Genomic DNA, 57671 nt, shown 5'->3' on the forward strand with positions numbered 1-57671 from the left:
GCTGAACAGATATCTATAGCGCTTAATGAGATTCGTGATGATATTATTTTCCTTGTTCCTAAAGATACTAAGCGAAACGGCTTGTTGAAGAAGGTTAAATTTGAAGAGGTTGGCGAGCGTCAAGGTCACTTGTGGGAACAGTTGGACCTACCGGCATATTTGAAGAAAAAAGGCTCTCCACTATTATTGAATCTGTGCAGCACAGCACCGATATTTTACCGGAATCAAATTGTCACTCACCATGACGTGACCTATAGACGCTATCCAGAAAGCTTCTCAAGAAAATTTAGAGCGCTTTATCGAATTTTAATTCCTACCATGCTGAAAAACAGCAAAAAATTGATTACCGTTAGTGAGTTTTCTCGCAATGAGATAAATGAAGTTTATCATTGTCCAAAAGAGAAAATTGCGGTGGTGTATAATGCGGTTAGCGGTGATTTTTTCAGAAAGCCAGCTGTGCAACAAGAGAAGTATTTGCTTGCCGTGTCGTCGCCTAATTATCACAAAAATTTCCACGGAATGCTGGAAGCATTTGCTAGTTTACCGAAGGAAAGCGGCGTCTCCTTGAAAATCATTGGCAAGTCGGCAACAACTTTCGCAGCACAAGACTTCAGCAAATTGATTAATGGCTCGGATGACATTCAATTCATGGGGCGTGTCGACGATAAAGAATTAATTGAGCTTTACCAGAATGCTTTGGCTTTCGTTTTCCCGTCATTCTATGAGGGGTTTGGCATTCCACCGCTAGAGGCACAAGCTTGCGGTTGCCCGGTGATTGCCGCTAAAGCTGCATCTATGCCAGAAGTGTTGGCGGATAGCGTGGTTTATTTTGATCCGAATAATGTCAGTGATATTGCGGCGGCAATGGAAAGAATCATCACCGATGAGCGGTTGCGCGAGGATCTGATCGCCAAAGGCGAACAGAACGTCGCTCGTTTCTCGTGGCATCATTCCGCGGAGAAAGTGGATCAGATCGTAGGAGAGATTCAGGCTGTCTCCCAGGGGAGAAATGCATGAGGGTATTGCACGCAGCTGAAACGATCAAGGGCGGCGTTGCGACCGTACTGCGGCAGTTGATGATTAGCCAGCAGGATAATACTGAAATAGAGTCACTGGATTGTCTGGTTCCCGATGAACAGCGCGATGAGGTTAGCGCGGTGCGTGCAGAAAATGTGACGACATTCCACCGCACAGGAAGAAATATTGCTTCGTTCATCCGCTTCTTTATCGGTTTTTCGTCATTATTGCTTAGAAAGAATCCCCACATCGTGCATCTTCATAGCACTTTTGCCGGCGTGCTCGGCAGAATAGCTTTGATTATGCTTTGGCCGATCAGAAGGCCGAAAGTGATTTACTGCCCGCATGCGTTCTCATTTTTGATGCAGGGCAGCGAGAAACAGCAAAAAGCTTTTTCACTGGTCGAGAAGGCTCTGACAGGCATCACAGATGCTATTATCTGTGTCAGTGAACATGAGAGGGATAAGGCGATTGAATACGGTTTTCCCGCGCATAAATTGCATGTGATTTATAACGGCGTGCCCGCTGTTGCCAATGAAAACACAATGGCTAATCCGTACCCCGAAAATGTTCTTAACCTTCTTTTTGTCGGTAGATTTGATTATCAAAAAGGGTTCGACATCCTTATCACGGCGATGGAGAGTTTACGTGGGCACCCCATTCATCTCACTGCAGTTGGCGGTGGAGTGCATAACAAGTATGCGCCGGCCGACACCGCGCCGCAAACGACCTATACCGGGTGGTTAAATGCAGAAGCGCTGGAACCTTATTTTCGTCATGCCGACGTGCTGATCGTGCCTAGTAGATGGGAAGGACTTGCTATGGTGCCGTTGGAAGCCATGAGCTATGGATTACCGGTAATTGCCAGCAACTGCACCTCTTTTCCTGAAATGATTGAAGATCGCCGTACGGGGCTGCTCTTTGATCTGCAACAGCCGGAAATGCTCGTCCGCTACTTAATCGATACGCCTAAAGAGGATTGGAAGCGCATGGGGCAGGAGGCAAAACAGCTGTTTCTGCTCAAATTTACCGCTGAGACGATGATTGGCACTACGGCGGCTCTTTATAAGAAGGTTTTAGGCGCTTAACTTAAATTTTTGGCTGAATAAATTTACTATTTTAACTCGAGGGCGAAGTGTGAAAATGTTGCCAATTATCATGGCGGGCGGAAGCGGTAGTCGTCTTTGGCCTCTGTCCAGAGAACATTTCCCGAAGCAATTTCTAGCACTGCATGATCACCAGTCCATGTTGCAAATGACCATAGAGCGGCTGGGGGGATTAGAGGCCGGGAATCCTATTGTTATTTGTAATGAGAATCATCGCTTTATCGTAGCGGAACAGCTTCGTCAGATTGGACAACTATCCCACAATATCATATTGGAACCTATTGGCCGAAATACGGCGCCAGCCGTTGCCCTTGCTGCGCTCAGAGCCGTGAGTGACGGCAGCGATCCTTTGCTGCTGGTATTGGCTGCGGACCATGTCATCACGGATGCTGAAGAATTTCAACGGCAGGTTATCAGGGCGATGCCTTTCGCTGAGCAGGGCAAGTTGGTGACGTTTGGCATTGTTCCTCATGTACCCGAGACTGGTTATGGTTATATTCGCACCGGTAAACTGATGGATGATGGGGTACTGGCGCAGGTAGCTGAGTTTGTCGAGAAGCCCGATTTGCCAACGGCTGAGCAGTATGTTGCCTCGGGCGAATACTTGTGGAATAGCGGCATGTTCCTGTTTAAAGCCAGCACCTATCTTCGGGAGCTAACCCGTTTTTGTCCGGAAATCGTCACCTGTTGCGAAGCGTCTTTGCAAAATTTGGCGGAGGATATGGACTTTGTTCGGGTCGATCGTGAGATTTTCGCCACCTGCCTGGACATGTCGATTGACTATGCGGTGATGGAGCATACGCAAGATGCCGTTGTGGCACCCTTGGATGCTGGGTGGAGCGATGTTGGCTCATGGTCGGCATTATGGGACATCAGCGAGAAAGACGGCCTAGGTAATAGTATAAGTGGCGACGTCATTTGCAGGGATACCGCTAATAGCTATATTCGTTCCGAGCATAAGCTGGTGGCGACCGTAGGTGTTGAAAACCTCATCGTCGTTGAAACCAAGGACGCTATTCTGATCGCAAACAAAGATCGGGTTCAGGACGTGAAATCGGTCGTGGCAGATCTGAAGCTTCAGCAGCGCAGTGAGTATTTGCAGCACCGAGAAATCTATCGTCCGTGGGGGAAATATGACTCCATTGATGAAGGAGAACGCTATAAGGTGAAGAGAGTGACGGTAAAGCCAGGAGAAGGATTGTCGTTACAGATGCATCATCATCGTGCTGAACATTGGATTGTTGTTGCCGGAACGGCAAAAGTTACGCTTGATGGCCAAACGAGCATCGTTGCTGAAAATGAGTCTATTTACATTCCCCTCGGCGCTGCACATTCTTTAGAAAACCCTGGGAAGATTGCATTAGATATTATTGAAGTGAGATCCGGTGCCTATTTAGAGGAAGATGACATTGTTCGTCTCGAAGATCGTTATGGCCGTGTTTAGGGTATGTCATTTTTTTGATAAAACGAAATGAAACCAATGATTGCGTAACGGTATTGGAGTAATAATGACCAGCTCACTGACTTGTTTTAAAGCATATGATATTCGTGGAGAGTTAGGCAAGGAGTTAAACCCGGAAATTGCTTACCGAATAGGTCGCGCTTACGGAACCTTTCTTAAACCCGGGAAAGTCGTTGTGGGAGGCGATGTACGCCTAACGAGTGAAGAATTGAAAATGTCTCTGGCTAATGGATTGCGGGATGCCGGTACCGACGTTGTAGATATAGGCTTGAGTGGTACGGAAGAAATCTATTTCGCAACCTTCCATCTAGAGCTTGATGGCGGTATCGAGGTAACGGCGAGTCATAATCCGATTAACTATAATGGGATGAAGCTCGTAAAAGAAAATGCAAAACCTATTAGCGGTGACTCGGGGTTGAGAGAGATCCGGCGGCTGGCCGAGGAAAATCATTTCCCGGACGTTAAGCTGCGGGGGAGTTATGAGAAGATATCGGTTATTGACGCCTATGTTGACCATCTATTGAGTTACGTCAACTTCGCGAATTTAAAGCCCTTAACGCTGGTGGTGAACTCCGGAAATGGTGCTGCGGGTCATGTGATTGATGCGATTGAGCGTCGTTTCGCCGACCATAGCGTGCCGATTAAATTTGTTAAGATTCACCATGAGCCGAACGGTCATTTTCCTCATGGGATCCCCAATCCGTTACTGCCCGAGTGTCGTGCCGATACCGCCAAAGCCGTGATCGAACACGATGCGGACTTAGGTATTGCTTTCGATGGCGACTTTGACCGCTGCTTTTTGTTCGACAGCACCGGCAATTTTATTGAAGGCTATTATATCGTCGGTTTGCTGGCCGCCGCCTTCCTGACAAAAGAGCCGGGTGCCAAGATCATTCACGATCCACGGCTGTGCTGGAATACCATCGACGTTGTAACAGAACATCGGGGAACGCCAGTGATGTCCAAAACCGGCCATGCCTTCATCAAAGAGAGAATGCGTCAGGAAGATGCCGTGTATGGCGGCGAAATGAGTGCGCATCACTATTTCCGCGATTTCTCTTATTGCGACAGTGGGATGATCCCATGGTTGCTGGTGACCGAGTTGCTCTGTAAGACAGGACAATCTTTGTCTTCTCTGGTGGCCGAACGTATCACTGCGTACCCGGCTTCAGGGGAAATTAATGTGCGTTTAAACGATGCAAATACGGTGATTGAAAATATTTGTCAGATTTATCAACCAGGCTGTCTCGCCATCGATCGGACGGATGGTATCAGCATTGAGTTCGCCGACTGGCGATTTAATGTCAGGACCTCAAATACGGAGCCGGTGGTTAGGTTGAACGTTGAATCACGTGGGGACATCTCGTTGATGAAGGAAAAAACCAGCGAGTTACTGAAGTTATTGCAAGATTAGCCGGCTAAAATTTGGCCAGGCAAGCATGATTTAACGATAGGTAAGTCGGCGTCTTTGTGGCTTCTCGGCTCTTGCGGAATTATAGATAACGAAAGAGAAAATAGGGAATCGGTAATTGCATTGGATACTTAACGTTGCATTTTAGGGTGGTGGTTGCATGCGGGTGTATGCCTGAGCAACATGATAGGCAGCTAAAGCACAGCATGCACGGAACAACGTTAAATATATATCCTTAAAGCTAATTAAAAGAGCTATCTATGAACAGTGAAAATATAAAGTCAAAACCAGTGCTTGTTAAGTTCACACTGGCATTTTCAGATTTGTTTTTCTTTAATTTCTCCTTATTTTTGTCTGTGGCTGTTATTTCAGTTATCTCAAATGATATTTATGAGTACATTCCTAAGTCAGTGATGGGGACTTTTTTCTTTTCTCATTTTGTTTTGTCATTAGCCTGCGTATTCTGGTTTTTGGTCAGATTGCGTCATTATTCATACAGGAAGCCCTTCTGGTTTGAACTTAAGGAGATGCTAAGAACAATAATAATATTTGCTATTATCAGTCTGGCATTTGTCGGTTTCTCAAAATGGGAGCTGTCGCGCTATGTGTGGTTATTGACCTGGCTGTTTGCTTTGATTCTTATTCCTGCGTTCAGAATTATTACCAAACATGTTTTTAATGTGCTGGGTTTATGGAAAAAGCAAACCATCATTATAGGCAGTGGAAGAAATGCTGAGGAAGCCTATGTTGCGCTGCAAAGTGAAGAAATTCTTGGTTTTGATGTTGTGGCATTCTATTGCTTGTCACCTGAAGATGAAAGAGAAAGCCTGTTCGGAAAGAAACTGATAAAGTCTGAAGAAGAACTTTGGGACTTGGTCGATCCCGAGAATACACAGATTATTGTCGCCGTTGAGTTCGAGCAACACGCCCTGCGGGATTACTGGCTAAAAAGTTTTGCTAAGCACGCGTGCCGTTCGGTATCGGTCATTCCGACTTTGCGAGGGGTCCCGCTGTATGGAACAGACATGTCATTCATTTTCAGTCATGAAGTGATGATTCTGCGGGTCAATAACAATCTCGCAAAACTGACATCCAGATTTGTGAAGCGAGTTTTTGACATTTTTGGCTCCCTGGCCATTATGACAATATTATCGCCTGTGTTATTGGGGATTTTACTGATGGTGTCCAAAGATGGCGGAAAACCTATCTACGGGCACGAGCGAGTTGGTCTGAAAGGACGAAAATTTAAATGCTTGAAGTTCAGATCAATGGTGACGAACTCTAAGGAAGTGTTGGCTAATTTGCTGGCGACAGACAGTGAAGCGCTTGCCGAGTGGAATAAGGATTTTAAGCTTAAGAATGATCCGCGGATCACAAAAATTGGTGGTTTCATTCGTAAAACCAGTCTTGATGAATTACCGCAATTGTGGAATGTTTTACGAGGCGATATGAGTCTGGTCGGCCCTCGACCAATCATCGAAGAAGAGCTGGAAAGATATGCCGGCGATGTCGACTATTATCTGATGGCAAAACCTGGCATGACGGGGTTGTGGCAGGTTAGTGGGCGTAACGATGTCGATTATGATACCCGAGTGTATTTTGACTCATGGTATGTGAAGAATTGGTCGTTGTGGAACGATATTGTCATCCTTTTCAAAACGGTGAATGTTGTTCTAAGAAGAGATGGGGCATATTAATAAAGGTACTCACGCCGAGTTAACTTGGCGTGATGACTCGTCTTGTCATTTTTTGCTGTGGCAGGCAGGAATAATTGCGGATGGTATGAGTCGCAATCTATCTGTCATTTATTCTAAGGTGTTATATGGATCTATGTGTCATTATTGTTACTTATGGTGAACGAGCCCATTTTGTCAAGCAGGTCGTCGATTCTTGTGCGGGTGAAATGGTCAAAAAAATCGTTATTGTAGATAACGGTTCTGGTGAGGAGAATAAGCGTAGTTTATCTGCTATTGCTGAAGCATATCCACAAACCGTTATAATACTGACTATGGATAGCAATACGGGTTCCGCCGGGGGGTTCTATGCCGCAATGGAATGTGCTGCGAGCATTAACGGCGTGAACTTTATTCTGGCTTTAGATGACGATAACAAGATTGCATCCGAAGATATCAATAAATTGGCTTGCTACTGGCAAGATCATGTTAATAAACACGTTGAAGATAATACGGCGTTACTCGCTTTACGTGAAGATAGGCTGCATTATATGAAGTTTATTGAGACGAGAAATGATGACGTATTACTCGGTGCAAAAAATAGTTTCATGGGTTTTCATGTTGCTAATTATGTAAAAAAAATCATCGGCGTATCAAATAAGAAAAAAAACATTGCGGAGAAAATTGTTTCGCCGATAGCACCTTATGGTGGCATGTTTTTTCATAAGAGCCTGCTGAAAAAACATGGTCTCCCTAAAAAAGAGATGTATTTGTACTGCGATGATACAGAGTTCTCCTATAGAATTACTAAGGCCGGGGGGGAAATTATCATCATCCCTGACGCGAAAATTGTCGATCTGGATCAGTCATGGGATTCCGGCGCGCGAAAGAAACGTTTTAACTCTCCGGTGCTTGAGACGAAAGATGATTTTCGAGTGCGCTATAGCTTCCGGAATCGCGTTTATTTTGAAAGGAATTACTTAGTTACTAATAAATTAATCTACTTGATGAATATCATAATATACTTATCAGACTTGGCCGTGAAGGCCGTATGCCATGGCAAGTTAAAACGAGTCGGTCTGGTTGTACGCGCTATTCGCGACGGTTTCAGAATGTGATTAAAGTAACAGTTTAGTCTCGGTGGATTTACAGATTTCAGGCAGTTGAGATGTTATTTTATGGGGTATGCTTCTTTATTCTATGACACACATAACCGGTGAATCTGTTAGTTATCGTTGTGGGCTTATGGATCATATTCCAAGTTTATTCCTTTGAGGGTTTATATGATGGCGACCAACCCCAGCAAGAACCGCCTCTTTTTTGCTCGCAGGCGAATGACCATGGCTGCATTGATGTTGATGAGTTCCAGTCAGGTAATGGCGTTGGATGCCATAGGCATTCACAGCCATTTTAATCACTACCCAGATTCGAGTGATACCTATCTAGCCATGATTAAGCAGTTTGGGTTTAATTCATTCCGCTCGGATCTGGCATGGAACTCCATTGAATCCCAGAAAGGGGTGTTCTCGATTAATGATGCGGGTAACCAGAAAGAGGATCTGGCTTTTCAGACAGGTTTCTCTCAATATGGGCTCAGTGCCTTAATGGTGCTCGGTTATGGTAACAAGCTCTACAGCAATAATGCGATTGATTTCCCAAGAACGCCAGAGCAGATCGCAGCATTCGCAAACTACGCGGCTTGGGTCGCTGCGCGCTACAAAGGAAAGGTCAAGTATTTCGATATCTGGAATGAGTGGTTGTATGGAACAGGGCTGACGTCTAAACCCCGTAATGTGCCTCCCGCCCAGGTCTATTTCGACGTGGTGAAAGCGACATCGGCCGCTGTGCGTAAAGTTGATCCGAACGCGGTGATACTGGCAGGTTCCTTTAACACGAATAAGCCCAGGGACGTCGCTTGGTTTGAAGAGCTGATGAAGCTAGGGATTCTGAACTATATTGATGGCGTTTCAATTCATCCATATTCACTTAAGTTGCCCGAAGATAATTTAGCGACTATCGATAAATTCGAAGAGCTTGCCAAGCGTTATGCCGGTAAAGAAGTCCCTGTTTATATTACCGAGATGGGGCAATCCAGTTCGACAGCACCGGGGTATGTCTCCGATGACGCCACCGCGCAGTTTGTTGTCAAATATACATTCCTGGCAAAAGCGCGACCTTATATCAAAGGATTGTGGTGGTATGACCTGGTGGACGATGGCCCCGACGTCAAAAATCGCGAGCACCGCTTTGGTTTTGTCACGCAGAGCAATCAACCGAAGTCCATGGCGTTGCAATTCCAAAAAATCGCCGAAGTTGCTCGCGACTACAAGGTTGAACGCTACCAGACGAACACGGATGGCAATGTCAGCATATCATTGAGCCATGGCGGGAAATATGCTCTGCTCGCCTGGCAGCAAACACCCGTTCAGGCTCAGGCTCCTCAGCAGGATCTGCTCAAGTCAGTAAAGAGTTTTGTGAAGATGGAAGGCGATAAAAGCGAAGGGGCGATACGCATGATTGATCCGCATTTCCAAGGGCAGTCATTGTATGAAGAAAAGTCTGCCTTGACGAAAAATTACGGCAATGTGCCTGTATTGGTGCAATCCGATAAGCCTATTGCGGCGCCGCAATAAGTTATTCTTTGTCTCGTCGTAATAGATGAAAAGCCCTGTAAAAAGGGCTTTTTTTGTGCCTGAGCGATCGTCGTCAGCTTGCAGGACTGTGAAGATAGACAGCATATGAAGCAAGAAAAGGCCCGGAGTGAAATCCGGGCCTTTTTTGTTACTGGTGCGCGCCATTAGGCATAGTGCAGATCGCTAACCAGACTTGCATGACTTTGACCCGTCAGATAAATCACGGTGTCGCCAGCATCCAGAGAGTGGTTATTGTTGTTATCGATAATAACGTAGTTGCTGTTGGTGCCGTTATCAAAGGCAACGGAAGCAACACCTACTTTCGCAGTCAATGAGCCTGTACTCAAGCCGAGAATACCGCCCAGCAAGCCGACGACCCCGCCGGTCAACGAGCCCAGCAAGCTACCCAATACGCCGTCGAGGATATCCGCCGAACGGGTACCGTAGTCCGCAACCGCTGTCCCTGTGTTCGACAGGGTCAGGCCTGACAGATGGTCGATGATCTTGTCTTTGGCGGTATTGAAGTCGGTAATGGTGTTACCTGCTTGCGAGGTACTGGATTGCAGCATGTAAGTGTTGGCGCCGGCGCCGCCGGTCAACGTGGTGTTTGCGGCAACGTTCAGCGTATCGCCGGCGCTGGATCCTTCAACGGTCATCTGATAACCGTTCAATCCCAACGTGTTGAGCACCGGTGTCAACAGCGATGTCGTCAAGGCGCTCAACGGCAGGATATTCAGCAATTGAACGATGAGGCCGTCACCCGTACCGCCGTTGCTGGTCGTCAGATTCAAACCGCCACTGTTGCCGGAGGCGTTGATGTCATGGATAAAGGTGAAGCCTGAACCTACGGTTAAGTCTAACTGGTGGTCGCCGGTCACGTTGATGTTGGTTAACACACTGTTGCTACCGGCCAATGACAGCACGTTCGCAAAGCTACCGGTACCGCCGGAAGCGATATTGAGTGCCGTCAGCGCGCTGCCGGTCAGGCCGATGGCACCAGCATTGACGTTAGATGAGCTGACGGCGTCAAAGTTGATACCAAACTGCGTTGCGGCGTTAACGAAGCTGAAGTTCAGCGTTGTCGACGCAGTCGCATCACCATTCACTTCCAATGCGGCTGCGGCACCGCCTGCGGCGTTGATGACGCTGGCGTTCGTCAGGCCATTCAGGACAAATCCCTGCGAACCCATATTGGTCGGCGTGGTTGCCTGGGTGACGGTGCCCCCGGCTGTACCTTCTACTGTTGCAGTGCCGTTTAGCAGACCGAAGTCAAAAACGTGGGACGGCGTGGTAACCGGTGTAGTGGTCGGGCTGCCGATCAGTGGCGTGGTGATCAGCGTACCGGTGGACTGGCCGATATAGCCGGTCAGATCGATTTTTTCAAAGTTGCTGAAGTTGTTGGCGTTGCTGCTGATCGTACTGGTGCGAATACCCAAGGCGTTTTGGTTGGTCACTACCGACTTAGTAAAGAAGTTAGCGGAAATGCTGTCCGTGCCGGCACCGCCATCCGCTTTGATCGCGGCGGATACGGTATTCGGACTGTTGGCTGCGGCATTACCTGCCCATTTCAGCGCATCGTTGCCGGCACCCAGGTTGAAATTGGCCGTTCCGGTTGCGATGTTGGCTGTTGATGTGACGTTAACCACGTCGTTACCGGAGCTGGCGTTCAGGATTACATTACCGTTATTGACAGATACCGCAACGCCTGGGTTGACGCCGTTGGCGGAAAGATTAACGGTAGACGCCGCCGTGCCGTTGATCGTCAGGTTGGACAGATGATCGGCGAACTGCAGGTTAACCGTGCTGGCGGTGCTAGCATTCAGGATAACGTTGAGCAAAACAGCGGTTTCGGCATTGCTCAGCACATGGCTGCTGCCGGTGTTGATGGTGCCAGTGGCGTTACCGCCGGCGGCGGTGCTGGACAACGTGGCGTTAGTTTTATACAGCAGGCTGGTGCCGATAGCGTCTTCAAATGCGTGTTGTGCGCTGACGGTCGCGTTATCCGTAGCGGTAGAACTACGCAGATCATTGATGATCGCTTGCGCAATGGCGGTATTGTTGCCCAATGCGGTGTAGGTCGCCAGCTGAGTTGGTGTCGGTGCTGACCCCCACACATCCGTGAATACCTTGGTCACGAAGGCAGAACCGCTTAGCGCCGCGCCTTTGGCCTGGAACTCATTAGTAGCTAGCAGGGTGGTCAACAATTTACTGAACGTCGTGCCTGAGGCCAGCTGTTTACTGAAGGTGTCCAGCGCCTGCGAGTCGATGCCGCGATTCGGCACGGCAAGGTAAATCGACGCCACTTGTTCCTGGAAGCTCAAACCCGGCAATTGGCCTGGACTGTATACCTGGGTCGCGAGGTTGAATTGCTGTTGCGCGGCCAGATCGCCACTGGCGACGGTGCCCTTAATCAGGTTGATAATATCAACGATGACGGTGCCTCGGGTTGCACCACCATCCAACAGCGCCACATAGGTTGAAGATTCACTGGAAGTTGGCGCACGCAGGAAGGCGCTTTCAAACAGACGTGCGACAAAGTCTGTATTGTTCAATGAGGTCAGATAAGCGCGATCGTTAACAAATACCTGGGCTACGTTGGCAAGGTTTGCCCCGTTGGCCATTTGAGTGCCCCAGTAGTTAATACCTGACTGGGCTGCATCGACACCAATAACATAGTAAATGGCTTCAACCGCAGAGGCGCCAGCCGCTGCGGAGGATTGGGCGACTGGGTAAAGCACGGTGTTAATCGTGTTCTCGAAAGTGGCTTGCTGAGCAAGAGTCGTTGCATCAAACCCTTGGTAATTAAGTAGATTAGTCACCAGTTGGGACACAGCCGTTGTGGTTGACCCCACATTCAACAGATCTGTCAGCTGTGCGCTGGTCGGCGCTGTACCAAAAATGTTGGTGTAAATCTGCGTCAGGATCTCCGCTTGCGTTTTGGTAGCAAAGCGTGCCTGTCCATCGCTACCGGTCAGGAATACGTTGACCAGCTGCGCAGCGGTGGCCTGCCCGGTCTGCAAATACTGGCCGAAGTAATCATAGGTGGATTGAGACGCATTCTTACCCAAGACAGCGTAGTAGAGTGCCGCTGCCGCTTGCTGTGACGCTAGAGAAGCCATAATAAATTACCCCTTGGATAAATCAATTTAAGGAACAAATGTCCGGCCAGCATTGGGCTAACTATTTCCTTTATAAGGAATGTTTAGCGTCAAGCTGAAAGTTATTCTTTGCAAGAAAACAGAAAATAAAATCGAGAGGCAATGACGCGTGCAATAACGCGATCCTTTACTCTCTACCTAAGGAAAGGTGCGGAAGCCTATTTTGTCAAGGCTGTGGTCAACTTTTTGGGTTGAGGGGTGGTAACTATTTGTAATGGTTATAGGATTATTATTACTATATAAAAAATATAGTTTTTTTTCTTTTAATTAATAAAAAGTTTATCTGTTTCCATCTGGATTGTTTCATTTGAAATTATTGCATTTTGTTTGTTAGCTGCCTAATGATTTCCATTGGGCATCAATCACGGTGTTTATTTTAGGCCAAAACCGCAAGAATCGTGGGATTGGCATAGCTTATCCCATTGATTTTATATGCTGTTAATTCTTTTCCCCGGCGCCGGTTTTTTTTCCGTTTCGCCTTGCGGGATTTCAACTTGTCTAACTATAGTTAGTAAAAAAAGTATCTGCATTCTCGGGCATTTTTGGGGTGGTTTGGATATAAGATATTTCTTATGCAAATCAATGCGGGTGGGTAGTTGGTGCAGGTGAGGTTAAGGGATAGAAAGTGAATCAATTCATACCGCGCAATGAAATTGCGGATGTTATACGGACGCGCAGCAAAGTCTTTTGGACCGTTGGTATATTCACCGCATTTATAAATCTATTAATGCTTGTTCCTTCTGTCTATATGTTACAGGTTTACGATCGGGTTCTTCCCTCTCGTAACGAAATAACCTTGCTGATGTTAACGCTGATTATGCTGGGCCTGTTTGGCGTGATGGCGTTATTGGAGTATGTTCGCAGCATGGTGGTTATCCGCATCGGCAGCCAATTAGATATGCGTCTCAATACGCGCGTTTATACTGCTGCCTATGAGGCTAACTTGCAAAATGGTTCATCAGACGCCGGTCAGATGCTGGGCGATTTGACCACCGTAAGGCAATTTCTTACCGGTAGCGCGCTGTTCGCCTTTTTCGACGCTCCGTGGTTCCCCATCTATTTGTTGGTCATCTTCCTCTTTAACCCTTGGTTGGGCCTCTTTGCGCTCATTGGTTCGTTGCTGTTGATCGCGCTGGCCGTCGTCAATGAAATCGTCTCCAAAAAACCATTGGGCGAGGCCAGCAAGCTGTCCATCATGTCGGGCAATCTGGCGAGTACCAATCTGCGCAATGCGGAGGTGATCGAAGCGCTGGGCATGTTGCCTAATTTGAAACGCCGCTGGTTTGGGCTGCACCAACGCTTCCTTAACAGCCAACGCGTAGCCAGCGAACGTGCGACTACCGTCACGTCCATCACCAAATTTGTCCGTCTTTCCTTGCAGTCGCTGGTTCTCGGATTGGGGGGATGGCTGGCCATTGATGGGCACATCACGCCGGGTATGATGATCGCCGGTTCTATCTTGATGGGCAGAACGCTGGCGCCGATTGAACAGGTGATCAATATCTGGAAAAGTTGGAGCTCGGCCAAACTGTCTTATCAACGCCTGGTCAAGCTGCTGGAGATGCATCCGCAGCGGGGGACCGGGATGTCGCTGCCGCGGCCTGAAGGGATCGTGTCCGTAGAAGGCGTTACCGCTACACCTCCTGGCTCGAAGGGAGACTCGGTGCTGCACAATGTCAGTTTTGCGATTCAGCCTGGCGACGTGCTCGGCATCATTGGTCCCAGCGCCTCAGGCAAGTCGACGTTGGCACGCCTGTTAGTCGGGATCTGGCCGGTGAGCGAAGGCATCGTGCGCCTGGATAACGCGGACATTTATCAGTGGAACAAGGATGATCTTGGGCCATATATCGGGTATCTACCGCAGGATATCGAACTGTTCGCCGGCACGATCGCCGAGAACATCTCGCGGTTTAACGATGTCGACTCCGAAAAAGTCATTGAAGCCGCCAAATTGGCGGGGGTGCATGAGCTGATCTTGCGTTTCCCGAACGGCTATGACTCGCTTATCGGCAACGGCGGGGCCGGATTGTCCGGTGGGCAAAAACAACGGATAGGCCTGGCGCGCGCCCTGTATGGCGATCCGTCGCTGATCGTCCTGGATGAACCGAACTCGAATTTGGATGATGCCGGCGAAAGGGCGCTGAACCAGGCGATTCTGTTCCTCAAGCAACGTAATAAAACCGTCATCTTGATTACGCATCGTACAAACCTGCTGTCGATGACCAGTAAGCTGTTGCTGCTGACAAACGGCGTAGTCAATGCTTTCGGGCCGACTCAACAGGTATTGCAGGCATTGACTAACGCACAAAAGACGCAGGCTAGCCAGCAAGCGGCTCGTGCGGTGAATGCGCCGGCGGATGAAGGCCCTTTCCCTAAAACTCAAACCAATTAGTTCTGAACTTGGCCGGTGGCGCAAATGCGTCGCCCGCACTGAAAGGAGTAGGTATGTCTACGCATGTTGGCGAGTCTCAGGACCCGTATGTTGAAGAGATCCCGCAAGATGAGCGGCGATTTACGCGTTTGGGATGGTTGGTGGTTGGCATAGGGCTGTTTGGTTTCTTTATCTGGGCTGCATTCGCACCGCTGGATAAAGGGGTGGCATCGCCCGGTTCAGTGATCGTTTCCGGCAACCGTAAAACGGTTCAGGCTCCGGCTGGTGGGATCATCAAAAGCATACTGGTGAAGGAAGGGGATCGGGTTAAAGCCGGTGAAATGCTGGTGCAACTCAGTCAGGTTCAGGCCCAGGCGCAGGTCGATTCTTTTCGCGTCCAGTATTACACCACATTGGCCACCGAAGGTCGGCTTCTGGCTGAACGCGATGGCGCAAGCCAGATCACCTTTTCCCCGGAACTGCTGAAGGCGAAAGAACAGCCGCGAGTAGCGGAAATCATCGCGTTGCAAACACAGCTGTTTTCATCCCGCCGCCTCGGTTTAAACAGTGAAATCGATGGGTATAAGCAATCGATGGACGGCGTGCGCTTTCAATTGAAAGGGCTGCAGGACTCCCAGGCGAACAAAAGTATTCAATTGTCCACCCTGCGCGAGCAGATGAACGGAATGAAACAGTTGGCCGCAGACGGGTATATTCCGCGCAATCGTTATTTGGAGGTGCAAAGGCAGTTTGCTGAAGTGAATGGTAGCATCGATGAAACGCAAGGGCGCATCGGCCAATTGCAAAAGCAATTGCTTGAATCGCGGCAGCGTATCGATCAGCGGTTTGCCGATTATCAGCGTGAGGTTCGCACGCAGCTGGCGCAGACGCAAATGGACGCCAACGAGTTCAGGAACAAGTTGGAAATGGCCAATTTCGATCTGGGTAACACGGCGATCGTTTCTCCGGTTGACGGCACCGTGGTTGGGCTGAATGTTTTCACTCTGGGGGGCGTGGTGGGGGCCGGCGATCATTTGATGGATATCGTGCCGAGCCAGGCGACTCTGGTGGTGGATTCACGTCTCAAGGTCGATTTGGTCGACAAGGTGTATGACGGCTTACCGGTTGATTTAATGTTTACCGCCTTCAATCAGAATAGGACACCGAAGATCCCGGGAACGGTGACGTTAATATCGGCAGACCGCCTAGTGGATAAAACGAATGGCGAACCCTACTACCAGATGCAAGTGACCGTTACCCCTGAAGGCATGAAAATGTTAAATGGCGATGATATCAAAGCCGGCATGCCCGTTGAGGTTTTCGTGAAAACGGGGTCTCGCTCGCTGTTAAGTTATCTGTTTAAACCTATTTTGGATCGCGCCCATACTTCATTAACAGAGGAATAATTTTGATTCGATTTAAACGACAGGTTGCTGGCCTTACTATCAGTACCCTATTGTTTGCGATATCTGCGCCAGTTTATTCCATAGGGATTTTAGACGCATATTCGCTGGCACTTGACAAGGATCCGACCTTTAGGGCGGCATTTAAAGAGAAAGAGGCGGGAGACGAGAGCAAAAATATCGGTATGGCAGGTTTATTGCCGAAGGTGGCATTAAACTATCAAAATTCACCGAAAAACTGGCAAACGGTAAAGTATCCGCAGAGCAACATATTTACCGGCGAGACTATCGAGGCGACGAACAGCCAGAAATACCGCAGCTACTCAAGTTCGGTCTCTGTGACGCAGCCGCTATTTGACTACGAGGCCTATGCTCGTTACAAGGCGGGGGTGGCGCAAACGCTGATGTCAGACGAGCGTTACCGTGCCAAGTTTATGGATTTGGCGGTGCGGGTCGTGACCGCCTATGTAGAAGTCGCTTACGCAAAAGATCAGATCTCTCTCGCGCAAGCGCAGAAGGCCGCTTATGCCACGCAGTTAAGCCAAAACAGCGAGCTGTTGCGGGCGGGTGAGGGGACGATTACCGATGTCTCCGAAACACAGGCGAGGTATAGCCTGGCAGAGGCACAAGAAATAGAGGCTCAGGATGCCCTGGACTCTGCCAAACGCGATTTGGAAGTCATCATCGGGGCTCCGCTTGAGCAGTACGGTTCGCTTCAGTTGCTTAAGCCGGGCAAATTCCAGGTTGCCCCATTGATCCCTTCGAAGTTTGAAGAGTGGCAAAAGATTGCCCTGGAGAATAACCCGGAGTTAGCTGCATCCCGCCACAGCGTAGATGCGGCAAAATATGAGGTCGAGAGAAATCGGGCCGGTTTTATGCCTCAGGTGCAGCTTTACGCTTCTCATTCTGAAAATGACTCCAGCAGCGATAACACCGTTAACCAAAAATACCGTACTGACAGTATAGGGGTACAGGTCAGCATGTCGCTTTATTCCGGCGGGGGCGTAGCAGCTTCTACTCGCCAGGCTGCAGCGCGTTACGGCCAGGCGATGTATGAAATGGATGCCCAGGTCGGGGACAAGCTGAACGATCTGCGTAAGCAATTCAATCTTTGTCTGAGCAGCCGCGCAAAGTTGGCCGCCTATGAGCTGGCGGTGCAATCCGCGACGAAACAGGTTGAAGCGACTAAAAAAAGCGTCGTTTTGGGGCAGCGGGTCAACGTCGATGTGCTGAATGCGGAGCAGCAACTGTACTCGGCTCGCCGCGATCTGGCATCGGCAAAATACATCTATATTAAATCTTGGATCACATTGTTGAGCGATTCCGGTACCTTGGATAAGAGCGATATTAATCGTGTCGCGCAATACTTTGAGTATGCTCGTTAGTGAGACCTCCCGGCGGCCTAACCCGCCGGGCAGGAGAGTAGGGCTTTTCTGAAAGCGCGCCAGAAGACTGCTTTTTCAAGCGGCTATGCGTTATGTTACTTCCATCCATTCCCACTCTCTGAGCTATCTGAAATGAATTCGGCGCATTCTCATATACGCGTCTTCGGTGTGCGGCAAGGGAGCGTAGGCGATTGAATCAATTTTTGAGGGGTTTATGAAAATTATTGTTACCGGTGGCGCCGGCTTTATTGGTTCCGCAGTTACCCGACATATTATCAATAAAACGATGGATCAGGTACTGGTGCTGGATAGCCTGACTTATGCAGGTAATCTTGAGTCCCTAAAACCGGTAGCGGGCTCTGACCGTTTCAGCTTTGAACCGGTGGATATTTGTAACCGCAGCGAATTGGACCGCGTGTTTGCTGATTTTAAACCGGATGCGGTGATGCATTTGGCCGCAGAGAGCCATGTGGATCGCTCTATCGATGGCCCGACGGCTTTCATCGAGACCAACATCGTAGGCACCTACACATTGCTTGAAGCTGCCCGGCAATACTGGCATACCTTACCGGAAACAGCGAAAAAGGCATTTCGGTTCCATCATATCTCTACTGACGAAGTGTATGGCGATCTGTACGGCACCGAGGATTTGTTCACTGAAACTACGCCTTACGGGCCAAGCAGCCCTTACTCTGCATCGAAAGCCGCCAGCGATCACCTGGTGCGTGCCTGGTTACGAACCTATGGTTTACCGACCCTCGTCACCAATTGTTCCAACAATTATGGACCGTACCATTTTCCCGAAAAACTCATCCCTTTGACGATCCTGAATGCGTTAGAAGGTAAGCCATTGCCGGTATATGGCGACGGCGCACAAATTCGCGATTGGCTGCATGTCGAGGATCATGCTCGCGCCCTATACAAGGTTGTGACGGAGGGCGAAGTAGGCGAAACCTATAATATCGGTGGCCATAATGAGCGCAAGAATATCGAGGTTGTGCAGACGATTTGTCGGTTGTTGGATGAGCTGGCGCCGATCAAGCCGGCAGGACTGAATAACTACTCAGAGTTGATAACCTTCGTGACCGACCGACCCGGCCATGACATGCGCTATGCCATTGATGCGACGAAAATAGACCGCGAGTTGGGTTGGAAACCCCAAGAGACCTTCGATAGCGGGATTCGCAAAACGGTTGAATGGTATCTGGCGAATGAAATCTGGTGGAGCCGTGTCAAAGACGGCTCATACGCCGGTGAACGCCTTGGGCTGACTCAATAATTTAAGGAACGGCTATGAAAGGTATTATTCTTGCAGGCGGTTCAGGCACTCGCCTTTACCCCATCACCCGCGGCGTGTCGAAACAGCTATTACCTATTTATGATAAACCAATGATTTATTATCCGATCTCGGTGCTGATGCTCGCCGGGATTCGCGATATTCTGATCATCTCCACCCCGGAGGATCTGCCTTCGTTCCGGCGCCTGTTGGGCGATGGGCAGCGTTTTGGTATCAAACTCAGCTATGCGGTACAGCCGAGTCCGGATGGATTGGCGCAGGCCTTTTTGATTGGCGAAGAGTTCATTAACGGCGAGCGCTGTGCGTTGGTCCTGGGCGATAATATTTACTTTGGTCAGAGTTTCGGCAAAAAGTTGGAAAGCGTTGCTGCACAGGAGGAAGGCGCGACGGTATTCGGCTACCAAGTGATGGATCCTGAGCGTTTCGGGGTGGTGGAGTTTGATCAGAACTTTAGGGCGTTATCGCTGGAAGAAAAACCACCGGTGCCAAAATCGAACTGGGCCGTTACCGGGCTCTATTTCTACGACCGCCATGTTGTTGAATTGGCTAAGCAGGTAAAACCTTCGGCCCGCGGCGAATTGGAAATCACCACGCTGAATCAAATGTATCTGGAACGCGGGGCATTGAACGTTGAAATCCTGGGGCGCGGTTTTGCTTGGCTGGATACCGGCACGCACGATAGCCTGATTGAAGCCGCCCAGTTCATCCATACTATCGAGCATCGTCAAGGCTTTAAAGTCGCCTGTCTGGAAGAGATCGCCTACAGAAAGGGGTGGCTCAGTACAGAACAGGTGGCGCAAGAGGCAAAATTATTGAGTAAGACCCAATACGGTCAATACTTAGCGCAACTGTTGGTGGAGAAGTAAAATGCAAGTGAGCGATACCCGAATTCATGGCGTCAAAATCGTCCAGCCTAAAGTGTTTGGCGATGCACGCGGTTTCTTTTTGGAAACGTTCGAAAAGAAACGTTACCAAGAGGCGCTGGATATAGAGTTCGAGTTTGTCCAGGACAACCATTCGCGCTCTTCAAGAGGAGTGCTGCGTGGCTTGCATTTTCAAACGGTAAACCCTCAGGGAAAGCTGGTGCGCGTCGTTCGCGGTGAAGTGTTTGATGTCGTCGTTGATATTCGTAAAGACTCGCCTAGCTACGGTGCCTGGGAGGGCGTCGTGCTTTCCGAAGAGAACAAGACTCAATTCTGGATCCCGCCAGGTTTGGCACATGGCTTCGTCGTGCTCTCGGATATCGCTGATTTTGAATATAAATGTACGGATTATTACAATGCCGCGCATGAAGGATGCCTGCTGTGGAACGATCCTGATGTCGGTATTGAGTGGCCTCTCGACAATCCACTGTTATCTGAAAAAGATAAACAGGGCAATTTTTTCAAAGCGTTGAAGTAAATTAATCGAGAAGATTGACGTTGAGAAGTGGGTCTTACAGGGTTGATCATATTTTTAATAACCACCGTAAGTTATTCTACGGAACTGGCATACATAATAGAGAGAAAGTATGACAATTTTAGTTACCGGTGGCGCCGGTTACATTGGTTCTCACACCGTTTTATCTCTGCTGGAACGTGGCGAAGACGTGGTGGTGTTGGACAATCTGTCGAACTCATCTGCAGAGTCTTTGCACCGCGTGGAGAAACTGGCGGGAAAGGCCGCGCTGTTCTATCAGGGAGACGTGCAGGATGCCGAATGCCTGCATCGCATCTTTGGCGCGCATGAGATCACTGCTGTCATCCACTTCGCTGGCCTTAAGGCCGTCGGGGAGTCGACGCGCAAACCGCTGGAGTATTATCAGAACAATGTCACCGGCACGTTGGTACTGTTGGATGCTATGCGTCAGGCCGGCGTACATGATTTCATTTTCAGCTCCTCTGCTACCGTATATGGGGCCAATTCGCCGGTGCCCTATGTCGAGACGACACCGATCGGCGGGACAACCAGCCCTTATGGCACATCCAAGTTGATGGTGGAACTGATCCTGCAGGATTTTGCCAAAGCAGAACCGCAATTCTCGATCATTGCTTTGCGTTACTTCAATCCGGTAGGGGCTCACGAATCCGGCCTGATTGGCGAAGATCCTAATGGTATTCCCAATAATTTGTTGCCGTACATCTCGCAGGTGGCGATCGGCAAACTGGAAAAACTGGGCATTTTCGGTGGGGATTATCCGACTAAAGATGGGACGGGAGAGCGTGATTACATCCATGTAATGGATCTGGCTGAAGGTCATCTGAAGGCAATGGATCATCTGCCGAAGCTCAACGGATTTAAGGCCTATAACCTGGGCGCTGGCATAGGGCACTCAGTGTTAGCAATGGTTCATGCATTTGAGAAAGCATCAGGCGTAACAATTCCCTATCAAATCTTGCCGCGCCGCGACGGTGATCTACCCGCGTTCTGGGCGGATGCAGAGCTGGCTTATCGAGAGCTGGGATGGAAAGTGACCCGGGGTCTCGATGACATGATGCGCGATACCTGGAACTGGCAAAGTAAAAATCCGCATGGCTATCGCTAATCTTTACTGAGATATCTTGATAGTGACAACTAGTTATGGGGGGGGAATTAGGGACGGGACGAGAAGCAATGAGGGCATAAAGATTTTTTTGCCCTCATGTCAAATTTGGCCTAACCTAAATATGCCCTCATGTTAAGGTGGGGCACTAAAATTGGATTTCTCTCTATATAACCAGCAAGTTATAAAGTGAGGCTGGCGTTATTTTTTAAGCCAATTTCTATTTACTATTTATTCCCATGAGCTCTTTGCTTTATGAGCCTAATTTTAGGCTCGGGCATTCGGTAGGTTGATTATGCAATCCGACGCGGGAGTGAATGACTACTCGATAACCCGTTGTTATCTAAAAAGACACCCTGGGTAAGTTTTACAGAGCGATAAAATAAGCGATATCAGAACGCCGGGCAGGTCAGCGGCTTGCCTTCCGGTTCGAATAAGATGAAACGTTGGCAGCCACTAAGTTTTAGGGCGTGAGTGTCGGGGCTTGTGAAGTAAAGATCTAAGTGAGATGCCACAGTGATGTCCGATGTGTTGAGCAAAGACCGTTGTCATGCTCGACGAACCCCCTGTTGGCATACCTGGTTAACCCATTCAGTATTTCTGCAAGATGTAAGCCACTTTCTGAGTTCGACGTGCTGAAACGTTCACGAGATTTTCAACGGTCGAACAATCAGCAAATTCCTAGATTATATGAATATTTCTTAAACAATCACTTTAAGGTAATGGCGAGAAGGCAGATAATCTGAGGGTCTTTTCGGATAGATGGTGATATCATATGGGCCGAGTTTTTTTGCAGAATGTGCTTTGGTTATCGCGCTTTATGTCGGGTCAAAAAGTGTGGTTTAGCATCTGTTAAGCTAGCCTTGTTTAAGCTGCAAAGATAAATCGCGAGACGGTACGGTCAGCTATTGGTTGCTGTAAGCCAAGGGCGGTAGCATTTCATAATGAAAGTGGTCTTTGTAACTACTTGATATTACTTAATATTTATTCTCTTCATCAATGTGGTTTGTGACCCTTTCAGGGCTCTAACAAGCAGTCCGCTGTCTCTGACGGCAGCATACGCGTTGTCAACGTGTTACAGGTTTAGCATCGCAATAACCTGATCGACAAGCGGGGCACTTCGGTGGTCCATTCAAGCTGTGGTTAATGTTAAGATATTTTAATGATAGATTTATGTCTAGTGAGCTATTGGATTAGTAAAAATGAATGTTATTTCGAGTAAAATTGCAGGTGTCAAAACAATCCTCCCAAAAGTATTCGGCGATGCACGGGGATTCTTTTTAGAAACATTCGAGAAAAAACGTTACCAAGAGATGCTCGATATTGACCTGGATTTTGTTCAGGATAATCATTCACGCTCTTCGAAAGGGGTGTTACGAGGCCTACATTTCCAGACGCGGAACCCACAGGGAAAACTGGTCCGTGTCGTGCGCGGCGAGGTTTTTGACGTCGCTGTCGACATTCGTCCCGACTCGCCGACATTTGGTCAGTGGGAAGGTGTCATCCTGTCTGAAGAAAACAAAACTCAGTTTTGGGTACCGCCTGGCTTGGCGCACGGTTTTGTCGTTCTGTCAGATATCGCCGATTTTGAATACAAATGTACGGACTATTACGATCCTTCTTCAGAAGGTTGTCTGCTTTGGAATGATCCGACTGTGGGTATCGAATGGCCTCTTGAGGCGCCCCTGCTGTCAGATAAAGATAAAGTGGGAAAATTCCTAATGGATCTTCAGCAGAGCAAATAATACTTTATTGCGTCGTGATTCGCGGCAATATCAATGTCACAGTGAGCAAATTTATCAGGTCATGATGATGAAAATTTTGATAGTGGGTAGTGCGGGGCAGGTGGGTAAAGAACTGGTTCTGCGAGCGCCAAAAACGTGGGAGGTTTTAGCACTTGATCGTCAAGCGCTTGACATCACTTGCATGGAGCAGGTAGAAAAAGTCGTTAATTCATTTTCCCCCCACGTGATTATCAATGCCGCTGCCTATACTGCCGTTGATCGTGCAGAGATGGATAGCGATCAGGCCTACATGATAAATCGTGACGGTGTTGCGAATCTGGCCCGTGCTTCTCAAGCATGTAATTCAAAGTTGTTACATATATCAACGGATTACGTTTTCCAGGGGGAGCAGCAAGCTGCCTATTGCGAACGGGATGAAACGGGGCCTACAGGTGTTTATGGTGCCAGTAAGCTTGCCGGCGAAATTGCGGCCGCAGCGGCCTGCCCGCAACATATCATTTTGCGAACTGCCTGGGTATTTGGTACACATGGTGGCAATTTCGTGAAGACGATGATTCGTCTTGCACAGGATAGAACGGAACTCAACGTAGTTGGCGATCAATTTGGTGGGCCAACCTATGCGGGCGATATTGCGGAAGCTTTATTGCTCATCGCCGGGAAAGTTTGCGATAAAAGCTTCGCTGATTGGGGGGTCTACCACTTTACTGGAACCCCTTATATCAATTGGGCGGGATTTGCTGACCAAATCATGCAACGGGCGCATGCGCGCGGCCTCACTCCTCATCTGACTAAAATCAACCCGATCCCAAGCAGTGATTATCCAACACCTGCCAAAAGGCCAGCCAACTCCATGCTCAACTGCAAAAAAATCCACGAAGTCTTTGGCATCGCACCAAGCGATTGGCAGACAGCATTAAATGACATAGTCAGTTATGCTGCGAAGGGATGAGATAATGCCTGAGTGGCGAAGCGTTACAGATAGAAAAATTAAATAGGTTTTTTGATGCAAAATTCGTTTAGCTCATCACCGCGGGAGATTGCAGCGACTTTCTTCCGGCACCATAAACTAATTTTTAACTTGACGAAACGAGAAGTTACTGGGCGCTATAAGGGGTCTCTGTTTGGCATCTTATGGTCTTTTTTCAACCCTATCTTCATGCTCGTCGTCTATACATTCGTTTTTAGCTTTATATTTAATGCACGCTGGAGTGTAGAAAGTACATCAAAAGCTGAGTTTGCGTTAGTTTTGTTCGCTGGACTTATTGTGTTTAACTTTTTCAGTGAATGTGCGATTAAAGCACCAGGAACAATATTATCTAATGTCAACTATGTTAAGAAGGTAATATTTCCGCTAGAGATATTACCGATCGTCAATGCAACCTCCGCATTATTTCATGCTTGCATCAGCATTATCGTATGGCTGATTTTTTATCTGATAGAGGTTGGTTTACCACACGCCACGGTATTGTTATTCCCAATATTTATTCTCCCCTTATTCATTTTTGTGCTCGGTGTCGGTTGGTTACTGTCTGCGTTAGGTGTTTTTTTGCGGGATGTCGGGCAAATGATCTCTATTTTCGTGACTGCTTTGATGTTTTTATCTCCTATATTCTATCCAATAACTGCAATCCCAGAGAAATATAGACCGCTCTTGAATATTAACCCACTGGCCCCAGCGATTTCTCAGTTTAGAGAAATTTTTTATTGGGGTACAGTTCCTTCACTGAGCGTGTACGTTAGCTATCTTGTTGGTTGTACAGTATTCGCATGGTTTGGGTTCGTTGTTTTCCAAAAAACAAGAAAGGGATTTGCTGATGTCCTCTGATAACGTTGCCATAAGCATTCAGGACATAAAAAAATGTTTTTATGTCTACAATAACCCTCATGACAGACTGAAACAGTTCATTTTGCCAAGAATAAATCATATGTTCGGGCGTGAACAGAGTAGCTACTACAAAGAATTTTGGGCATTGAAAGGTGTCACCTTTGAGGTTAACAAAGGGGAAACCGTTGGTTTGATTGGTAAAAATGGCAGCGGAAAGTCGACATTACTACAAATCATTTGCGGTACCTTGACGCCGACTAGCGGTGCAATAAGTACGAAAGGGCGTATTGCCGCTCTATTGGAACTCGGTTCTGGCTTTAACCCGGAGTTTACCGGGCTAGAGAATATTTTCCTCAATGCGGCGATCTTGGGCCTTAGCAAAGAAGAAACCGAGCGTAAGTTAGATGCAATCGCTGCCTTTGCGGATATCGGTGAGTTTATCCATCAGCCAGTAAAAACCTATTCCAGCGGAATGGTAGTGCGATTAGCCTTCGCTGTTCAGGCTCAGGTGGATCCAGATATCTTGATTGTCGATGAGGCATTGGCTGTGGGGGATGCCAAGTTTCAGGCAAAATGTTTTGATCGTCTACGCCAGTTAAAAGATAACGGAACCAGCATTCTTTTGGTGACGCATTCTGGTGAACAAATCGTCACTCACTGCGATCGCGCTGTGTTATTGAACTCCGGTGAAAAACTGTATCAGGGAACGCCGAAGATTGCAGTCAATAAATACATGGATATTCTTTTTGGCAAGAGTCAGCCAACTGCTCAGAATGGAGTAATAACTTCCTCTGCTGGAAGCTCGGTTGAAACTCACGCGGTTACGAGTGAAACGCTTAATTTAGAATGCGACAAGTTCAGCGATAAAAGCAATTATAATAAGAATGAGTATCGTTGGGGAGACGGCGCAGCGACTTGGCTTGATTACCAGGTTTGTGTTGGAGAACGATTGAATCCAACGACAATTTACTCCGCTGAAAAAGTAAAGATTAGATGCTCGATGCGTTTTGAACGGGATGTTCATAATCCTATTATTGGTTTTGCCATTAAGACGAAAGAAGGTCAAACTGTTTATAATACTAACTCCCATCTTTTGAATAATGAGAACACCTTAAAACATGGGGCTGCGGGGAGCTCTTCCGTCGTTGAATTCGAATTTTCAAATAAGTTAGGTGCAGGGGATTATTTTATTTCTCTCGGCATTGCTTCAATGATGAGTAACGAGGTCATTCCGCATGATCGAAGATATGATGTCATTCACTTTTTGGTGCCCACCGTTGATTCTTTTTCGGGTATCGCAGATTTAGAGTTGAATTTTGACATTAACCCACCTTCCGGTAGATAACTATGCTTTTAGATAAAAATATTTATGCTTTTCGTGAAAACACGGGCATTTGGGCAAAGCCAGATTATGCGGGTATCCCCTATAGTGATGGGGATACGCAGGAAAATTTGTTATTGAGCATTATTCAAAATACTCAAGATCGAAGTGTATCTTCCGCTGAGCTCAAAGCTCAATGCACAGATTGGGTAACGACCTACCATTTTTCTAGCTTGCGTTCAAATTTGTTACGGCCACTAAAATCTATCCTGCAGCCTGGTACTAAGATTTTGGAAGTCGGTGCAGGGTGCGGAGCCATCACGCGGTTTTTAGGCGAAATGGGATGCGAGGTAGTCGCATTAGAGGGAAGCTTGCGACGCGCCGCGATCGCCAGAACCAGGACTGAAGGCCTGGACAATGTTACCGTAGTCAGCGAAAGATTTGATGATTTCGAGAGTGATGTGCTCTTTGATGTGATCACTTTGATTGGCGTGCTCGAATATTCTAACCTATTCAGTCAAGGTGAAGATAGTGCAGTGAGCATGCTTGAAAAAATTAAAAAGCGCCTTAAACCAGGCGGAAAGTTGATCATTGCAATTGAGAATCAGCTTGGCTTGAAATATTTCTCCGGCGCGCGAGAAGATCACCTGGGTCAGGCGATGTATGGTATCGAAGGGCGCTATACGAAAGAACAGGCAGAAACTTTTGGGCACCACATCCTGAAGCAGAAGCTCGTAAGCATTGGTTTGCAGGCGATAGAAACGTTGCTGCCGTTCCCTGATTATAAACTGCCTGTTTCCGTTGTGACGTCTAACGGTGCTAGTGATCCCAATTTCGATGCATCCGTTTTTGCTGCGCAATCTGTACGTGCTGATATGCAATTGCCGGAGAAGTTAAACTTTGTGCTCGAGCTGGCTTGGCCAATTGTTTTCAAAAACAATTTAGCTTGCGAACTCAGCAACTCTTTCTTGCTGGTGGCAAGTGATGAGTCGAGTGAACTTATCGATAAGGACTTGCTTGCTATTCATTATGGCAGCGAACGCTACTCGCCGTTTTATAAAGAAACAGTATTCAGCAAAGATGAGAATGAGGAAATTAAGGTTAAACGCCATTTGCTGAGCCCCGGAGTGGCGATTGAAAATGATTTTGTTGATTTTAAATTAGATGGGTTTGAAAAATATATTAAAGGCGTTCCTCTACCCATAGAGTTCATCAAGATTGTGACGACGCCTGGGTGGGATATTGAGCAAGTTGCCGGCTATTTTCGCTATTACATCGAATGTCTGGAAGTGTGTTTAAAAGGCGAAGGAATACATTTTGAAGAGTTTAGCCAGCACACTGTTCTACCGTCGACTTATTTGGATGCGATTCCTTCAAATATATTGATAGATGCCGAGAGGCAGCCACGCTACTTTGAACGAGAGTGGTTGGCGAAAAAAGGGATTACGCTGGGTAATCTGACATTCAGAGCGGCGTTATCATTGCTCGGAAAAATATCCTCTTTCTCGCCGCCGGGCAATGGACGTTCATTAACTCGTGGAGAGTTTATTAAGCAACTCTTCGAGGCTTTGTCATTCTCTGCCGATAGTTCACTCTTTGAGCAATATCTGGTTCTTGAAACAGAGTTGCAGGTTTTCTCATCGGGATCGGATAAACATAAGCTTGATACCTGGTATCCTGAGCATGTGTTGCCTGGCTTACATGCATTGGAGCAAGCTGAAAGCCAGGAGGCTGAGCGCGTTGAAACCGAATCTGCATTGGAAGAACAGCGCCGAGCCTACGGCGACTTGTTGAAAGCCAAAGATTATGCCGAGAAATTGGCATTTGAACGTATGCACGAGATAGAAACGTTAAAACTAGAATTAAATAATATTAAGCCTGGCATCTTTTGGCGGATCTCAAGACTATTCAGAGGCAAGAGGAATTGATATGAGCAGTGAGACGCTTCATTGGTCAATTGACTCGATGGTCAAAAGAGGGACAACGGTCTTCAGTTATGGCTGGATATTTAGCAAAACCAAAAGTATTAAGCGGCTCGCATTACTCCAGGTTGATGAAAGTGGTATATTATCTAGCATTAACATTGACTATGGTAAAAGCCGAGAGGATGTAGGTTCCTATTTTTCTGAATTCGAGCAAGCTGCTCATTCGGGGTATATTGTTTATGGCTCATTCAGTACATCCGTGGCACAGCATCGCTTAAAACTGCTTTGCACCTACGAGGACGGTACGACGGATAGCATTGATGTGCCAGAAAGCCATTATATCCACGCCGGCAATGATAATAACGAAGCGGCTATAAATAAAAAAATTGTTTTAAAGCAAATGTATGTGCTCGTCAAACGTGCTTTGATGTTACTTAAAGGTGGGAATATCTCCCTGCTTTATAATAAAATAAAACGATATAAGCGCCATGACGCCACTACAGGGTTAAATGTCGCGAGCGATATTTCTAAAATTTTAAATCCTAAAGAACGAGAGAAGGTTATCTTTTTCCTGGATCATGATCTGGGCGGGGGCGCTAATCATTATAGAAACAGGCTGATACAAGATAAGATCGGAGATGGGTTCTCTGCACTGGTTCTTGCATTCAATATAAGAACACTGTCTTATAAATTGATTGTCAAAAGTGAGCGCACCGAGGGGCATTATAAAATTCCGGATGAAGGGTTTGTTTTTGAACTTTTGAATTATGTGAAAATTCAGGAGATCGTCTATAATACCGGGGTTTCATTTGTAAACCCTGAAACCATCCCGAGTTTTTTGCTCGATCTGAAGCTTAAAACCAATGCTACATTGACGACATTGGCTCACGATCTTTTCCCTATTTGTCCTTCGCATTTTCTGATCGATGACAAAGGAAAATATTGTGATGTTCCTGATCCTCAAGTTTGCCATTCATGCTTAAAAAATAACACGTACGGATTTACAACATTATTTGAATCCGGAGATATTAATGAGTGGCGCGATCAGTGGGGCGGATTGATTATCGCTTCAGATAAATTTATTACTTTTTCTCAAAATACGTTGGATATTTATCGGCGTGTTTACCATCAAATACAACCAGAAAAAACGGTGGTCGCTCCACACGTTGTGAGCTATATGCCTAGAAAGGCTGAAGTTCAGCAAAAAGAGAGATTACGCATTGGTGTCGTAGGGCAAATTGGGTATCACAAAGGGGCTGAGTTTGTTAAAGAGTTAGCCCTCGAAATCAAGAAAACGGGTTGTCCGGTGGATATTGTCATTATCGGCGCTATTGAAGCCTCGTGTCCATCAGATATCGTCACTCAGACAGGTCCTTATAAGCAGAGTGAGTTGCCAGATTTGCTCGAAGATAAAGGGGTGAATGTTATTTTATTCCCTTCGATCTGGCCCGAGACGTTTTCCTACGTCGTACAGGAAATGGTTGAGCTTGGTTATCCCGTCGCTTGCTTTAATCTGGGAGCGCCTGCTGAACGACTTAAGAATTATCCAAACGGTTTGATTTTGTCCTCAATGTCTGCTGGCAACGTCTTGCAAGAGTTGATAAAATTCCACCGAAAAATTTATACAATCCAATGAGGCAGGTATGTCTGAGATTCATGTTTTTACTAGCGCAGCGTTTAACTATATTCCGAAAGTGAGAATGCTGTTTCAGTCTATTCGTAAATATCACCCTGAATGGACAATTCACCTCGCCTTGGCCGATGAGAAACGGCCTGAAATTGATCTTAGCAATGAACCGTTTGACGAAGTCGTCTCAGTTTCTGAATTAGACATCCCGGATTGGAAAGGTTGGGCATACTGCCACACCATCGTGGAATTGGCGACGGCGATTAAACCTTTTATGCTGGCACGGTTGCTGCAACTGCCTGGCTGTAAAAAGGTTATCTATCTTGATCCCGATACGGTGGTCTTTTCTCGCCTCGATGACATTCTGGAGGCATTGGACTCTGCGAATGTCGTGCTGACACCACACCAGACAAAACCTGAAACGTCTCTATCCGCTGTGATGGATAACGAGATCTGCAGTCTGAAGCATGGCGTGTATAATCTGGGTTTCTGCGCGGTAGCGGCAACCGATGTCGGCCTCTCTTTTGCAAAATGGTGGGGAGAGCGCATTTATCATTTCTGCCGTGCAGACATTCCAAACGGCCTGTTTACCGACCAACGTTGGATCGATCTGGTCCCTGCCTTCTTCAACGACGTGGCGATCATGCGTTCCAGCCGCCACAACGTGGCCACCTGGAATTTAACAACTCGCGATTTTACCGTTGACGAGAAAGGAAATTACTTTGTTGATGGTGAACCGTTAGGCTTCTACCACTTCACAGGCTTCGACAGCGGCGCTCATCGAATCATGGCTTCTAAAAATGCCGGGGATAATTCTGATGTGCACAAACTGATTGATTGGTATGACGATCAGACGAAGAATCTTGCGCAGGATCCTTTAGCCAAAGTGGTGTGGGCTTACGGCCTGCATTCCGATGGCTCTGCCATTTCAAAGGCGCAGCGCCTGGTTTACCGTGAGCGTATTGATTTGCAAAAAGCTTTCCCTACGCCGTTTGATGCGAATACCTATAATCAGTGGTGGCTGCAACAAGGTCCAAAAGAATACCCTGAGTTGTTCGATAATAGCAGTAAAGATGATGCATTGCGTCAGTTCAGCACGGTGCTCACCCCTGGATTCCGCGGTGGTAATGCTGAGTTTGATAAAGATCGTTTTGTTGGCATTATTAAGCGTTCGCTTTCCAATCCCCGTACTGGCGTCACAATGGGTAAGAAAGGTTGGGAAGTATTAAAGAATGAAGGCATCAAAGGTATTAAGCGTCGCTTTCTGAACTAAATTCGTCCTGTTTCTCGCTGTAAGCCCTGTACATAGTTATGTGCGGGGCTTTTTAACGTAGTTCATATCTAAAATCACCGTTGAGGTTTTAGATATGAACTTTTTAGCACGTAGGTTAGCGGTGAACGATGAAAATAATATTTTCAATGTTTAGCCTGGTGTTGAAGCGTACTGCTTTATGATGAAAAATTTGTTGGCAGATTCAACTGTGACATGGATTCATCTTAAAACTCTTCAGGAAGTTTATGTTTCCCCTGACTGTACTTTAAACCTTGGTATGTTAAGTGAAAATAATTGCATCTCTTGTATTGTACCGACATGAATATCAATCTGTTCAGAAGACATTGGCTTCTCTTCTTGCAGAGGAAAGTATTTCTAAACTGGTCATTGTTGACAATGGCAGTTATTGCGATTGGCTTCTAAATTTAAATGAGCCAAAGCTCGAGATTATTCGAACGAAAGATAATGCGGGGTTTGGTGCTGGCCATAATGCTGTTTTTGAAAGGTTTAAAAATCTTGCCGATTATTTTTTAATTTGCAATCCAGATATTGCCTTTGAGAAGGGGGAGGTAGATAAGCTCTACCGATTCAGTCAAGTGGAAGCCTTGGGGTTGGCTATCCCTAAAATCGTCTATCCAGATGGACGGTTACAGCATGGTTGTAAATTGTTACCCTCGCCTTATCAACTTTTTGCTCGTCGATTTGTGTCTCGTTTCTCGCGATCTTTGAATCAGCGGTATGAATTGCATTGTGCAGACTACACTAAGTCTTTCTTTGCACCGTCTCTTTCCGGTTGTTTTATGTTAGTGAGTAATCAGGCTATTCAGGATGTCGGGTATTTTGATACTCGCTTCTTTTTGTATCTTGAAGATGTCGATCTTTCTCGTAGAATTTGCTTGAAACATAAGACACGTTATTTCCCTGAATCCCTGGTGATTCACGAGTCTCAGCGTCGTTCTTATCAAGACAAGCGTTTTCTTGTATACCATATAATTTCCGCAATAAAATATTTTAATAAATGGGGATGGTTTTTCGACCGGGATAAAGAATTCCTTAACCAGAGTTGCCTGAGCCAATTGCCAAAACAAAAATAGCTTAATCAGGGAGTGGGAATAAAATAAGTCAAAATTTAACCATGACTTTCCAAGATCAAGTCGTTAACGATTTTTGAGCTTGTATTTAAATGAATTGTCTTATTAAGGACAAGATAGCGATGCAACCAATACAGCAAAAAGAAAGAACTCAGAACGTGAAGTATCACTTTGATTCAATTGATATCCTTAGAGGCTTTGCCGCGATATCTGTCGTTGTTTACCATGTCATAGAGCATTTTAACTGGAGCTCTTTCCCTACCAATTGGCCGTGGCTGTGGTTCCGCTTTGGTTGGATGGGGGTCGATATGTTTTTCGTTATTTCCGGTTTTGTTATTGCTATGTCAGCCTTCAACCAACTGGATAGAAGTGGAAAAGATAAATTTTTTGTCCCTTTTATGAAGCGTCGTCTCAATAGAATTGTACCGCTTCATTACTTGACGTTGGCTGTTTTTGTCATTTTTGTTTCTCCCTATCTTCTCTTTAATCATTTTTCAATAAACCTGTTCTCTCATTTACTATTTATACATAACCTTAGTTATGATTTGCACGGCGCTATTAATGGAAGTAACTGGTCGCTTGGTGTAGAGATGCAATTTTATATACTTATTGCACTCACCGCACATTGGCTAAAACATGTTAAATGGTGGGTGCTGCTACTCTGCTCGTTGGGTATTTCCTATGCCTGGCGCTTGGCTGCAGTGTATCTCGTCGATTTACAACAACCACTTGGCGTTTTCAAATTATTTGTCAGCGCCACTCAGCTTCCGGGCATGTTAGATGAGTTCGCCGTGGGGATTTTACTTGCCCGTTTGCTCACTTCTGAACTTGGTCAGAAGTTGGTTTCCAGCAGAAAATATTCTACAATTTCCTTAATGATTTTGGCCGTTGCACTTACCACAGGCGTAATGTGTATATACCTGAAGTATTCATCTTTCTGGAATTATCCTGCGATGGTTATCTTCTTCCGGACCCTGCTGGCGGCGGCATTTGGCATGATCGTGTTGACCCTCTGTTCGCTTAAAATTACACCATTCCTGAAAAGAGTATTGTACCCACTTTACTATTGCGGAACGATTTCTTACGGCATCTATCTATGGCATTTACCGATCTTGCTTTCTATCAAGAAATTAGATTGGTTAACTCATGGTCAATCACTCGCACTGGTATTGGCGCTAACGTTGGTAATGGCATCATTATCGTGGCACTTCTTTGAAAAACATTTTATCAAGAAGTAACTTTTTCCGTCATTGCCCCGTTTTCACTGGCGATAGCGCATATAACCATCTTACGAGAAGACAATTATGTGACCTATCGCACCAATCACTACCCACCCGGTTCAATCCTGAGTTAACATGTGTGCCACATCACAAAACCTGCTGGCTGACGTTGCCGGCAGGGTCATCCTCAGACAGGAGTTCCTAAATGTCCAAGCAACAAATCGGCGTTGTCGGCATGGCGGTAATGGGCCGCAACCTCGCGCTGAACATCGAGAGCCGGGGTTACACCGTTTCCATTTTCAACCGTTCTGGCGACAAGACTGACGAAGTGATCGCTGAGAACCCGGGCAAAAACCTGGCGCCGTATTACACCGTTGAAGAGTTTGTTGAATCGCTGGAAAAACCGCGCCGCATCCTGCTGATGGTGAAAGCGGGCGAAGCGACGGATAAAACCATTGCCTCGCTGACTCCGCACCTGGACAAGGGCGATATCCTGATCGACGGCGGCAACACCTACTATCAGGACACCATCCGTCGTAACCGCGAACTGTCCGACCAGGGCTTCAACTTCATCGGCACCGGCGTTTCCGGCGGTGAAGAGGGCGCGCTGAAAGGGCCTTCCATCATGCCTGGCGGCCAGAAAGAAGCTTACGAGCTGGTGGCGCCAATCCTGGAGAAAATCGCTGCGGTTGCGGAAGGCGAGCCTTGCGTGACCTACATCGGCGCAGACGGTGCCGGCCACTATGTGAAAATGGTGCACAACGGTATCGAATACGGCGACATGCAGCTGATTGCCGAAGCCTATTCTCTGCTGAAGCAGGCGCTGAACCTGAGCAACGAGCAGCTGGCCGAAACCTTCGCCGAGTGGAACAAGGGTGAGCTGAACAGCTACCTGATCGACATCACCAAAGACATCTTCACCAAGAAAGACGAAGAGGGTAAATACCTGGTCGATGTGATCCTGGACGAAGCCGCCAATAAAGGCACCGGCAAGTGGACCAGCCAGAGCTCGCTGGATCTGGGCGAACCGCTGTCTCTGATCACCGAATCGGTGTTCGCACGCTACCTGTCCTCGCTGAAAGACCAGCGCGTTGCTGCCTCTAAAGTGCTGACAGGCCCGAAAGTGGCGCCGTTCACCGGCGACAAAGCCGAATTCATCGAGAAAGTGCGTCGCGCGCTGTATCTGGGCAAGATCGTGTCCTACGCGCAGGGCTTCTCTCAGCTGAAAGCCGCGTCTAAAGAAAACAACTGGGATCTGCACTACGGCGAAATCGCTAAGATCTTCCGCGCCGGCTGCATCATCCGCGCCCAGTTCCTGCAGAAGATCACTGACGCGTATGCGGCGGACGCCGATATCGCCAACCTGTTGCTGGCGCCATACTTCAAGCAAATCGCCGACGAATACCAGCAGGCGCTGCGTGACGTGGTGGCTTATGCCGTGCAGAACGGTATCCCTACGCCAACCTTCTCCGCCGCGATCGCCTACTACGACAGCTACCGCTCCGCGGTGCTGCCGGCGAACCTGATCCAGGCGCAGCGCGACTACTTCGGCGCGCACACCTACAAACGCATCGACAAGGAAGGCGTGTTCCATACCGAATGGATGGAATAACCCCGCCCGTTGAGCGATAAAAAAAGCCGCCGAGGTTAACGCCCGGCGGCTTTTTTATTGCGCGCGATTTAACGTTACGCTTTTTTCTGATGCCGCTCGCGCAGCCGGCCGATCACCGCGCTCAGATCCAGATCCTGGTCCTGCAGCAGCACCAGCAGGTGATAGATCAGGTCCGAAGCTTCGTTGGTCAGCTCTTCGCGATCGTTGACCGTGGCGGCCAGCGCGGTTTCCACGCCTTCCTCCCCGACCTTCTGCGCGATGCGCTTGGTGCCGCTGGCATACAGGCTGGCGGTGTACGAGCTATCCGGGCTGGCGTGCTTGCGCTCCGCCAACAGCTGCTCCAGCTGATAGAGGAACGCCCAGTCGCTGGCGGCCGGGTGGAAGCAGCTGCTGTTGCCGAGGTGGCAGGTCGGGCCGATCGGGTTGGCCAATACCAGCAGCGTGTCGTTATCGCAGTCCGGCGTGATGCTGACCACCTTGAGGAAATGGCTGGAGCTTTCCCCCTTGGTCCACAGACGCTGCTTGGTGCGTGAGAAGAAGGTGACGTTGCCGCTCTGCTCGGTAGCCGCCAACGCTTCCTGCGTCATGTAACCCAGCATCAGCACGTCGCCGGAAACGGCGTGCTGCACGATGGCCGGCATCAGGCCGTCGGTTTTTTCCCAGTCCAGCTGGTTTCTCTGTTGTTCTGTCAGCACACGCGAATCTCCACGCCTTGTTCAACCAGGAACCTTTTCAGTTCGCCGATATTGATGATTTGTTTGTGGAACACCGACGCCGCCAGCGCGCCGTCGACGTCCGCATCGCGGAACGCTTCCAGGAAGTGCTCCATGGTGCCCGCGCCGCCGGAGGCGATCAGCGGTACCTTGCAGGCCTCGCGCACCAGGCGCAGCTGCTGCAGATCGTAACCGTTGCGCACGCCGTCCTGGTTCATCATGTTCAGCACGATCTCACCGGCGCCGCGGCGCTGCACTTCCTGTATCCAGTCGAGGGTTTCCCACTGGGTGATGCGGGTGCGGCTCTCATCGCCGGTATATTGGTTGACGTGATACTTGCCGGTTTCACTGTCGAACCAGGTGTCGATGCCTACCACGATGCACTGCACGCCGAAGCGTTCCGCCAGGCGACTAATCAGCTCAGGATCGGCCAGCGCCGGCGAGTTGATTGAAATCTTGTCGGCGCCGAAAGACAGGATCTGGCTGGCGTCCTCGGCGCTTTTAATGCCGCCGGCGACGCAGAACGGGATATCAATCACCTCCGCCACGCGCGATACCCAGCTTTTGTCCACCACCCGGCCGTCGCTCGAGGCGGTGATATCGTAAAACACCAGCTCGTCCGCACCTTCTTGCGCATAGCGCTGCGCCAGCGGCACAATGTCGCCGATGATTTCGTGGTTGCGGAACTGCACGCCTTTCACCACTTGCCCGTCTTTAACATCCAGGCACGGGATTATCCGTTTTGCCAGCATGCGATCGCCTCCTCAACGCTAAATTTACCTTCCAGCAGGGCGCGCCCCACGATCACGCCGGCAACGCCGCTGCCGCGCAGCTGGGCGATGTCGTCCAGATTGCCGATGCCGCCCGAGGCCTGGAAGGCCACCTGCGGATAACGGCGGCCGATCTCCTGATACAGCGCCACGTTGGACCCAGCCAGCGTACCGTCGCGCGAAATGTCGGTGCATAGCACGTGCTTGAGCCCGTAGGGCAGGAACTGCTCCACCACCTGTTCCAGCGTGGCGTCGGAATCCTCCTGCCAGCCGCTAATGGCTACGCGTTTCACGCCCTGCGCGTCGATGCGCACGTCCAGCGCCAGCACCAGCGCGTCGGCGCCGTAGCGCTCGAACCAGCTCTGCACCAACTGCGGCTGTTTCACCGCGGTGGAGCCGATCACCACGCGCGTGGCGCCGGCCTCCAGCAGGGCGCTGACGTCCTGCTCATTGCGGATGCCGCCGCCGACCTGCACCGGTACGTCAACCCCCGCCAACAGCTTGCGCAGCAGCGGGATCTGGCGCGCCGCCGGATCCTTGGCGCCGGTCAAATCGACCAGGTGCAGCACCTGGGCGCCCTGTTGTTGATAGTCCTGCAGGCGCAGCAGCGGATCGTTGCCGTAGTCGCGCTGTTGGCCGTAATCGCCCTGATGCAAACGCACCACGTTGCCGTCGATCAAATCCAAAGCCGGAATAATCATGCTGCCTACATCTCCAGAAAGTTTTTCAACAGTTGCGCGCCGGCCGCTCCAGATCGTTCTGGATGAAACTGCACGCCGAAGAAGTTGTCTTTTTGCACGGCGGCGGTGAAGGGCTCGCCGTAGTTCGCCTGGGCGATGGTGCTGGGGCATATCGGCATCGCATAGCTGTGAACGAAATAGAAGTAGGCGCCGTCATCGATGCCGCGGAACAGATGGTGGCCCGCCTGCGCGGACACTTGGTTCCAGCCCATGTGCGGCAGCGGCAGGCCGAAGTCGGTCATCTGCTTGACCGGCGTATCGATGAGGCCGAGCGTGGTCACGCCGCCGTTCTCTTCGCTGCTGGCCGCCAGCAGCTGCATGCCGAGGCAGATGCCCAGCACCGGCTGCGTGCAGGCCTTGATCAGTTCGATCAGATCGCGCTCGCGCAGTTGATCCATCGCCGCCTGTGCGGTGCCGACGCCCGGCAGGAACAGCTTGTCGGCGCGCAGCACGATCTCCGGATCGCGGCTCACCTCCGGCTGATAGCCCAGGCGCCGCACCGCGTAGGTGACGGAGGCCAGGTTGGCGCAGCCGGTATCCAAAATCACCACGTTCATCACAGCACTCCTTTCGAGCTCGGCAGGGTATTGCCCTCGACGCGGATCGCCTGGCGCAGCGTGCGGCCAAACACTTTGAACAGGCTCTCGACCCGGTGGTGGTCGTTTTTGCCCTTGGTCTTCAGGTGCAGCGTGCAGCCCATGGTGTAAGAGAGCGAACGGAAGAAGTGCTCGACCATTTCGGTGCTGAGATCGCCGACGCGCTGATAGTTGAACTCGGCCTTGTACTCCAGGTGCGGGCGGCCGGAGATATCCAGCGCGCAGCGCGCCAGGCATTCGTCCATCGGCAACACGAAGCCGAAGCGGGCGATGCCGCGCTTGTCGCCGAGCGCCTTGTTCAGCGCTTCACCCAGCGCCAGGCCGGTGTCTTCCACCGTGTGGTGATCGTCGATATACAGATCGCCTTTGACGTCGATCTCCATGCGGAAGCCGCCGTGGGTGGCGATCTGATCCAGCATGTGATCGAAGAAGCCGACGCCGGTTTTGATCTTGCTGCCGCCTTCGCGATCCAGCCACACGTTGACGTCGATCTGCGTCTCTTTGGTCACGCGATTAACCCGCGCGTGGCGATCGCGCAGCGTCAGCTGGCGCACGATCTCTTTCCAGCCCAGCACGCCGCGCTGGTAGCGCAGCCCATGGATGCCCATGTTTTCCGCCAGCTGCACGTCGGTCGGCCGATCGCCGATCACGTAGCTGTGGGCGGCATTCAGCACGCCGGGTTCGAGGTAACCCTTCACCAGCGCGGTTTTCGGCTTGCGGCAGTCGCAGTTGTCCGCCGGCAGGTGCGGGCAGATCAGCACATCGGCGAACTGAATGCCCTGCGAGCTGAGGATCTGCATCATCAGGTTGTGCGGCGGATCGAAGGTTTCCTGCGGGAAACTGGCGGTGCCGAGCCCATCCTGATTGGTGATCATCACCAGCTGATACCCCGCCTGTTGCAGCGCCAGCAGGGAAGGGATCACGTCCGGCTCGAGCGCCAGCTTGTCCAGGCGGTCAACCTGGAAATCTTCCGGTGGCTCGGCGATCAGCGTGCCGTCACGATCGATAAAGAGGATTTTTTGGCTCACATTGGCTCCTGGCGAGTCTGGTTGGCACCGGGCAGGGCGGACAAGGCGTCCACCACGCGTTGACATTCGTCGCGGGTGCCTATGGTGATGCGCAGGCAGCCGGACAACCCGGGCTGTTTGTTTTGGTCTCGTAAGATAATGCCCTGATCCCACAAGCTTTTAAACACATTACTTGAGGCGGTGAAGCGGGCCAGCAGGTAATTGCTGTCGCTGGCGAAAACCTGCTCGACGCAGGCGCATTTTTCCAACTGTTGCTGCAGCCAGCTGCGGGTGGCGGCAATGTCGGTGACGCGCTGGCGCATGGTGCGGATACCTTCTTCGCTCAGCGCCTGCGCGGCGATATCCGCCACCGGCGTCGAAAGCGGGTAAGGCGCGATCACTTTCAGCAGCAGGGCGATCAGATCTTCGTTCGCGAGCGTAAAGCCGCAGCGCAGGCCGGCCAGCGCAAAGGCCTTCGACAGCGTGCGCAGGATAGCCAGGTGCGGATAGTCGCTCAGCCACCCGGCCACCGAGGCCTGCGGGCAAAACTCGATATAGGCTTCGTCCACCGCGACGATCGCCTTGCCTTTGGCCAGCTCCAGCAGGTTGCGCAGAGAGTCCGGATCGATCAGGTTGCCGGTCGGGTTGTTCGGGCTGCAGACGTAGATCAGCTTCACGTTGTCCATGCTGTCTGCGATGGCCGGCAGATCCAGCTGCCAGTCTTCTTTGGCGGCTACGGTGCGGCGCTCCACGCCGAAGGTTTCGGCGCTGACGGCGTACATGCCGTAGGTCGGCGGGCAGAACAAGATGGCGTCTTTACCCGGCTCGCAGAAGGCGCGGATCAGCAGCTCGATGCCTTCATCGGCGCCGCGGCTGACCAGCACCTGCTCTTTCTTCACCCCGGCGTAGGCGGCGTAGCGTTCGATCACCAACGCCGGCTGGCACTCCGGATAGCGGTTGAAGGTTTGCGCGGTCAGCTGGAACTCGGGCGCGATCGGGTATTCGTTGGCATTGAGCCACACGTCGCCCTTACCGCCGAGGCGACGCGCCGATTGATAAGGGGTCAGCTCGCGAACGTTGGCGCGTGCCAGTTTTTCGATGCTCATGCTTGCTCCTTCAGGGCGGCGACGCGCAGGGTCACGGCGTTCTTGTGGGCGATCAGCTGCTCGGCGGCAGCCAGCGTCTCGATGGTGGCGGCCAGGTTGCTGAAGCCCTGCGGCGTCAGCTCCTGCACCGTCATGCGTTTTTGAAAATCGGCCAGCCCCAGGCTGGAGCAGGTGGCGGTGTAGCCGTAGGTCGGCAGCACGTGGTTGGTGCCGGAGGCGTAATCGCCGGCGGACTCCGGCGACCAGTCGCCGAGGAACACCGAGCCGGCGCTGGTGATGCCGTCTACCAGCTCGCGCGCATTGCGGGTCTGAATGATCAGGTGCTCCGGGCCGTAGCGGTTGCTGATGGCCACGCACTCAGGCAGATCGCGCGCTACGATCAGGCGGCTGCTCGCCAGCGCCTGGCGGGCGGTCTCGGCGCGCGGCAGCTCGGCCAGCTGGCTTTCCACCGCTTCGGCCACTGCCTGCGCCATTGCCGCGTCCGGCGTCAGCAGAATCACCTGCGAATCCGGGCCGTGTTCGGCCTGCGACAGCAGATCGGAAGCGACGAACGCCGGGGTGGCGCCGGCGTCGGCGATCACCAGCACCTCCGAAGGCCCGGCCGGCATGTCGATGGCCGCGCCGTCGAGACGCTGGCTGACCTGTCGCTTGGCTTCGGTCACGAAGGCGTTGCCCGGCCCGAAGATTTTCGCCACGCGCGGCACGCTTTCGGTGCCGAACGCCAGGGCGGCGATCGCCTGCGCGCCCCCGACCTGAAACACTTCCTGCACGCCGCACAGCTGCGCCGCATACAGGATCTCATCGGCGATCGGCGGCGGCGAGCACAGCACCACCCGGCGGCAACCGGCGATGCGCGCCGGCGTCGCCAGCATCAGCACGGTGGAGAACAGCGGCGCCGATCCACCGGGAATATACAGGCCCACCGAGTCGATTGGGCGGGTCACCTGCTGGCAGCGCACGCCCGGCTGCGTTTCGACGTCCACCGGCGGCAGTCGCTGCGCGTTGTGGAAGGTGTCCACGTTGGCGACGGCCACCGCCATCGCCTGTTTGATGTCATCGCCCAGTCGGGCGCAGGCGGCGGCGATCTGCTCGGCGTTGACGCGCAGCGCGGCGACGTCCGCCTTGTCGAAACGGGCGCTGTAGTCGCGCAGCGCCCGATCGCCGTTGGCCTTCACGTTGTCGAGGATCTCGCTCACCGCGCGGGTGATGCTATCGGAAGCGGCGATTGCCGGGCGCATCAGCAGCTCGGCCTGGCGTTCGGCGCTGCACGTTGCCCAATCGATCGGCGTGTTGAAGGTCGACATGGCGTTACTCCATCATCTTTTCAATCGGCAGCACCAGAATCGAGCTGGCGCCGAGCGCTTTCAGTTTTTCCATGGTTTCCCAGAACAGGGTTTCGCTGCTCACCATGTGCATCGCCACGCGGTTCTGCGCGCCGGCCAGCGGCAGAATGGTCGGGCGCTCGGCGCCCGGCAGCAGCGCGACGATCTCGTCCAGCTTCTCGCTCGGCGCGTGCAGCATGATGTATTTGGATTCGCGCGCCTGGATCACGCCCTGAATGCGGGTCATCAGGCGGTCGATCAGCTGCTGCTTGGCTTCCGGCATTTCACCGTCGCGCTGAATCAGGCAGGCCTTGGAGCGGTAGATCACTTCCACTTCGCGCAGGCCGTTGGCCTCCAGCGTGGCGCCGGTAGAGACCAGATCGCAGATGGCGTCGGCCAGGCCGGCGCGCGGCGCCACTTCCACCGAGCCGTTCAGCAGGCAAGATTTAAAGCGCACGCCCTGCTTGTCGAGGTATTGCTTCAGCAGGTGCGGGTAAGAGGTGGCGATGCGGGCGTCCTGCAGGTTTTGCGGACCGGTATATTCGGCATCGAGCGGGGTGGCCAGCGACAGGCGGCAGCCGCCGAAATCGAGGCGGCGCAGGGTGAAGTAGCGCGGGTCTTCGCCCTGAGCGCGGCGGCTGAGCAGCTCTTCTTCCAGCACGTTTTCGCCGATGATGCCCAGATCGACCACGCCGTCCATCACCAGGCCCGGAATGTCGTCGTCGCGCACGCGCAGGATATCGATCGGCATGTTTTCCGCGAAGGCGATCAGGCGCTGTTGCTGCAGGTTGATCTTGATGCCGCAGCGCGCCAGCAGCTCCTGGGATTCATCGCTCAGGCGGCCCGACTTCTGCATTGCGATCCGTAAACGTGTCTTGTCCAGCATGGTAACCTCTGTTTAATCTGTAATTTTATGAATTTATTGTAAAAACTATTCTTTTCTGTCTGTCCGGAGCCAAAAAAAAAACCCTCGGAAGAAATCTTCCGAGGGCTCTCTCTTGCGTTCTGCGCGCCACTGGAAGATTAACAAACCGTCTTCCAGCACTCATCGCCTGAAAGACTAGTCAGGGTGATGGTGATGATGGTGGTTGAACTGAACGCGTGTCATGGTGTTTTTCTCTAATCAAAAGCCGGTAAAAACCGTATGCCAATTAAGCTAAACTATCCGCTGTCCACCGCGCAACCCTTTTTTAACGTCATAAATTTAATTTATTGAAACAGGTTAGGTTATTAGCCACAGACGGCTTTACCTAACCTTAAGCCGGGCAGATTGTATCGTCGTGCACAGTGGCGTAGCCTTAGGGGTAGGGCGCTGCGATCTTCAGGAGAGGAAGAGGATGAAAAAGGTAGCCATTATTGGTTTGGGTTGGCTGGGCATGCCGTTGGCGCTGTCGCTGATGGGGCGCGGGTATGATGTGGTCGGCAGCAAAACCACGCCGGACGGCGTCGAGGCCGCGCGCATGAGCGGCATCGAATGCTATCAACTGGAGCTGACGCCGGAGCTGGTGTGCGATCCGGACGATCTGGAATCGCTGCTGCGCGTGGATGCGCTGGTGGTGACGCTGCCCGCTCGCCGCACCGTCGAAGGCAGCGAGAACTATTTCAATGCGGTGCGTATGCTGGTGGACAGCGCGATGGCCTTCGGCGTGCCGCGGGTGATCTTTACCAGTTCCACCTCGGTGTACGGCGAAACCGCCGGCACGCTGCGCGAAGAGTCGCCGCTGCGGCCGGTCTCGCCGTCGGGCCGGGTGCTGGCCGAGCTGGAGCGCTGGCTGCATGAATTGCCGAACACCTCGGTGGACATTCTGCGGCTGGCGGGGCTGGTGGGCGCCGATCGTCACCCCGGTCGCTTCCTGGCGGGCAAGCTCGATGTGAAGGGCGGTTCGCAGGGGGTGAATCTGGTGCACCAGGACGACGTCATCGCCGCCATCCAGCTGTTGCTGAAGCTGCCGAAGGGCGGTCACGTGTACAACCTGTGCGCGCCGCGTCATCCGGCCAAACGCGAATTTTATCCGGCGCTGGCCGAGCAGCTGCACCTGGAGCCGCCGCAGTTCGCCGACGAAGCGGAGCAGGATGAGCGGCTGGTGGACGGCAACCGCATCTGCAACGAGCTGGGTTTTGAGTACCAGTATCCCGATCCGGCGCGCATGCCGGTCAGTTAAGGCAGCATACGTCGTTTAAAGCGGGAAAAGGTGGCTCGTCACAAAGTCGACGAACAGCCTGATTTTGACTGACAGGTGGCGGCCCGACGGCCAGAGGACATGAAAAACCATGTTCTCGCGGTCGTATTCATCCAGAACCGTCACCAGGCTGCCCTGTTCCAGCTGTCTGCGCACGGCGATCTCCGGCAAATAAGCGATGCCGAGCCCTTGCTCCGCGAAGCACACCTGCGGATCGAGGGTATTTGTCACCATGCTGGCCGGCCGTTCGGGGATCGTCTCCGTCTTGTCCCCCAGCGGCCAGACATCCAGTTTGCCGGTGCTGGGAAAGCGATAATGCAAACGGGCATGGCTTGTCAGATCCTCGGGCTTGCTCGGCATACCCGCTTGGCTGAAATAGCTTGGCGCGCCAACGAAAACCTTGCGGCAGGTCCCCAACCGGCGGGCAACCAGCCGTGAATCGCTCGGGGTGCCGCTGCGGATAACGGCATCGAAACCTTCCTCAATCACGTCAACCAACCGATCCGAATAATCAATATCCAGCTCGATCTCAGGATAGCGGCGCTTGAAGTCCCCCAGTTTTGGCATGAAAAGCGTGCCCAGCGACGGGAGACTGATGCGCAGCTTACCCTGGGGCGTTCCTCGCGTTTGCAACAGTTCGGCTTCCGCGTCTTTCACCTCGCTCAAAATGCGTCGGCACCTCTCTAGGAACAAGGCGCCTTCCGGCGTCAGGTTGACCGTGCGGGTGGAGCGGTGAAATAACCGCACGCTGAGCCGTTCCTCCAGCCGGGCGATGGTTTTGCTGACCGCCGACGCGGAGATCCCCAGCTGTTGCCCGGCCGCCGTGAAACTGCGGCTTTCACTGACCCGCACGAAAACGTCGAGAGAACCCAAGCTTTCCATAGGCTTCCATTCTATTGATGACCTTTACGTCATGAGTGTTATTCACTTTAGCCTGTTTTTCTTTTATCGGCGAGTGGGCAGCATGATGCAAACGTCATCCGCAATGGGCGGAAACATCTTTGAATGAGGAGTGATTGATGAATCAAACGACGATATCTGCGCCTGCCGCGAGCAGCGAGCGGTTGCCGCTGGGGGGCCTGCTGGCGTTGGCGATGGCCGCTTTTATCACGCTGCTGACCGAGATCATGCCGGCGGGCGTGCTTTCTTCGATTGCGGGCGATTTGAGCGTGTCTGAAAGCCTGGCGGGGCAATTCATCACCGCCTATGCGGTGGGGGCGTTGGTCGCCGCCATTCCGCTCACCGCATTGACGCAGGGCATGCGGCGCCGCCCCTTGCTCTTGAGTGCGATCGGCGGCTTTGCCATCGTCAACCTCGTCACGGCGCTGTCGCATGATTACCACGTCTCATTGGCGACGCGTTTCTTCGCCGGCGTTTTCGGCGGCATCGTTTGGTCCTTGCTGGCCGGTTACGCCGTGCGCATGTCACCGGCCCATCTTGGCGGCCGCGCTATTGCGATCTCCGGCGCCGGCGCCACCCTGGCGCTGGTGCTTGGCGTACCGCTCGGCACGTTGCTTGGCCGAGCCATCGGCTGGCAAGGCGCCTTTGGCCTGATGACGTTGATGGCGGTGATGCTCGTGGTGTGGATCATCGCCATCGTGCCGGATTTCCCCGGCCAGGCTAAGGCGCATCGCCCGTCTCTGAGCGGCGTATTCTTGCAATGCGGGATCCGCGCCGTGCTGTTCGTGGTGTTCACCTTCATCGTTGCCCACAACATTCTGTATATCTACCTGGAGCCTTTCCTCAAACCGTCGGGGTTATCCGAGCGGGTCGATATCGTGCTGTTTATCTTCGGGCTGGGCGCGATTGCCGGATTGGGCGTCGCCGGGATGCTGGTCGATCGACGAGTCCAATCTCTTACGGTAATGAGCATCGTCACCTTTGCCCTCGCCGCCGTGCTGCTGGGGAGTGGGGGACGGATAGCCCCGATGGTTTATCTCGCGGTCGCATTGTGGGGCGTGGCTTTCGGCGGTTTCGCCACCCTCACGCAGACGGCATTGTCACGCCTTTCCGGCCGCGCGGCCGATATGGCGCAGTCCATGTATACGACGGGCTGGAATACCGCCGTGGCCGCCGGTGGCGCGATCGGCGGCATGCTGCTCGACAAGGGCGGAGCGGCCTCTTTTGCCTGGGCCATCATCGGGCTCCTCATCCTGTCTTTAACCGGCACGCTGTTTGCCATGAATCGGGCGCTGGCCTCTCAGCGATGAGGTGATTGGCGTGCGGCGCGCGCCAAATCCTCCAGCAGCGCGTTCAACGCCTCGTCGGGCTGGACAGGGCGGCTGACCAGGCTGAGCGTGGCGCGGTAAGAGAGCGCCGCGCCGCCCAGCTGCCGCAGCAGCCCCTGTTCCACCCAGCGCGCCGCGTAGTGGGTGGGCAGGTAGCCGAGACAGGAACCGCTCAGTACCAGATGGGCGACGCTTTCCATATGGTGGGCCACCGCAGCCAGGTGAGGCGGCGCGATCGGGCACAGCTGCTGCGCCAGCAGGTAGCCGCGCTTGACCCAACGCGCGTTTTCAATCTGCTCGCGCTCCGGTTCTTCCACCGCGAACAGCGGGTGATCCGCGCTGCAGTAGATCGCCTGCGTCTCCTCCAGCCATGACTGATAACGCAACGCCTCCAACTGTTGGCCGAAGTAGCCGATGCCCAGATCGAGCTGCCGGTGCAGCAGCCCCTGCTCAATCTCGTTCGGTGAACAGATGCGGCACTGCAATTGCACGTCCTGATGTCGGCGCTGGAAGTGTTTGATGGCCTGGCTGAACGGGTTGCCCGGCAGCGAAACCAGATTATCCACCAGACCGATCTGCAGATCGCCGGTCAGCAGGCCGTTCAGCGACTGGCTGACCCGGGTGAAGTCGCGGGCGGCGTTGAACAGCGAACGGCAGGCGATCAGCATGCGTTCGCCCTTGGGCGTCAGCCGGAAGCCTGAGCGGCCGCGTTGGCACAGGCGAAAACCCAGCCGGGTTTCCAGCGAGGCCAGGTGGGTGCTGATGGTGGATTGGTTCATCAGCAGCGTTTCCTGCGCGGCGCTGACGCCCTGGGCTTCTGCCACCGCGACGAACACCCGCAGCAGTTTCAGATCGATATCGCTTAGGTTGGTGAGCATTCCCCCTCCGCAGAACGTCGGCCGGTTAACCCATTTTTAACATCGAAGAAATAGGGGCGGCGCTGAAGATATGGCCTTCCTTATGGCATGAATTGGAAATAAAAATCAATACTTCAATAAGTTAGTTGCATCGCGTTTTTCGATGTTTACATGCAAAAGCGGGAATGGTAGCCGGGGTGGCCAACGGGGTAGTCTGCGAATGTTGCTCAAATGTTTCAATTCATCGCAGATAAAGACAAGGAAACGCTATGCTGAACCAACCCCAAAGCGGTAACGACATGCCGCGCTTTGCCGGTATTCCCACCATGATGCGCCTGCCCGCGGCCGACCAGGCGCACGGTCTGGATGCCGCCTTTGTCGGCATTCCGCTGGATATCGGCACCTCCAACCGCAGCGGCACCCGCTATGGCCCGCGCCAGATCCGCCAGGAGTCGGTGATGATCCGCCCTTACAACATGGGCACCGGCTCCGCCCCGTTCGAACGTCTGCAGGTGGCCGATCTGGGGGATGTCGCCATCAACCCTTACAGCCTGGCGGACAGCGTGCAGCGCATCGAGGCGGCTTACCACGAGATCCTGGCGCACGGCTGCATGCCGTTGACGCTCGGCGGCGACCACACGCTGACGCTGCCGGTGCTGCGCGCCGTCGCCCGTCGGCATGGCCCGGTCGGGCTGATTCACGTCGATGCGCATTCCGACACCAACGAGGAGATGTTCGGCGAACAGCTGGCGCACGGCACCACCTTCCGCCGCGCGTTCGAGGAGGGGCTGCTGGCGCCGGAAAAGGTGGTGCAGATTGGCCTGCGCGGCAGCGGCTATGCGGCGGACGACTTCGACTGGTCACGGCGCCAGGGCTTCCGCGTGGTGCCGGCCGAGGCCTGCTGGCACCGGTCGCTGACGCCGCTGATGGCGGAGATCCGCGAACAGATGGGCGATGCGCCGGTTTACCTCAGCTTCGATATCGACGGACTGGATCCGGCCTTCGCACCGGGCACCGGCACGCCGGAAGTCGGCGGGCTGTCGGTCTGGCAGGGGCTGGAGATCGTGCGCGGCTGCCACGGGCTGAACCTGGTGGGCGGCGACGTGGTGGAGGTGTCGCCACCTTACGATCGCTCCGGCAACACGGCGCTGCTGGCCGCCAACCTGCTGTTTGAAATGTTGTGCGTGCTGCCGGCCCGCTGAGGCCGGTGCGCTGACCCTACCGGCGGAGCGGTTGCGTCGGGGCCCCTGATAACAATAACAACGGAGTGGAGGTACCCATGAATCTCGATCTGCTGGTCGTGGTGTTTTACTTTCTGGTGATAGGCGCGGTGGGGTGGATGGGCATTCGCCGCGCCAATTCCAAAGAGGCGTATCTGGTCGCCGGGCGCAATCTGGGGCCGGGGCTGTATTTGGGCACGCTGTCGGCGGTGGTGCTCGGCGGCGCGTCGACCATCGGCAGCGTCAAACTCGGCTACACCTACGGCATCTCCGGCGTCTGGCTGTGCGGTGCGCTCGGGCTGGGCATCGTGGTGCTGAGCCTGGTGCTGGCCAAGCCGCTGCTCAAGTTGAAGCTGTATACCGTCAGCCAGGTGTTGTCGCGGCGCTATCACCCGGCGGCGCGGGTCACCAGCGGCGCGATCATGCTGGCGTATGACCTGATGGTGGCGGTGACCTCGATCATCGCCATCGGCAGCGTGATGCAGGTGATGTTCGGCCTGTCGTTTAGCGCGTCTATCCTGCTCGGCGGCGGGCTGGTGGTGCTGTATTCGACGCTGGGGGGGATGTGGTCGCTGACGCTGACCGACATCATTCAGTTCATCATCATGACCGTCGGCATGATGCTGGTGCTGATGCCGATGAGCATCGTCAAGGCCGGCGGCTGGGAAGCCTTCACCAGCCTGCTGCCCGCCGGTTACTACCAACTGTCGTCGATCGGGCTGGACACCATTCTGGTGTTCTTCCTGATCTACTTCTTCGGCATTCTGATCGGCCAGGACATTTGGCAGCGGGTGTTTACCGCCCGCAGCGCCAACGTGGCGCGCTTCGCCGGGCTGGGGGCGGGCGTCTATTGCGTGCTGTACGGCGTGACCGGCGCGCTGATCGGCATGGGCGGCAAGATCGTACTGCCGTCGCTCAGCAACACCGACGGCGCCTTTGCCGCCATCGCGCAGGCGGTGTTGCCGGTCGGCGTCAGCGGGCTGGTGGCCGCCGCGGCCCTGGCAGCGCTGATGTCCACCGCCAGCGCCTGCCTGCTGGCCTCTTCCACCATCGCGCTGGAGGACGTATTGCCGGCCATCCGGCGCAAACCTTCCGGTGGGTTGGCCGCCGGGCGCTTCACCACGCTTCTCATGGGCGTGGTCATGCTGGGGCTGGCGTTTGTGGTACGCGACGTGCTGGCGGCGCTGACGCTGGCTTACAACCTGTTGGTGGGCGGCATGCTGATCCCGCTGGTGGGGGCGATCTTCTGGCCGCGCGCCACCAGCGCCGGGGCCATCGCCAGCATGCTGACCGGCAGCCTGTGCGTGGTGGGGCTGATGATCTGGCACGGCATCGACGCCAACAGCCCGATCTACGGCGGCCTGCTGGGCGGCGGCGTCGCCTTCGTGTTGGGCAGCCTGTTGAGCCGCCCGGCAGCGCAGCTGCAGCCGCAAACCGAGCGTTGAGACGAGGCTAATGATCGCGACGAGGTGGAACATGAACAATCGCAATGTGGCGTCACGCCCAAAAATTGAAGTGCGCTCGATAGACTATGTGCCCCGTCACGAGCGGCATGGCAAGGTTTGGCATCAGGCGCCGTTTTGGTTTACCGGTAATTTCGTTTTGACGACGATGGTGGTCGGTTTCACCGGCCCTGCGTTGGGGTTGGGCGCGCTTTATTCGATGCTGGCCATTGCCGCCGGCGTAGGGTTCGGCACGTTCTTCATGGCGTGTCATGCCAATCAGGGGCCGCGCATGGGGCTGCCGCAGATGATCCAGTCGCGGGCCCAATTCGGCCTGCGTGGCGCCATCGTTCCCTTTGCCGCCGTGGTGTTTGTTTACATCGGTTTTAACGTGTTCAACGTTATTCTCGCGACCGATGCGATCAACACGGTGTTGCCGGGGCACCGTCTGCCCTGGTATGCGTTGCTGATCGCGGTGGCCGTGCTGTTGGCGATCGTCGGCCACGATATGCTGCATGCGGTGCAGCGCTGGCTGACCTATGTGATGATGGCGGTGTTCGGCGTGCTGACGATCGGCGCCGCGTTGTCGCTGCGGATGGATGCCGCCGTCGGCGCCGGGCATTTCTCGTGGGCGGCCTTTTTGATTCAGCTGTCGGCCGCCGCCGGCTATCAAATCAGCTATGCGGTGTACGTCTCCGACTATTCACGCTATTTGCCGCATGAAACGCCGTCTACCAACGTGATCTTTTGGACTTATCTGGGGGCGGCCGGATCGGCGCTTTGGCTGATGTCGCTGGGCGCATTTCTGGCCTCAGCCCTACCGGCCCCCGATGCGATCGGCAGCGTACAGGCGGTGGGTAATGCCGTTTACCCGGGATTTGGCACGCTGGCCGTGCTGATCGCCGTGCCCTCGCTGGTCGGCATCATGGCGGTCAATTGTTATGGCGCGATGCTGACCAGCCTCAGCGCGATTGACGCGTTCCGTAAAGTGACGCCGACGTTGAGATTACGCATGATCGGCATTGGCGTCGTCGCCCTGACGGTGTTTGCGGTGGCGTTGGCTATCCCGGCGAGCTATCTCGCCAGCTTCAATACCTTCGTGCTGCTGATGCTGTATTTCCTGGTGCCCTGGACGGCGGTGAATCTGATGGACTTTTACGTGGTGCGCGGCGGGCATTACGCGATCGGTGAAATCTTCAACCCGGCGGGGATCTACGGCCGCTGGGGGCGCTCCGGCCTGACGGCCTACGCGATCGGCATGCTGGCGATGGTGCCGTTCATGACGTTGGGCTTTTACACCGGCCCCTTTGCTGTTTTACTGGGCGGTGCGGATATCGCTTTTCTGGTCGGCCTGCTGGTGGCCGGGAGCGTTTATGTCGTGATGTGCCGGAAGCTCGATCTTGAAGCCGAACGGCGGGTGGCGTTGTGCTGCGAGGGTTTATTGGAAGGAGAACGGGAGTGAAGGAAAAAATCAGCGTCGCATGCTGCCAGTTAGCGTTGCGGGTCGGGGAAGCGGAACACAATCGGGCGCTGTCCGCCCAGGCGATCCGCCGGGCGGCGCAGTGCGGCGCCAACGTCATCGTGCTGCCGGAGCTGGTGAACAGCGGCTACGTGCTGCGCGATAAGGCGGAGGCACGGGCGTTGGCCGAGGCCGAAGACGGGCCGAGCCTCAGCCTGTGGGGAGCCCTGGCGCGCGAGTTGGATGTGGCGATCGTCGCCGGTTTCTGCGAGCGCCTGCCCGATGGCGAGGTGGCCAACAGTGCGGCATTGATCGATGCGCAGGGGGTGAGGGCGATTTATCGCAAAGCGCACCTGTGGCACGAAGAGAGCACCATTTTTACCGCCGGCGATCGGCCACCGCCGGTCATCGAGACCCGCTTTGGCCGGTTGGCGGTGATGATCTGTTACGATCTCGAATTCCCTGAGTGGGTGCGGCTGCCGGCGCTGGCCGGCGCTCAGTTGCTGTGCGCGCCGGTCAACTGGCCGCTGGCGCCGCGCCCGCAGGGCGAACGGCCGGCGGAGATGGTGAAGGCGCAGGCCAACGCCGCCGTCAATCGGCTGTTCATCGCGGTGTGCGATCGTTGCGAAACGGAGCGCGGCGTTGCGTGGATCGGCGGATCGGCGATCGTCGACGCCGACGGTTACCCGTTGACGCAGAGCCTGGCGGGCGAAGGCATGGTGCTGGCATCGATGGATATCGGCGCGGCTGATGACAAGCGCATCGGCCGCTACAATCATGTGCATCGCGATCGGCGGCCGATGCTGTATTGAAGCGGCCGAGCGGGCTGCCCCGCAGAGGATTTTTGCCGGCGGCAACAGCCGCCGTTTTGGCGCTTACAGCCAGCCCGATTTCTTCAGCTTCTGATACAGGAAAATGCAGCCGACGGCGGTCACCCCCAGCGTGGCGTGGTAGGCCCACGGGAACTTCAGCTCCGGCATGTCGGCGAAGTTCATGCCGTACAGGCTGAAGACCACCGTCGGAATGGCCAAAATCGCGCCCCAGCCCGCCAGCCGTTTCACCACTTCGTTCTGCTTGACCGTCACCAGCGCCAGGTTGACGTGCATGGCGTTGGTCAGCATTTCACGCATGTCGTCGATATTGCTGACCACCTGATGCGCGTGATCCTGCACGTCGCGCACGTAGGCGCGCAGCTCTTTCGGGATCACCTCTTCGTGCAGGCGGATCAGCTGGTTGCAGATTTCATCCATCGGCAGCGCGGCGTTACGCAGCGCCAGCAGATGGCGGCGCAGGGTATAGACGTTCTCGATCGCCGCCTGATCGAATTCCGACTGGAACATGTTGGCTTCGATGTTCTCGATGGTGCTCTCGAAGCGCGCCACCACGCTGCGGTAGTTGTCCACCACGAAGTCCAGCACCGAATAGAGGGCGAAGCCCGGCCCGCGGCACATCTGCTTGCGGTTCTCTTCCGCCTTGGCGCGGATCGGCGCGTAGCTGGGCGAGGCGCCGTGGCGTACCGTCACCAGAAAGTTTTTGCCGACGAAGAAGTGGGTTTCACCGTATTCGATTTCGTCGTGCTCGCCCCACTGCGCGGTTTTAACCACGATGAACAGCGAATCGCCGTAGGTCTCCAGCTTCGGCCGCTGGTGCGCGCACAGCGCGTCTTCGATCGCCAGATCGTGCAGGCCGAACTCCTCCTGCACCTTGCGCATAAACGCCGGTTCCGGCTGCCGGAGCCCCAGCCAGACGAAGGTGTCCGGCTGTTTGACCACCTCGCTGATATCGTCGATGGTCACTTCGCCCAGCCGTTGGCCGGCTTTGTACGCCACACAGTTCACCACCATGCTTTTGCTGTCCATCCGTCCATCCATTAATCAGTCAGAGTTTTGGTGAGAAAATAACACTCATGTTCCACCGGATAATCTTTCAGCGTCATTTGCAGCTGATAGCCGAGTTTTTCGTAGAACGGCCGCGCCTGGAAGCTGAAGGTATCCAGGCGAGCGTAGCGGCAGCCGCGCGCCTGCGCCTCGCGTTCGGCGGCGCGCATCAACCGGCCGCCGAGGCCGCTGCCGCGTTGGGAGTCCGCCACCCACAGCCACTCGACGCTCAGCCAGTTGCCCCAGGTTTCGGCGGTCAGCCCGCCGATCACCGTGCCGGCCTCGTCGCGCGCATAGACGCTGAGCGGCTTGCGGTGACGGGCGTCGATATGCGGCAGGTTGTAAGCGCGCAGGCCTTGCCTGATCGCATCGAGGGTGTGTTCGTCAATCGCGTCGGTAACGGTAATGTCCATGATTCCTCCTGGGTGATGCGTTAACTTAAGCACACTGCGGCCAAAAGGCAACCTGTTGAAATGTAATGCAAACGACCGAGCCCGCTGAGTGGGCTACACTAAACGGGTCATTTCACCCCCAGGAGGATGCCATGCCCCGATTGACTTTGCTGGCCGGTTTGCTGCTGTGCAGCGGCCTGCTGCACGCCGCGCCGACGGTCAGCCAACTGCAGGACGGTCTGGAACACCCGTGGTCGCTGGCCTTCTTGCCGGCGGAACAAGGCCTGCTTATCACCGAGCGGCCCGGCCGGCTGCGGCTGTGGCAGCAGGGCAAAGGCCTGTCGCCGCCGATCGCCGGCGTGCCGCAGGTTTACGCCGAGGGGCAGGGCGGCCTGCTGGAGGTGTTGCCGGCCCCCGACTTCGCCGCCAGCCGCCGGGTGTACCTCAGCTTCGCCGAGCCGGGCGAGGGCGGCAAAGCCGGCACGGCGGTCGGCTACGGCCGTTTGAGCGAAGACGGCGCGCGGCTGGAAAACTTCAAGGTGATCTTCCGCCAGTTGCCCAAGCTGTCGGTCGGCAATCACTTCGGCGGCAAGCTGGCGTTCGACCGGCAGGGCTACCTGTTTATCGCGCTGGGCGAAAACAACCAGCGGCCGACGGCGCAGGAGACCGACAAGCTGCAGGGCAAGCTGGTGCGGCTGACCGCCGAAGGCGCAGTGCCGCCGGACAACCCCTGGGTCGGCCAGGCCGGCAAACGGCCGGAAGTTTGGTCCTACGGCCACCGCAATCCGCAAGGGCTGGCGCTGAACCCGTGGAGCGGCGCGATCTGGGAGCACGAGCACGGCCCGCGCGGCGGCGATGAGCTCAACCTCCCGCAGCCGGGTAAAAACTACGGCTGGCCGCTGGCCACCTACGGCATCAATTATTCCGGCCAGCCGATCCCGGAGGCCAGGGGGGAACGGGTGCCCGGCACCGAACAGCCACTGCACTATTGGCGGGTTTCGCCCGGCCTCAGCGGCATGGCGTTTTATGACGGGCAGCGCTTCCCCGCCTGGCGGCACTCGCTGTTCATCGGCGCGCTGGCGCAAAAGGAACTGATTCGCCTGACGCTGGAAGGCGACAAGGTGGTGGCGGAAGAGCGGTTGCTGGGCGATCGCGGCGAGCGCATTCGCGAGGTACGCAGCGGGCCGGATGGCTACCTGTATCTGCTGACGGACGAGCAGGACGGCAAGCTGCTGAAAGTCGGGGCGTCGTAACGCCCCGCAGCGATCAGGTGAGTTCGCTCATCACGCCGCGCTGGTAGGCGGGGCGAGTGCGCAGCTGCTGATACCAGCGCTCCATGTTCGGCCGCGAACGGCGGGCGATCGGCATCTCGAACCAGGCGTAGGCGAAGCTGCCGAGCGGAATATCGCCAAAGCCGAACGCGTCGCCGGAGAGGTAAGGCTGATGTGCCAGCGCCTGTTCAATGACGTCGAAGTGTTTTTCCAGCGTGGCGATCGCCGCTTCGATTTTCGCCATGTCGCGCAATTCCGGCGCGGTGCGTATCAGGCCCCAAAAGACGATGGTGAAGGCCGGGACGATAGTCGAGGTAGTCCAGTCCATCCACTTCTCGGCGGCGGCGCGTGCCTGCAGATCTTGCGGATAGAACGTCGCGTCGCCGAATTTCGCCGCCAGGTAGCGCACGATGGTGTTGGACTCCCACAGCACGAAGTCATCGTCCTGCAGCAGCGGCACCAGGCCGTTCGGGTTCAGCGCGCGGTAACTCTCTTCGTTCACCTTGCCGAACGCGCCGCCGGCGTTGATGTGGGTATAGCTCAGCCCCAGTTCGGCGGCGCACCACAGCACCTTCCTGACGTTGTTTGAATTCTCACGACCCCAAATGGTCAGCATGGGATAACTCCGTTAGCGGATTAAAGACCCTTAATACCTACGCCACAATGCGCTTTTTGTCACACCACAGGGCACTTTTTGCCTGCCGATCAGCGCTCCCAGCGGCATACTTCCCAGCCGTGCTCCGCCGCCAGCGCGCTCAACTCGCTGTCGGGGTTGATCACCGTAGCGCTGTCGACGAATTGCAGCATCGCCTTATCGTTGAGAGAGTCGCTGTAGCCGTGGCTGTGTTCGAATTTCAGGTGCGGATGCTGCGCCAGCCAGTGTTGCAGGCGGATCACCTTACCCTGTTGGTAGGTCATGGTGCCGTAGGTGTTGCCGGTGAAGCGGCCGTCGCTGATTTCCACGCCGATCGCCAGCGCATCGTCGGCGCCGAGCTGTTCGGCGATCGGCGCCACCAGGTGCTCGCCGGTGGCGGAGATCACCAGGATGCAGTCGCCGCGCTCGCGGTGCCATTGCAGGCGTTCACGGGCGGCGGGGTAGACGCGCGGCAGGATATCGCGGCGAATGTAGCGTTGCACCCAGCCGGCCACGGTTTGCACGCTCAGGCCGGTCAGCGGCGCCAGCGTAGCCTGCATATAGTCCTCCATCGACAGCTTGCCCTGATAATAGAGCTGCATCAGCTGCTGCTCCTGCAGTTCCAGCTCCGCCGGCGCGAAGCCCTGGCCGACCAGCCAGCGGATCCACAGGCTGGCGCTGTCATCGTCAATCAGGGTTTCATCCAGGTCGAATAAGGCTAAATCCATCAGTATTTCTCCGGCAGGCAGGGTATGAGGTCGTTTACAGGATAGCGGATAGCGCCCATCGCCAGCCAGCGGCGTCGGCGAAATTGCGCAGAGCATAAGAAACATTGATGACGGTTTTGCGACAGTTTGTTGAACGTTTGCATAACTTAGAACGCAACAATATTGGCCGCCCCGGCGAGCGCGGTGATAACTATGGAGCAAATGCAGCTACCCGCTGGAGAGAGAATGTTGATTATTCGCCTGTATGGCAGCCCGATCGTGATTGGGGAAGAAGAGGAACCGCATGATGACGCACCTGACGACGCTGAAGACGCTGCCGCTGCTGGATCTTTCGCAGCTTGACGGCGATGCGCGCCGGCGGCGCGCCTTTCTTGACGATTTGCGCGCGGCGGCCCGCGACGTCGGTTTTTTCTATCTGCGCGGGCACGGCGTGGACAGTGCGCTGAATGCGCGGCTGCAGCAGGGCGCGCGGCAATTTTTCGCGCTGCCGGAAGCCGACAAATTGGCGGTGCAGATGGTGCATTCGCCGCACTTTCGTGGTTACAACCGGGCGGCGGCGGAGCTGACGCGTGGCCAGCCTGACTGGCGTGAGCAGTTCGATATCGGTGCCGAACGCCCGGCGCTGACGCTGTCTGACGACACCCCGCGCTGGGCGCGTCTGCAGGGACCAAACCAGTGGCCGGCGGCGCTGCCGACGCTGAAACCGCTGCTGCTGCAGTGGCAACAGGCGATGACCGCCATGTCGCTGCGGCTGCTGCGCGCTTTCGCTTTGGCGCTGTCGCTGCCGGAGCAGGCTTTCGATCGCTTGTACGGCGAGAAGCCCAACGAACACATCAAACTGATTCGCTACCCGGGGCGGGACGCTACCGGCAGCGCACAGGGCGTCGGCGCGCACAAGGACTCCGGCTTTCTCAGCTTCCTGCTGCAGGACGCGCAAAAAGGGCTGCAGGTGGAGGTGAGCGAAGGGCGGTGGATTGATGCCCAGCCGCGTGAGGACACCTTCGTGGTGAACATCGGCGAGCTGCTGGAGCTGGCGACCAACGGCTACCTGCGCGCCACGGTGCACCGGGTGGAAACGCCGCCGGCGGGGCGCGACAGGCTGTCGATCGCCTTCTTCCTCGGCGCGCGATTGGACGCGGTGGTGCCGTTGTATCAACTGCCGCCGTCGCTGGCGGCGCAGGCGCGCGGCCCGGCCAGCGATCCGCTCAATCCGCTGCTGCGCGACGTGGGGTATAACTACCTGAAAGGCCGCATCCGTTCCCACCCCGATGTGGCACAGCGCTTTTATCGGGACGTCATCGGCGTCTGAACATCAGGCACAAAAAAGCCCGGCGCGCCGGCCGGGCTGATGGCGATTGATTCGGGCGATTATTCCGCCAGCGCCTGCTGCAGATCGGCGATCAGATCTTCCACATCTTCAATCCCCACCGACAGGCGCACCAGCTGCGGCGTGATGCCGGTTGCCAGGCGCTGTTCCAGCGGAATGGAGGCGTGCGTCATGCTGAACGGCTGGCTGATCAGGCTTTCCACGCCGCCCAGGCTTTCCGCCAGAGTGAACAGGCGCGAGCGCTGGATGACCCGGCGCGCATAGGCGTCGTCGCCTTTCAGCCGTACCGAAATCATGCCGCCGAAGCGCGTCATCTGGCGTGCCGCCAGCTCATGCTGCGGATGGCTCGGCAGGCCGGGATAGTAGACGTTTTCCACCTGCGGCTGGCTTTCCAGCCACTGGGCGATGCGCAGCGCGCTGTCGCTGTGGCGCTGCATGCGCAGGGCCAGGGTGCGGATGCCGCGCAGCGTCAGGAAGCTGCTGAACGGATCGAGAATGCCGCCGACCGCGTTTTGCAGGAAACCGAGCTGTTCCGCCAGCGCCGGGTTATCCCCCACCGCTGCGACGCCGGCCACCACGTCGGAGTGGCCATTGAGGTATTTGGTGGCGGAGTGCACCACCACGTCAAAGCCCAGATCCAGCGGACGCTGCAGATACGGCGAAGCGAAGGTGTTGTCCGCCACGCTGATAAGACCATGCTTTTTGGCGATCGCGGCGATGGCGCTC

Annotated in this window: 49 protein-coding genes and 1 other annotated feature (2 of these 50 only partly in view); of the genes, 32 read left to right on the forward strand and 17 right to left on the reverse strand. The window is 53.6% G+C overall.

Translation table 11 applies throughout. The annotated features are described in order from the left end of the window. The 7 genes from QOL81_RS10455 to QOL81_RS10485 all read left to right on the forward strand — a co-directional run. Positions 1-1017, forward strand: the 3' portion of a protein-coding gene (locus QOL81_RS10455; RefSeq protein WP_060421459.1) for a glycosyltransferase family 4 protein. The gene continues 57 nt to the left of window position 1, outside the view; only the last 1017 of its 1074 coding nucleotides appear in the window; its start codon lies off the left edge, out of view; the stop codon is at positions 1015-1017. After that, entirely contained in the window at positions 1014-2105 is a 1092-nt protein-coding gene (locus QOL81_RS10460) for a glycosyltransferase (RefSeq protein ID WP_283439809.1), read from the forward strand. The genes QOL81_RS10455 and QOL81_RS10460 overlap by 4 nt, the downstream gene beginning before the upstream one ends. 55 nt (positions 2106-2160) lie before the next feature. Further along, the gene (locus tag QOL81_RS10465; RefSeq protein ID WP_060421465.1) at positions 2161-3567 is read left to right on the forward strand and encodes a mannose-1-phosphate guanylyltransferase/mannose-6-phosphate isomerase; all 1407 of its coding nucleotides are present in this window, start codon (positions 2161-2163) and stop codon (positions 3565-3567) included. Between the two features lie 64 nt (positions 3568-3631). Then, positions 3632-4999 carry a phosphomannomutase CpsG gene (gene cpsG, locus QOL81_RS10470; protein WP_060421468.1) on the forward strand — a complete coding sequence of 456 codons (1368 nt, stop codon included), beginning with the start codon at positions 3632-3634 and terminating at the stop codon, positions 4997-4999. A 257-nt stretch (positions 5000-5256) separates the two neighbouring features. Then, the gene (gene wbaP, locus QOL81_RS10475) at positions 5257-6693 is read left to right on the forward strand and encodes an undecaprenyl-phosphate galactose phosphotransferase WbaP (protein WP_283439810.1); all 1437 of its coding nucleotides are present in this window, start codon (positions 5257-5259) and stop codon (positions 6691-6693) included. 125 nt (positions 6694-6818) lie between these two features. Further along, complete coding sequence (locus QOL81_RS10480) at positions 6819-7787, forward strand: glycosyltransferase (protein ID WP_169318190.1); 969 nt, start codon at positions 6819-6821, stop codon at positions 7785-7787. A 165-nt stretch (positions 7788-7952) separates the two neighbouring features. After that, positions 7953-9302 (forward strand): cellulase family glycosylhydrolase, encoded by a 1350-nt coding sequence (locus QOL81_RS10485; protein WP_060421478.1) that lies wholly within the window; start codon positions 7953-7955, stop codon positions 9300-9302. A 164-nt stretch (positions 9303-9466) separates the two neighbouring features. Here QOL81_RS10485 and QOL81_RS10490 read toward each other — a convergent pair whose 3' ends face one another. After that, on the reverse strand, positions 9467-12421 hold the full coding sequence (locus QOL81_RS10490; protein ID WP_060421481.1) for a beta strand repeat-containing protein: 2955 nt from the start codon (positions 12419-12421) through the stop codon (positions 9467-9469). 664 nt (positions 12422-13085) lie between these two features. On the opposite strand from QOL81_RS10490, the gene QOL81_RS10495 reads away from it, so the two are divergent. The 17 genes from QOL81_RS10495 (at position 13086) to gnd (ending at position 35076) form a co-directional block, all read left to right on the forward strand. After that, complete coding sequence (locus QOL81_RS10495) at positions 13086-14852, forward strand: type I secretion system permease/ATPase (RefSeq protein ID WP_283439811.1); 1767 nt, start codon at positions 13086-13088, stop codon at positions 14850-14852. A 53-nt stretch (positions 14853-14905) separates the two neighbouring features. Continuing rightward, positions 14906-16237 (forward strand): HlyD family type I secretion periplasmic adaptor subunit, encoded by a 1332-nt coding sequence (locus tag QOL81_RS10500; RefSeq protein ID WP_060421487.1) that lies wholly within the window; start codon positions 14906-14908, stop codon positions 16235-16237. Positions 16238-16239: 2 nt separating this feature from the next. Beyond that, the gene (locus QOL81_RS10505) at positions 16240-17619 is read left to right on the forward strand and encodes a TolC family outer membrane protein (RefSeq protein WP_283439812.1); all 1380 of its coding nucleotides are present in this window, start codon (positions 16240-16242) and stop codon (positions 17617-17619) included. A 214-nt stretch (positions 17620-17833) separates the two neighbouring features. Then, on the forward strand, positions 17834-18898 hold the full coding sequence (gene rfbB / locus QOL81_RS10510; RefSeq protein WP_060421493.1) for a dTDP-glucose 4,6-dehydratase: 1065 nt from the start codon (positions 17834-17836) through the stop codon (positions 18896-18898). Positions 18899-18912: 14 nt separating this feature from the next. After that, entirely contained in the window at positions 18913-19782 is an 870-nt protein-coding gene (gene rfbA, locus QOL81_RS10515) for a glucose-1-phosphate thymidylyltransferase RfbA (RefSeq protein ID WP_060421496.1), read from the forward strand. A gap of 1 nt (position 19783) precedes the next feature. Further along, positions 19784-20317 carry a dTDP-4-dehydrorhamnose 3,5-epimerase gene (rfbC, locus tag QOL81_RS10520; protein ID WP_060421499.1) on the forward strand — a complete coding sequence of 178 codons (534 nt, stop codon included), beginning with the start codon at positions 19784-19786 and terminating at the stop codon, positions 20315-20317. A 109-nt stretch (positions 20318-20426) separates the two neighbouring features. Then, positions 20427-21440, forward strand: a complete 1014-nt coding sequence (gene galE, locus QOL81_RS10525; protein ID WP_060421503.1) for a UDP-glucose 4-epimerase GalE — start codon at positions 20427-20429, stop codon at positions 21438-21440. Between the two features lie 1199 nt (positions 21441-22639). Continuing rightward, a complete protein-coding gene (rfbC, locus tag QOL81_RS10530; protein WP_060421505.1) occupies positions 22640-23182 on the forward strand; it encodes a dTDP-4-dehydrorhamnose 3,5-epimerase in 543 nt (180 codons plus the stop codon). A gap of 61 nt (positions 23183-23243) precedes the next feature. Then, the gene (rfbD, locus tag QOL81_RS10535; protein WP_230200975.1) at positions 23244-24131 is read left to right on the forward strand and encodes a dTDP-4-dehydrorhamnose reductase; all 888 of its coding nucleotides are present in this window, start codon (positions 23244-23246) and stop codon (positions 24129-24131) included. A 54-nt stretch (positions 24132-24185) separates the two neighbouring features. Next, positions 24186-25007, forward strand: coding sequence for an ABC transporter permease (locus QOL81_RS10540; RefSeq protein ID WP_072265451.1), 822 nt, complete (start codon positions 24186-24188; stop codon positions 25005-25007). After that, positions 24997-26352, forward strand: coding sequence for an ABC transporter ATP-binding protein (locus tag QOL81_RS10545; protein ID WP_070913989.1), 1356 nt, complete (start codon positions 24997-24999; stop codon positions 26350-26352). Before QOL81_RS10540 ends, QOL81_RS10545 begins: the two co-directional genes overlap by 11 nt. A 2-nt stretch (positions 26353-26354) precedes the next feature. Continuing rightward, positions 26355-28256 (forward strand): class I SAM-dependent methyltransferase, encoded by a 1902-nt coding sequence (locus QOL81_RS10550; protein WP_169318191.1) that lies wholly within the window; start codon positions 26355-26357, stop codon positions 28254-28256. 1 nt (position 28257) lies between these two features. Next, the gene (locus QOL81_RS10555; RefSeq protein ID WP_070913988.1) at positions 28258-29889 is read left to right on the forward strand and encodes a glycosyltransferase; all 1632 of its coding nucleotides are present in this window, start codon (positions 28258-28260) and stop codon (positions 29887-29889) included. Between the two features lie 7 nt (positions 29890-29896). Continuing rightward, the gene (locus QOL81_RS10560; protein ID WP_060421518.1) at positions 29897-31153 is read left to right on the forward strand and encodes a glycosyltransferase; all 1257 of its coding nucleotides are present in this window, start codon (positions 29897-29899) and stop codon (positions 31151-31153) included. 284 nt (positions 31154-31437) lie between these two features. Then, positions 31438-32247, forward strand: a complete 810-nt coding sequence (locus QOL81_RS10565; protein WP_072265448.1) for a glycosyltransferase family 2 protein — start codon at positions 31438-31440, stop codon at positions 32245-32247. Positions 32248-32366: 119 nt separating this feature from the next. Then, complete coding sequence (locus tag QOL81_RS10570) at positions 32367-33482, forward strand: acyltransferase family protein (protein WP_070913986.1); 1116 nt, start codon at positions 32367-32369, stop codon at positions 33480-33482. Positions 33483-33669: 187 nt separating this feature from the next. Beyond that, entirely contained in the window at positions 33670-35076 is a 1407-nt protein-coding gene (gene gnd / locus QOL81_RS10575; protein ID WP_004938815.1) for an NADP-dependent phosphogluconate dehydrogenase, read from the forward strand. 74 nt (positions 35077-35150) lie between these two features. Here gnd and hisIE read toward each other — a convergent pair whose 3' ends face one another. The 9 genes from hisIE to hisL all read right to left on the reverse strand — a co-directional run bounded on the left by hisIE (position 35151) and on the right by hisL (position 42438). Beyond that, the gene (gene hisIE, locus QOL81_RS10580) at positions 35151-35771 is read right to left on the reverse strand and encodes a bifunctional phosphoribosyl-AMP cyclohydrolase/phosphoribosyl-ATP diphosphatase HisIE (protein WP_060421528.1); all 621 of its coding nucleotides are present in this window, start codon (positions 35769-35771) and stop codon (positions 35151-35153) included. Continuing rightward, positions 35765-36541 carry an imidazole glycerol phosphate synthase subunit HisF gene (gene hisF / locus QOL81_RS10585; RefSeq protein ID WP_060440332.1) on the reverse strand — a complete coding sequence of 259 codons (777 nt, stop codon included), beginning with the start codon at positions 36539-36541 and terminating at the stop codon, positions 35765-35767. Before hisF ends, hisIE begins: the two co-directional genes overlap by 7 nt. After that, positions 36523-37260, reverse strand: a complete 738-nt coding sequence (gene hisA, locus QOL81_RS10590; RefSeq protein WP_060421534.1) for a 1-(5-phosphoribosyl)-5-[(5-phosphoribosylamino)methylideneamino]imidazole-4-carboxamide isomerase — start codon at positions 37258-37260, stop codon at positions 36523-36525. Before hisA ends, hisF begins: the two co-directional genes overlap by 19 nt. Positions 37261-37265: 5 nt before the next feature. Then, entirely contained in the window at positions 37266-37856 is a 591-nt protein-coding gene (hisH, locus tag QOL81_RS10595; RefSeq protein ID WP_033637766.1) for an imidazole glycerol phosphate synthase subunit HisH, read from the reverse strand. Beyond that, positions 37856-38923 carry a bifunctional histidinol-phosphatase/imidazoleglycerol-phosphate dehydratase HisB gene (hisB, locus tag QOL81_RS10600; protein WP_060421537.1) on the reverse strand — a complete coding sequence of 356 codons (1068 nt, stop codon included), beginning with the start codon at positions 38921-38923 and terminating at the stop codon, positions 37856-37858. The genes hisH and hisB overlap by 1 nt, the downstream gene beginning before the upstream one ends. Next, positions 38920-40008 carry a histidinol-phosphate transaminase gene (gene hisC / locus QOL81_RS10605; RefSeq protein ID WP_033646737.1) on the reverse strand — a complete coding sequence of 363 codons (1089 nt, stop codon included), beginning with the start codon at positions 40006-40008 and terminating at the stop codon, positions 38920-38922. Before hisC ends, hisB begins: the two co-directional genes overlap by 4 nt. Then, positions 40005-41312: a histidinol dehydrogenase gene (hisD, locus tag QOL81_RS10610; protein WP_283439813.1), complete on the reverse strand. Its 1308-nt coding sequence runs from the start codon at positions 41310-41312 to the stop codon at positions 40005-40007. Before hisD ends, hisC begins: the two co-directional genes overlap by 4 nt. A gap of 4 nt (positions 41313-41316) precedes the next feature. Continuing rightward, the gene (gene hisG, locus QOL81_RS10615; protein ID WP_049202244.1) at positions 41317-42216 is read right to left on the reverse strand and encodes an ATP phosphoribosyltransferase; all 900 of its coding nucleotides are present in this window, start codon (positions 42214-42216) and stop codon (positions 41317-41319) included. 72 nt (positions 42217-42288) lie between these two features. Next, positions 42289-42415 (reverse strand) — a sequence feature (His leader region). Further along, a complete protein-coding gene (gene hisL / locus QOL81_RS10620) occupies positions 42391-42438 on the reverse strand; it encodes a his operon leader peptide (protein ID WP_100396937.1) in 48 nt (15 codons plus the stop codon). It overlaps the preceding feature by 25 nt. Positions 42439-42667: 229 nt before the next feature. On the opposite strand from hisL, the gene QOL81_RS10625 reads away from it, so the two are divergent. After that, a complete protein-coding gene (locus QOL81_RS10625) occupies positions 42668-43492 on the forward strand; it encodes an SDR family oxidoreductase (protein ID WP_015377257.1) in 825 nt (274 codons plus the stop codon). A gap of 15 nt (positions 43493-43507) precedes the next feature. Here QOL81_RS10625 and QOL81_RS10630 read toward each other — a convergent pair whose 3' ends face one another. Continuing rightward, positions 43508-44392 carry a LysR family transcriptional regulator gene (locus QOL81_RS10630; RefSeq protein ID WP_060421544.1) on the reverse strand — a complete coding sequence of 295 codons (885 nt, stop codon included), beginning with the start codon at positions 44390-44392 and terminating at the stop codon, positions 43508-43510. A gap of 137 nt (positions 44393-44529) precedes the next feature. Between QOL81_RS10630 and QOL81_RS10635 the strand changes: the two genes are divergently transcribed. Then, positions 44530-45720, forward strand: coding sequence for an MFS transporter (locus QOL81_RS10635; protein ID WP_080440228.1), 1191 nt, complete (start codon positions 44530-44532; stop codon positions 45718-45720). On the opposite strand, the gene QOL81_RS10640 is transcribed toward QOL81_RS10635, so the two are convergent. Beyond that, on the reverse strand, positions 45711-46616 hold the full coding sequence (locus QOL81_RS10640) for a LysR family transcriptional regulator (RefSeq protein WP_060421547.1): 906 nt from the start codon (positions 46614-46616) through the stop codon (positions 45711-45713). The two genes, QOL81_RS10635 and QOL81_RS10640, sit on opposite strands and share 10 nt — an antisense overlap. A 248-nt stretch (positions 46617-46864) precedes the next feature. Here QOL81_RS10640 and speB point away from each other — a divergent pair, with 248 nt between their 5' ends. The 4 genes from speB (at position 46865) to QOL81_RS10660 (ending at position 51528) form a co-directional block, all read left to right on the forward strand. Next, positions 46865-47797: an agmatinase gene (gene speB / locus QOL81_RS10645; protein ID WP_033637774.1), complete on the forward strand. Its 933-nt coding sequence runs from the start codon at positions 46865-46867 to the stop codon at positions 47795-47797. Between the two features lie 77 nt (positions 47798-47874). After that, a complete protein-coding gene (locus QOL81_RS10650; protein WP_159317847.1) occupies positions 47875-49260 on the forward strand; it encodes a sodium:solute symporter family protein in 1386 nt (461 codons plus the stop codon). 31 nt (positions 49261-49291) lie between these two features. After that, positions 49292-50719 (forward strand): purine-cytosine permease family protein, encoded by a 1428-nt coding sequence (locus tag QOL81_RS10655; protein WP_283439814.1) that lies wholly within the window; start codon positions 49292-49294, stop codon positions 50717-50719. Continuing rightward, positions 50716-51528 (forward strand): nitrilase-related carbon-nitrogen hydrolase, encoded by an 813-nt coding sequence (locus QOL81_RS10660; protein WP_283439815.1) that lies wholly within the window; start codon positions 50716-50718, stop codon positions 51526-51528. Before QOL81_RS10655 ends, QOL81_RS10660 begins: the two co-directional genes overlap by 4 nt. Before the next feature lie 63 nt (positions 51529-51591). On the opposite strand, the gene QOL81_RS10665 is transcribed toward QOL81_RS10660, so the two are convergent. Together QOL81_RS10665 and QOL81_RS10670 are read right to left on the reverse strand one after the other, a co-directional pair. After that, complete coding sequence (locus QOL81_RS10665; protein WP_055312326.1) at positions 51592-52575, reverse strand: magnesium and cobalt transport protein CorA; 984 nt, start codon at positions 52573-52575, stop codon at positions 51592-51594. 11 nt (positions 52576-52586) lie between these two features. Continuing rightward, positions 52587-53006: a GNAT family N-acetyltransferase gene (locus tag QOL81_RS10670; protein ID WP_033654621.1), complete on the reverse strand. Its 420-nt coding sequence runs from the start codon at positions 53004-53006 to the stop codon at positions 52587-52589. A gap of 131 nt (positions 53007-53137) precedes the next feature. Here QOL81_RS10670 and QOL81_RS10675 point away from each other — a divergent pair, with 131 nt between their 5' ends. Then, a complete protein-coding gene (locus QOL81_RS10675) occupies positions 53138-54238 on the forward strand; it encodes a PQQ-dependent sugar dehydrogenase (RefSeq protein WP_060440324.1) in 1101 nt (366 codons plus the stop codon). Between the two features lie 13 nt (positions 54239-54251). Here QOL81_RS10675 and QOL81_RS10680 read toward each other — a convergent pair whose 3' ends face one another. Both QOL81_RS10680 and QOL81_RS10685 read right to left on the reverse strand, forming a co-directional pair. Continuing rightward, positions 54252-54872, reverse strand: a complete 621-nt coding sequence (locus QOL81_RS10680) for a glutathione S-transferase family protein (RefSeq protein ID WP_060440323.1) — start codon at positions 54870-54872, stop codon at positions 54252-54254. A gap of 89 nt (positions 54873-54961) precedes the next feature. Further along, on the reverse strand, positions 54962-55618 hold the full coding sequence (locus tag QOL81_RS10685) for an HAD family hydrolase (protein WP_004938759.1): 657 nt from the start codon (positions 55616-55618) through the stop codon (positions 54962-54964). Between the two features lie 286 nt (positions 55619-55904). Between QOL81_RS10685 and QOL81_RS10690 the strand changes: the two genes are divergently transcribed. Next, entirely contained in the window at positions 55905-56927 is a 1023-nt protein-coding gene (locus tag QOL81_RS10690; protein ID WP_060421854.1) for an isopenicillin N synthase family dioxygenase, read from the forward strand. Positions 56928-56986: 59 nt separating this feature from the next. Here QOL81_RS10690 and QOL81_RS10695 read toward each other — a convergent pair whose 3' ends face one another. Continuing rightward, on the reverse strand, positions 56987-57671 hold the 3' portion of the coding sequence (locus tag QOL81_RS10695) for a trans-sulfuration enzyme family protein (RefSeq protein ID WP_197766512.1). Its footprint extends 461 nt past the window's final position; the window shows 685 of its 1146 coding nt (coding positions 462-1146); the start codon falls outside the window, past its right edge — the gene reads right to left on this strand; its stop codon occupies positions 56987-56989.

The organism is Serratia sp. CC22-02, from assembly GCF_900182895.1.
Lineage (GTDB): Bacteria > Pseudomonadota > Gammaproteobacteria > Enterobacterales > Enterobacteriaceae > Serratia > Serratia nevei.

Bases quoted from the DNA above. Each gene is read 5' to 3' on its own strand.
- QOL81_RS10460 (WP_283439809.1), top strand. From the start codon at position 1,014: ATGAGGGTATTGCACGCAGCTGAAACGATCAAGGGCGGCGTTGCGACC.
- QOL81_RS10465 (WP_060421465.1), top strand. From the start codon at position 2,161: ATGTTGCCAATTATCATGGCGGGCGGAAGCGGTAGTCGTCTTTGGCCT.
- cpsG (WP_060421468.1), top strand. From the start codon at position 3,632: ATGACCAGCTCACTGACTTGTTTTAAAGCATATGATATTCGTGGAGAG.
- wbaP (WP_283439810.1), top strand. From the start codon at position 5,257: ATGAACAGTGAAAATATAAAGTCAAAACCAGTGCTTGTTAAGTTCACA.
- QOL81_RS10480 (WP_169318190.1), top strand. From the start codon at position 6,819: ATGGATCTATGTGTCATTATTGTTACTTATGGTGAACGAGCCCATTTT.
- QOL81_RS10485 (WP_060421478.1), top strand. From the start codon at position 7,953: ATGATGGCGACCAACCCCAGCAAGAACCGCCTCTTTTTTGCTCGCAGG.
- QOL81_RS10490 (WP_060421481.1), bottom strand. From the start codon at position 12,421: ATGGCTTCTCTAGCGTCACAGCAAGCGGCAGCGGCACTCTACTACGCT.
- QOL81_RS10500 (WP_060421487.1), top strand. From the start codon at position 14,906: ATGTCTACGCATGTTGGCGAGTCTCAGGACCCGTATGTTGAAGAGATC.
- rfbB (WP_060421493.1), top strand. From the start codon at position 17,834: ATGAAAATTATTGTTACCGGTGGCGCCGGCTTTATTGGTTCCGCAGTT.
- rfbA (WP_060421496.1), top strand. From the start codon at position 18,913: ATGAAAGGTATTATTCTTGCAGGCGGTTCAGGCACTCGCCTTTACCCC.
- rfbC (WP_060421499.1), top strand. From the start codon at position 19,784: ATGCAAGTGAGCGATACCCGAATTCATGGCGTCAAAATCGTCCAGCCT.
- galE (WP_060421503.1), top strand. From the start codon at position 20,427: ATGACAATTTTAGTTACCGGTGGCGCCGGTTACATTGGTTCTCACACC.
- rfbC (WP_060421505.1), top strand. From the start codon at position 22,640: ATGAATGTTATTTCGAGTAAAATTGCAGGTGTCAAAACAATCCTCCCA.
- rfbD (WP_230200975.1), top strand. From the start codon at position 23,244: ATGATGATGAAAATTTTGATAGTGGGTAGTGCGGGGCAGGTGGGTAAA.
- QOL81_RS10540 (WP_072265451.1), top strand. From the start codon at position 24,186: ATGCAAAATTCGTTTAGCTCATCACCGCGGGAGATTGCAGCGACTTTC.
- QOL81_RS10545 (WP_070913989.1), top strand. From the start codon at position 24,997: ATGTCCTCTGATAACGTTGCCATAAGCATTCAGGACATAAAAAAATGT.
- QOL81_RS10550 (WP_169318191.1), top strand. From the start codon at position 26,355: ATGCTTTTAGATAAAAATATTTATGCTTTTCGTGAAAACACGGGCATT.
- QOL81_RS10555 (WP_070913988.1), top strand. From the start codon at position 28,258: ATGAGCAGTGAGACGCTTCATTGGTCAATTGACTCGATGGTCAAAAGA.
- QOL81_RS10560 (WP_060421518.1), top strand. From the start codon at position 29,897: ATGTCTGAGATTCATGTTTTTACTAGCGCAGCGTTTAACTATATTCCG.
- QOL81_RS10570 (WP_070913986.1), top strand. From the start codon at position 32,367: ATGCAACCAATACAGCAAAAAGAAAGAACTCAGAACGTGAAGTATCAC.
- gnd (WP_004938815.1), top strand. From the start codon at position 33,670: ATGTCCAAGCAACAAATCGGCGTTGTCGGCATGGCGGTAATGGGCCGC.
- hisF (WP_060440332.1), bottom strand. From the start codon at position 36,541: ATGCTGGCAAAACGGATAATCCCGTGCCTGGATGTTAAAGACGGGCAA.
- hisA (WP_060421534.1), bottom strand. From the start codon at position 37,260: ATGATTATTCCGGCTTTGGATTTGATCGACGGCAACGTGGTGCGTTTG.
- hisH (WP_033637766.1), bottom strand. From the start codon at position 37,856: ATGAACGTGGTGATTTTGGATACCGGCTGCGCCAACCTGGCCTCCGTC.
- hisC (WP_033646737.1), bottom strand. From the start codon at position 40,008: ATGAGCATCGAAAAACTGGCACGCGCCAACGTTCGCGAGCTGACCCCT.
- hisD (WP_283439813.1), bottom strand. From the start codon at position 41,312: ATGTCGACCTTCAACACGCCGATCGATTGGGCAACGTGCAGCGCCGAA.
- hisG (WP_049202244.1), bottom strand. From the start codon at position 42,216: ATGCTGGACAAGACACGTTTACGGATCGCAATGCAGAAGTCGGGCCGC.
- QOL81_RS10625 (WP_015377257.1), top strand. From the start codon at position 42,668: ATGAAAAAGGTAGCCATTATTGGTTTGGGTTGGCTGGGCATGCCGTTG.
- QOL81_RS10630 (WP_060421544.1), bottom strand. From the start codon at position 44,392: ATGGAAAGCTTGGGTTCTCTCGACGTTTTCGTGCGGGTCAGTGAAAGC.
- QOL81_RS10635 (WP_080440228.1), top strand. From the start codon at position 44,530: ATGAATCAAACGACGATATCTGCGCCTGCCGCGAGCAGCGAGCGGTTG.
- QOL81_RS10640 (WP_060421547.1), bottom strand. From the start codon at position 46,616: ATGCTCACCAACCTAAGCGATATCGATCTGAAACTGCTGCGGGTGTTC.
- speB (WP_033637774.1), top strand. From the start codon at position 46,865: ATGCTGAACCAACCCCAAAGCGGTAACGACATGCCGCGCTTTGCCGGT.
- QOL81_RS10650 (WP_159317847.1), top strand. From the start codon at position 47,875: ATGAATCTCGATCTGCTGGTCGTGGTGTTTTACTTTCTGGTGATAGGC.
- QOL81_RS10655 (WP_283439814.1), top strand. From the start codon at position 49,292: ATGAACAATCGCAATGTGGCGTCACGCCCAAAAATTGAAGTGCGCTCG.
- QOL81_RS10665 (WP_055312326.1), bottom strand. From the start codon at position 52,575: ATGGACAGCAAAAGCATGGTGGTGAACTGTGTGGCGTACAAAGCCGGC.
- QOL81_RS10670 (WP_033654621.1), bottom strand. From the start codon at position 53,006: ATGGACATTACCGTTACCGACGCGATTGACGAACACACCCTCGATGCG.
- QOL81_RS10675 (WP_060440324.1), top strand. From the start codon at position 53,138: ATGCCCCGATTGACTTTGCTGGCCGGTTTGCTGCTGTGCAGCGGCCTG.
- QOL81_RS10680 (WP_060440323.1), bottom strand. From the start codon at position 54,872: ATGCTGACCATTTGGGGTCGTGAGAATTCAAACAACGTCAGGAAGGTG.
- QOL81_RS10685 (WP_004938759.1), bottom strand. From the start codon at position 55,618: ATGGATTTAGCCTTATTCGACCTGGATGAAACCCTGATTGACGATGAC.
- QOL81_RS10690 (WP_060421854.1), top strand. From the start codon at position 55,905: ATGACGCACCTGACGACGCTGAAGACGCTGCCGCTGCTGGATCTTTCG.